The 51,222-nt window shown below is 71.3% G+C and carries 17 protein-coding genes and 1 pseudogene; 13 read left to right on the plus strand and 5 right to left on the minus strand.

What is annotated here, in order from left to right; translation table 11 throughout:
* The 6 genes from D3105_RS04760 to D3105_RS04785 all read left to right on the plus strand — a co-directional run.
* A partial coding sequence (locus D3105_RS04760; protein WP_118900289.1) for a condensation domain-containing protein occupies nucleotides 1–3,114 on the plus strand: 3,114 nt, incomplete at its 5' end.
* Nucleotides 3,115–3,182: 68 nt separating this feature from the next.
* Entirely contained in the window at nucleotides 3,183–11,390 is an 8,208-nt protein-coding gene (locus D3105_RS04765; RefSeq protein WP_118900291.1) for a type I polyketide synthase, read from the plus strand.
* Nucleotides 11,387–32,959 carry an amino acid adenylation domain-containing protein gene (locus D3105_RS04770; RefSeq protein WP_425315722.1) on the plus strand — a complete coding sequence of 7,191 codons (21,573 nt, stop codon included), beginning with the start codon at nucleotides 11,387–11,389 and terminating at the stop codon, nucleotides 32,957–32,959. Before D3105_RS04765 ends, D3105_RS04770 begins: the two co-directional genes overlap by 4 nt.
* An 8-nt stretch (nucleotides 32,960–32,967) precedes the next feature.
* A complete protein-coding gene (gene fabD / locus D3105_RS04775; protein ID WP_338103967.1) occupies nucleotides 32,968–36,150 on the plus strand; it encodes an ACP S-malonyltransferase in 3,183 nt (1,060 codons plus the stop codon).
* Between the two features lie 265 nt (nucleotides 36,151–36,415).
* On the plus strand, nucleotides 36,416–37,639 hold the full coding sequence (locus D3105_RS04780) for a cytochrome P450 (protein ID WP_118900295.1): 1,224 nt from the start codon (nucleotides 36,416–36,418) through the stop codon (nucleotides 37,637–37,639).
* A 110-nt stretch (nucleotides 37,640–37,749) separates the two neighbouring features.
* On the plus strand, nucleotides 37,750–38,940 hold the full coding sequence (locus D3105_RS04785) for a cytochrome P450 (protein WP_118900297.1): 1,191 nt from the start codon (nucleotides 37,750–37,752) through the stop codon (nucleotides 38,938–38,940).
* Between the two features lie 84 nt (nucleotides 38,941–39,024).
* Here D3105_RS04785 and D3105_RS04790 read toward each other — a convergent pair whose 3' ends face one another.
* A complete protein-coding gene (locus tag D3105_RS04790) occupies nucleotides 39,025–39,798 on the minus strand; it encodes a thioesterase II family protein (protein WP_118900299.1) in 774 nt (257 codons plus the stop codon).
* A 217-nt stretch (nucleotides 39,799–40,015) separates the two neighbouring features.
* On the opposite strand from D3105_RS04790, the gene D3105_RS04795 reads away from it, so the two are divergent.
* The gene (locus D3105_RS04795; RefSeq protein ID WP_338103968.1) at nucleotides 40,016–40,729 is read left to right on the plus strand and encodes a 4'-phosphopantetheinyl transferase family protein; all 714 of its coding nucleotides are present in this window, start codon (nucleotides 40,016–40,018) and stop codon (nucleotides 40,727–40,729) included.
* Here D3105_RS04795 and D3105_RS04800 read toward each other — a convergent pair whose 3' ends face one another.
* On the minus strand, nucleotides 40,730–42,343 hold the full coding sequence (locus D3105_RS04800; protein ID WP_118900303.1) for a CocE/NonD family hydrolase: 1,614 nt from the start codon (nucleotides 42,341–42,343) through the stop codon (nucleotides 40,730–40,732). It lies immediately after the preceding gene.
* 148 nt (nucleotides 42,344–42,491) lie between these two features.
* Nucleotides 42,492–43,700, minus strand: a complete 1,209-nt coding sequence (locus D3105_RS04805) for a L,D-transpeptidase (protein WP_118900305.1) — start codon at nucleotides 43,698–43,700, stop codon at nucleotides 42,492–42,494.
* Between the two features lie 144 nt (nucleotides 43,701–43,844).
* Here D3105_RS04805 and murJ point away from each other — a divergent pair, with 144 nt between their 5' ends.
* Entirely contained in the window at nucleotides 43,845–45,503 is a 1,659-nt protein-coding gene (gene murJ, locus D3105_RS04810) for a murein biosynthesis integral membrane protein MurJ (protein WP_118900307.1), read from the plus strand.
* A gap of 11 nt (nucleotides 45,504–45,514) precedes the next feature.
* On the opposite strand, the gene D3105_RS04815 is transcribed toward murJ, so the two are convergent.
* On the minus strand, nucleotides 45,515–46,258 hold the full coding sequence (locus D3105_RS04815) for a hypothetical protein (RefSeq protein WP_118900310.1): 744 nt from the start codon (nucleotides 46,256–46,258) through the stop codon (nucleotides 45,515–45,517).
* 105 nt (nucleotides 46,259–46,363) lie between these two features.
* On the opposite strand from D3105_RS04815, the gene ggt reads away from it, so the two are divergent.
* Both ggt and D3105_RS04825 read left to right on the plus strand, forming a co-directional pair.
* A complete protein-coding gene (gene ggt / locus D3105_RS04820) occupies nucleotides 46,364–48,181 on the plus strand; it encodes a gamma-glutamyltransferase (protein WP_118900312.1) in 1,818 nt (605 codons plus the stop codon).
* A gap of 79 nt (nucleotides 48,182–48,260) precedes the next feature.
* Nucleotides 48,261–48,974 carry a glycoside hydrolase family 75 protein gene (locus D3105_RS04825; RefSeq protein WP_118900314.1) on the plus strand — a complete coding sequence of 238 codons (714 nt, stop codon included), beginning with the start codon at nucleotides 48,261–48,263 and terminating at the stop codon, nucleotides 48,972–48,974.
* Nucleotides 48,975–49,003: 29 nt separating this feature from the next.
* Here D3105_RS04825 and map read toward each other — a convergent pair whose 3' ends face one another.
* Nucleotides 49,004–49,771, minus strand: coding sequence for a type I methionyl aminopeptidase (gene map, locus D3105_RS04830; protein ID WP_118900322.1), 768 nt, complete (start codon nucleotides 49,769–49,771; stop codon nucleotides 49,004–49,006).
* 73 nt (nucleotides 49,772–49,844) lie between these two features.
* On the opposite strand from map, the gene D3105_RS04835 reads away from it, so the two are divergent.
* The 3 genes and pseudogenes from D3105_RS04835 to D3105_RS04845 all read left to right on the plus strand — a co-directional run.
* Nucleotides 49,845–50,150 carry a helix-turn-helix domain-containing protein gene (locus tag D3105_RS04835; protein WP_118900316.1) on the plus strand — a complete coding sequence of 102 codons (306 nt, stop codon included), beginning with the start codon at nucleotides 49,845–49,847 and terminating at the stop codon, nucleotides 50,148–50,150.
* Between the two features lie 41 nt (nucleotides 50,151–50,191).
* Nucleotides 50,192–50,572 carry a PPOX class F420-dependent oxidoreductase gene (locus D3105_RS04840; RefSeq protein WP_118900318.1) on the plus strand — a complete coding sequence of 127 codons (381 nt, stop codon included), beginning with the start codon at nucleotides 50,192–50,194 and terminating at the stop codon, nucleotides 50,570–50,572.
* 143 nt (nucleotides 50,573–50,715) lie between these two features.
* Nucleotides 50,716–51,222, plus strand: a pseudogene (locus tag D3105_RS04845) (hypothetical protein); the annotation flags it as partial.

Raw genomic sequence — 51,222 nt, forward strand, 5'->3', positions numbered from 1 at the left:
CTCGGTGAGATCGAGAACACCCTCACCCAGCACGAAGCGGTGCGCCAGGGAGTAGTCCTCGCGCGTGAATCCGGGGACACCCGTGCGCTGGTCGCCTATGTGCATCCGACGCCGGAATGGTTCGACTCCGCCGCCAGGGAACAGAACGCCCACCTGCTTGACCAGTGGCAGCGCGTCTTCGAGGACCAGTACACCGGCTCCCAGGACGAGCACACCCCGGACGACCTCAACCTGGCCGGCTGGGACAGCTCCTACACCGGCGAGCCCATTCCCCGGGCAGAGATGCGCGAGTGGATCGACGGTACGGTCCAGCGCATCGAGGAACTGCGGCCGACGCGCCTGCTCGAGATCGGCTGCGGCACCGGACTGCTGCTCTTCCGGTACGCGGAACTCTGCGAGTCCGTACACGCCCTGGACCTTTCGCCCTCGGCGCTCAGCGATGTCCGACGCGGTGTGTCACAGCGTGGCTGGACGCACGTGACCCTGGAACACGGCGACGCCCTTTCGGTGGCGGATCTGGCCGAAGGCACCTTCGACACGATCGTGCTCAACTCGGTCGCGCAGTACTTCCCGAACCGGCTCTACCTGGAGGACGCCATCTCCCGGATGCTGCCGCTTCTGGAGGACGGCGGTCGCATCCTCATCGGCGACGTCCGCAACCTGGATCTGCTGCCTGCCCACCTCGGTGCGGTCGAACGCAGCCGCAGCGACGTCGGTACCACGGCCGGAGAGCTTTCCCGGCAGGTGCGCTACCGGCGTCGGCAGGAGAGCGAACTACTCCTCAGCCCCACCTACTTCGCCCAGCTGCCCGAACGGTTCTCCGTGCTCGGCGCCGTCGACATCGTGGCCAAGCGCGGGGTGGGCGACAACGAGATGACGGCCTACCGCTACGACGTGATCCTCACCAAGGGGACCGCCACGCCCACCGAGCCCCTTCCGTGGCTGGAGGCCGGGACACCGCAGCGCCTACGGGACCTCCTGGACGAGGGCGGCACCGCTGACCGGTTCGGCGTCAGCGGCCTGCGCAACCCCCGCATCGCCGACGACGTGCGTATCAGCGACGGACTGGCGCGCTGGTCGCCCGCTCATGAGGTGGAGCCACTGCCGAAGGGCAGCCGCCTGACGGCCCGGGCCGCGGAGGAGGTACGGGAGCTGGAAGCCGTACTGCTCCACGCCGAAACGCTCGGCTACCAGGTGGCGGCAACCTGGTCGCAGGACCGGCCCGACGCCCTGGACCTCGTGTTCGGAAAGGGCGGACTGCCCCGGGTGCGGGCCCGCGCCCCCTACCGCGCACAACACCTGGCCAACTTCCCGCGCATCGGTGACCTGGGGCCGTCGATGGCCCGGACGCTGAAGGAGCACCTGTCCGCGCGGCTGCCGAGCTACATGGTTCCCGGTGTGTTCGTGCTCCTCGAAGACCTTCCCGTCACCCCCAACGGCAAGGTCGACAAGCGGGCGTTGCCCGCTCCCGACGAGGACGCCGTGGCCAAGGAGGCGTACATCGCGCCGCGCACCGGTGCGGAACGGATTCTCTGCCGGATCCTCGGAGAGATGCTCGGGCTCAGCCGGGTCGGGATCGCTGACACCTTCTTCGCCCTCGGCGGACACTCCCTGCTCGCCGTCCGGCTCAACCTGCGGGTGAAGCAGGAGACGGGTACGGAGCTGCCGCTCCAGCTGATTCTCACCGGTGCCACCGTGGCGGACATGGCCGCGGCGATCGAGACGGAGCCGGCCGCCGCGGAAGTCGTGCCGCTCGTGCCCGCCGTACCCTCCCGAGACGGTGAGGAGGCACCGCTCTCCCTGCAACAGCGGGATCTGTGGTTCCTCAACCACCCCCAGCACCTGGAGGCTTCCTGGGACAACGCCCAGCTGGCGTACCGGCTCGAAGGCCGGCTGGATCGCGAGGCCTTCGGGCGAGCCGTCCGAGCCCTCGCCGAGCGGCATCCGGTGCTGCGCACCGGCTACGTCCACCGCGACGGCACCCTCACCCAGCGGGTGAACGACGCCTCGGGCTTCGAGATGAAGGTTTCCGCGCCGATCTCCGGGGACGCGGCGCTCAGGGAGTGGCTCGCGCAGGAGCGGACGCGCCCGTTCGCGCCGGACGGCCGGCACATGGTCCGGATCCATCTGGTGCCGGTGGCGGACGACGAGCACGTCTTCGTCCTCACCAGGCCGTGGGGCGTCTTCGACGGGTGGTCGCTGACCATCGTCCTGCCCGAGCTCATGGCCCTGTACCGGGCGCTGGTCCGCGGAACGGAAGCGGTCCTGCCGCCGCTGCCGCTGCGGTACGCCGACTTCGCCCGCTGGCAGCGGCGCGTCGTCGGCGCCGGGGAACTCGACCGTCAGCTCGCCTACTGGCGAGGGCAACTGGACGGTCTGCCCGCCCTCCTGTCGCTGCACACCGACCGCCCTCGGGGGCCGGTGCAGTCCTACCGGGGGGCCAAGGTGGGCATCGACGCTCCGATGGAGGTGCTCACCCGGCTCCAGCAGCTCAGCCAGGAGAGCGGCGGCACGCTGTACATGACCCTGCTGGCGGCGTTCGCCGTGCTGGTGGGCCGATACTCGGACGACCAGGAGCTGGCGATCGGCACTCCTGTCACCAATCGGCCCAAGGCCGAGCTGGAACCGCTCGTCGGCTACTTCGTCAACACGCTGGTGATCCGGCTGGACGTGACCCCGGACCGCGGGTTCTCCGACTTGCTGAAGCAGACCAGGCACGTCACGGCCGAGGCGCACGAGTGCAAGGACCTGCCCTTCGTCGACCTGGCCAGGGAGCTTGTCCCGAACCCCGATCCGGCGTACTCCCCCTTGTTCCAGGTGATGTTCAATCTCGTCCCGATGCCACGGCTGACGGCGGACGAGGACGGCCTGGACGACGGCCTTGCGACAGAGCCGGTGGAGGCGGACCCGGGCCCGGCGAAGTACGACCTCAACCTGACGGTGCGGGAGACGGACGCCGGCCTGGTGGGCCACCTGGAGTACAGCACCGACCTGTTCACCGAGGAGACGGCGGCGCGCATGGCGCGTTCCTACGAGCGGCTGCTCCGGGAGATAGCGGCCGATCCCGATGCGGACCTGACCCGGTTGCGGGCGCGGTCGAACGGCGCCGCATGACGAACCACGCGCCGGACCACTCACAGCGCCCGCGGCAGCGACAGGGCCAGCACAAGAAGGAGCCAGCCATGCCCACCAGCCATTCCGACGAGCGCGCTGTCGCCGTCGTAGGCATGTCCTGCCGGGTCCCGGGAGCTGAGGACGCCGATGCCTTCTGGCGGCTGCTGAACGACGGCGTGGACGCGATCACCGAAGTACCAGCAGGCAGGTGGGACCTCGACGCGGTTCCGGAGGGACTCGAACCGGCGGGTCTGCGGCGAGGCGGCTTCCTCGGTGAGGTGGCGGACTTCGACGGCGACTTCTTCGGCATCTCGCCGCGCGAGGCCGAGGCGATGGACCCGCGGCAGCGGCTGGCTCTCGAACTGAGCTGGACGGCGTTGGAGGACGCCAGGATCCTGCCGCAGAGCCTGCGCGACGGCGGCGCGGCGGTCTTCCTCGGAGCCACCGGCGACGACTACGCCGCGCTCGTCCACCGCCACGGCGGCGATGCCGTGTCCCACCACTCGATGGCAGGGCTGAGCAGAGGCGTCATCGCCAACCGCGTCTCCTACCAACTGGGCCTCCGCGGGCCCAGCCTGACCGTGGACGCGGCACAGTCGTCCTCCCTGGTCGCTGTCCACATGGCCTGCGAGGCCCTGCTGTCGGGCGCCACCGAACTGGCCCTGGCCGGTGGTGTCCACCTGAACCTGGCCCCGGACAGCACGTTCGCCTTCGCGCGGGCGGGCGCCCTGTCACCGGACGGACGCTGCTACACCTTCGACTCGCGCGCCAACGGAACCGTGCGGGGCGAGGGCGGCGGCATGGTGGTCCTCAAACGCCTGGCGGACGCCGTCGCGGACGGTGACCCGGTCCATTGCGTCCTGCTCGGCAGCGCCGTGAACAATGACGGCGGCGGCCAGGGGCTCACCGTCCCCGACGCGGAGGCGCAGCGGGAGTTGCTGCACGATGCCTACGGCCGCGCGGGAGTGGAGCCGGCGCAGGTCCAGTACGTCGAACTGCACGGCACCGGGACCAGGGCGGGCGACCCGGTCGAGGCGGAGGCTCTCGGCGCGGTCCTGGGCCCGGACCGTCCGGCCGGGAAGCCGTTGCTGGTGGGATCGGTGAAGACCAACATCGGCCACCTCGACGGCGCCGCGGGTGTCGTCGGACTGATCAAGGTCGCCCTCTCCCTCAAGCGTGGGAAGATCCCGGCGAGCCTCAACTTCGCCGAGCCGCATCCGGCCATCCCCATGGAGCGGTTGAGGCTCCGGGTGAACGGCAGCACCGGGCCGTGGCCGCCGGGCTCCCGGCTCGCGGGCGTCAGCTCGTTCGGCGTCGGCGGCACCAACTGCCACGTGGTCGTCGCCGACGCCCCCGCCGTGGCGGCGGACGACCGTGCAGAGACGCTTCCTGTCGCACCGTCACCGGTTCCGGTGGTGGTATCGGGCAGGACCGAGGCCGCTCTGCGCGCCCAGGCCGAGCGCCTTCTGGAGCGGGTGGAATCCGATCCCGACCTGCGCCTGGTCGACGTGGGCTACTCCATGTTGACGACCCGCACCGCGATGGAGCACCGAGGGGTGGTCGTCGCCTCGGACCGCGCCGAACTGCTGGCCGGACTGGCGGCCCTGTCGGTGGGCGAGCCGTCGCCCCACGTCGTCGAGGCGGTGGCAGGTTCCGCGTCGGGAGTGGTGTGGGTCTTTCCCGGGCAGGGGCCGCAATGGGCCGGGATGGCCCTCGACCTGTGGGAGTCCTCGGCGGTCTTCGCCCGGCGCATGGACGAGTGCGCCGGCCTCCTCGACGGCATGGTCGACTGGTCGCTGCGGGAAGTGCTCGCCGACGACGCCGCGCTGAAGCGCATGGACGTGATGCAGCCCGCGCTGTTCGCGGTCCAGGTGTCGCTGGCCGAGGTCTGGCGGGCCGTCGGGCTGGCGCCGGCCGCCGTGGTCGGTCATTCCCAGGGCGAGATCACCGCGGCCTGCGCGGCGGGGAGCGTGCCGCTGGCCGACGCCCTGCGACTGATGGTCGAACGCAGCCGGGTCATCACCGAGCGGCTGTCCGGCCGCGGGGGGATGGCTCTGTTAGCCATGCCGGCCGATGAGGTCGACCTCGGCAGGGTGTCGATCGGCGCGGTCAACGGACCCGACTCGGTCGTCGTGTCCGGCCCCGTCGATGCCATCAGGGAGACGGTGGCCGCCTGCAAGGCCAAGGGGATACGCGCCTGGACGGTCCCGATCGACTACGCCTCGCACTCGGCGCAGGTGGAGGAGATCCGCGAAGAGGTCCTGCGGGCCGCCGCGGGGGTTCCCGCGCGCGACAGCGGCGTGGCGTTCTACTCCACGGTCACCGGTGGCCGCCTGGACGCCGACCGCCTCGATGCCGGGTACTGGTACCGGAACCTGCGGGAACAGGTGCGCCTGGAGGAGGGCGTCCGGGCAGCGGTCGCCGACGGACATCGGGTGTTCATCGAGGCGAGCCCCCACCCCGTGCTGACCACGGCGATCCAGGACACCGTGGACAGCGCGGCCGTCGAGGCCGTCGTGCAGGGCACGCTGCGCCGGGACGAGGGCGGGTTGCGCCGGCTCCTGCTGTCGATGGCCGCACTGCACGCCCAGGGCGTCACGGTGGACTTGCGGCCGATGTTCGATGGCCTCGGCGCCCGCACGGTGGAACTGCCCGGCTATGCCTTCCAGCGGCGCCCCCACTGGATCACCGGGGCGGCCGGCGCGCCGTCCGCGCCCAGGCCGGAGACGGCACCGAGGACAGAGACCGCCACCGAGCTCTCCACGGCCGGCTCGAAAGCCGCCCGGGAACTCGACCTGTCGGCACTGATCCGGTCCCAGGCAGCGGCCGTGCTCGGCCACAGTGGAGCGGACGCCGTCGACGTCGACCGCTCGTTCAAGGAGCTCGGGTTCGACTCGGTCACGGCGGTGGAGCTCAGCAGGCTGTTGAGCCGTGCGACCGGACTCCGGCTGCCTGCCACACTGCTCTTCGACCATCCCAGCCCCACCGCGCTCGAACGGCGCCTCCGCGAGCTGCTGGCCGGGCCCGTCCCGAACTCCACTCCGTCCGTGGCGGGCCGCCCCGACGACGACCTGATCGCGATCGTGGGCATGGGTTGTCGATTGCCGGGCGATGTGTCCTCCCCCGAGGAACTGTGGCGCCTGGTCTCCGAGGGAGTGGACGCGATCTCCGCCTTCCCCGAGGACCGCGGCTGGAACCTCGCGGCAGCGGACACGGGACACGTCCGGTCAGGCGGCTTCCTCAAGGACGCCTTCGGCTTCGACGCCGACTTCTTCCGGATCAGCCCCCGGGAGGCGCGGGCCATGGACCCGCAGCAGCGACTGCTGCTGGAAGTGTCCTGGGAGGCGCTGGAGCGCGCCGGAATCGATCCCGCGTCCCTGCGGGGCAGCCGGACGGCCGCCTTCATGGGTGTCATGGACCAGGATTACGTCCCACGGCTGCACGAGACGTCGGAGAGCTTCGGCGGATACGCCCTGACGGGCGGCGCGACGAGTGTGGCCTCGGGCCGCATCGCCTTCGCCCTCGGCCTTGAGGGCCCCGCGGTGACCGTGGACACGGCATGCTCCTCGTCGCTGGTCTCGCTGCACCTGGCGGCACAGTCCTTGCGGGCCGGGGAGTGTTCGCTGGCCCTTGCCGGAGGGGCGACGGTGATGTCGACGCCCGGGATGTTCGCGGAGTTCTCACGGCAGGGCGGCTTGTCGCCCGACGGCCGGTGCAAGGCGTTCTCCGATTCCGCCGACGGCACGGGCTGGGCCGAGGGCGTCGGCGTCGTGGTGCTGGAGCGGCTGTCGGACGCGCGGCGGAACGGGCATCAGGTGCTGGCAGTGGTGCGTGGCTCCGCGATCAACCAGGACGGAGCCTCCAACGGGCTGAGCGCCCCCAACGGTCCGTCCCAGGAGCGCGTCATCCGTGACGCCTTGGCACGCGCCGGCCTGTCCGCGGCGGACGTCGACGCCGTGGAGGCGCACGGCACCGGCACGGCGCTGGGGGATCCGATCGAGGCGCAGGCGCTGCTGGCGACGTACGGTCAGGAGCGCGCGGAGCCGCTCCGGCTGGGATCCCTGAAGTCGAACATCGGGCACACCCAGGCGGCGGCCGGTGTCGGCGGTGTGATCAAGATGGTGCTGGCCATGCGGCACGGGGTGCTGCCGCGCACGCTCCACTCGTCCGAGCCGTCACGGCACGTGGAGTGGGCATCGGGCGCGGTCGAGCTACTGACCGAGCGGCGCTCCTGGCCGCAGACCGGCCGGCCCCGGCGGGCCGGGGTGTCGTCGTTCGGTATCAGCGGCACCAACGCGCACGTGATCCTGGAGTACCCCGATCAGCCGCCCGCGGAGACCGGGACCACGGGAGAGGAGCCGGTCGACGGCCGGGCGGCGTCTTCCCTCCCGGTGCCCCTCGTACTCTCCGGCAGGACCGAGGCCGCTCTGCGCGCCCAGGCCGAGCGGCTGCGACGGCGGGTGGAGTCCGAGCCCGACCTGTCCCTGGCCGAAGTCGGACGGTCGCTGGCGACCTCGCGTACCCGGTTCGAGCGGCGCGCTGTCGTCGTGGCCGCGGACCGGGAGACGCTGATCGGCGAACTGGCGGCGCTGTCGCAGGGGGAGCGGGCACCCGCATCGGTCCAAGGGGTGGCGGAGCGCACCCGCCGCGGCGTGGTCTTCGTCTTCCCGGGACAGGGCACCCAGTGGGCCGGCATGGCGCAGGAGTTGCTCGACTCCTCACCGGTGTTCGCCGAGAGCGTCCGTGAATGTGCCGCCGCGCTCGCCGGGTTCGTGGACTGGGACCTGGACGGAGTGCTGCGGCAGGTGCCGGGTGAACCGACGCTGGAGCGGGTGGACGTGGTACAGCCGGTGTCGTGGGCGGTGATGGTGTCGCTGGCGGCTCTGTGGCGCTCCTACGGTGTCGAGCCGTCCGCCGTCGTCGGCCATTCGCAGGGCGAGATAGCAGCGGCCTGCGTGGCCGGTGCGCTGCCGCTGCGGGACGGGGCACGGGTGGTCGCGCTGCGCTCGCAGGCCATCGCCAAGGGGCTGGCCGGCCTCGGCGGGATGATGACGCTGGCCCTCCCGCCGGCGGAGGCGGAGTCCCGGATCGCGAGATGGCAGGGCGCTCTGGAGGTGGCGGCGCTCAACGGTCCGTCCGTCACGGTGGTCGCCGGTGACGCGCAGGCGCTCGAAGAGCTGCGCGTCGAATGCGCCGCGCAGGGTGTCCGGGCGCGCAGGATCGCGGTGGACTACGCCTCGCACACCTCCCATGTGGAAGGCATCGAGGACGAACTGGCACAGCTGCTCGTGGACGTACGGCCGGCTGTCGCCCAGGTGCCGTTCTTCTCGACCGTCGAGCGGGACTGGCTCAAGGAACGGCCTGTGGACGCCGGGTACTGGTACCGCAACCTGCGGCAGACGGTGCACTTCCAGTCCGCCGTGGAAGCACTGGCCGAGCAGGGCCATGACACATTCATCGAGGTCAGTGCCCATCCGGTGCTCACCGTCGGTATCCAGGAGATACTGGAGCGCCGTACGGAGCAGGCGGCTGAGGCCGTCTCGGGTTCGCTGCGGCGGGACGAAGGGGGACTGGAGCGGTTCCTCACCTCGGTCGCGGGGGTGTGGACGCACGGTGTCGAGGTCGAATGGGAGCGAGCCTTCTCCCATGCCGACGCACCCCCTGTCGAGCTGCCGACGTACGCCTTCCAGCACCAGAGCTACCGCGTGGACGTCACGGCTGACCGGCCGCTGCTGGGGCAGGCGCTGCAACTCGCGGACGGCGACGGCACGGTCCTCACGGAGCGGCTCTCGCTGCGGACCAGGCCGTGGCTGGCCGGCCACCGGGTGCTGGGCCAACCCGTCGTACCGGGTACCGCACTGCTGGAGATGGCCCTGAGGGTCGGTGATGTGGTGGACGAACTCACCATGCATACGCCCGTGGTGGTGCCGGAGCACGGCGACGTCGAGGTGCAGTTGACGGCAGCGGCGCCGGACGACAGCGGCCGACGCCTCATCCGCATCCACGGCCGCACCGACGCTGCCTGGCAGTTGCACGCCACGGGCCTGGTGAGCTCCGCCGGGCACACCGGTGAGGCGGCACCCCTGGCGGAATGGCCACCGACCGGCGCGACACCGATGGATCTCACGGAGACCTATGACGAACTTGCCCGGCGCGGACTGGAGTACGGTCCGCAGTTCCGCAACCTGCGCGGCGTGTGGCGGCACGGCGACGACCTCCTGGTCGAAGCGGCCCTGCCGGACGGGGCCGGCCCTTTCACCGTGCATCCGGCGCTGCTGGACGCGGTGCTTCATCCCGTGGTGCTGGAGCACGGCCCCGGTCTCGTGGTGCCGTTCTCGTGGGCCGGTGTGCGGCTCTCGCGAGCGGGAGCGTCCGGGGTGCGGGTCCGCGTCGCCCCGGCCGGGGAGCACCGGGCCTCGCTGACCGTCGCGGACGGCAGCGGGATTGAGGTTCTGACGGTCGAGTCCCTCACCCTGAGGCCGCTGGACGCACGGCGGTTCGACCCCAAGCTCTTCCAGATCGAATGGCGCGAGGTCACCGACGCCGGGAAGGCCGAGCCGGACGACCCGACCGACGTACTGACGGTGTCACCGACAAAGGCGCGGGCGCCCGAGGCCGCCCATGCGACCGCGGAGTCGGTGCTTCGTGACGTTCAGCGAAGGCTGGCGGAGCCCGCAGAGATGCCGTCCCCGCTGGTGGTCACCACCCGCCGAGGCGTGGCCGTGGCGCCGGACAGCCCCAGTGACCTCGCAGCGGCCACCGTGTGGGGGCTGCTGCGGTCCGCTCAGACGGAACACCCCGGCCGGGTCGTGCTCGTGGACTCGGACGGTGACGAAGAGCTGACGGCCGACGAGCTGGGCCGCGCTCTGGCAACCGGCGAGCCACAGATCGCGCTCCGATCGGGCCGCATGCTCGCACCCAGGCTCGCACGCGGATCCGTCCCCGTCCCCGACCCGGAGGGGCGGAGCGTCCCTCCGGGAAGCACCACGCTGATCACCGGCGGGACCGGTGGGCTCGGTGGCGTCGTGGCGCGCCACCTGGTGAACCGTCACGGAGTACGCGACCTGCTGCTGGTCAGCCGCAGCGGGGCCGCCGCCGATGGCGTGGACGCCCTGGTGGCAGAGCTGACCGCGGCCGGCGCGCACGTATCCGTGGCCGCCTGCGACGTGGCCGACCGGGCCGCGCTGGCCGACGTCCTCGCGGCTGTCCCCGCGTCGGCACCGCTGCGCACCGTGGTGCATGCGGCGGGAGTCCTGGACGACGCAGCCGCCATGTCGCTGACGCCGGGGCAACTGCACGCGGTCCTGTCGGCGAAGGCGGACGCGGCGTGGAACCTGCACGAACTGACCCGCGAGCTCGACCTCACGGGCTTCGTGCTCTTCTCCTCCGTCTCGGCCACCCTCGGCTTTGCCGGACAGGCGAACTATGCGGCGGGCAACGCGTTTCTCGACGCGCTGGCCCACCACCGTCACACGCTCGGACTGCCCGCGGTCTCCCTCGGGTGGGGGCTGTGGGAACAGGACACCGGCCTCACCCGCCGTCTCGGTGGCACGGACAGGCAGCGCATGCTCCGTCTGGGGCTCCGGCCTCTGCCCACCGATGTCGGCCTGGCCCTGTTCGACCTGGCACTCGACGCCGACCGGCCGCATCTGGTCCCCGCCTGGCTCGACCTGTCAGGACGGGGCGATACCGAGGTGCCCCCGATGCTGCGCGGCCTGGCCCGCACTCCGGCCGCGCCGAGCAGCCGGACGCGAAAGGACTCCCGGCCACTGCGCGACCGGTTGCTGACCCTGCCCGACACCGACCGGGCACCGGCGGTGCGGCGGTTGGTGCAGGCCGAGGTGGCGTCCGTGCTGGGCCGCTCCGGGCCGGGCGACGTGCCGTCCGACCGGGGCTTCGGAGACCTGGGGTTCGACTCGCTCACCGCCCTGGAACTGCGCAACCGGCTCGGCACCCTTGCCGGGATCACCCTGAACGCCACCGTGATCTTCGATCACCCGACCCCGTCGAAGCTGGCACGCCACCTGCTGGAGCGGCTGGCCCCGGACCGGCCGACGGCCGCACCACCGGTACTCGCCGAGCTGGAGCGGCTGGAGGCGAGTGTGACCGCTGTCGACGGTGAGCTGCGCTCGGCCGTCACCGCCCGGCTGTGGCAGCTGATGGAGGCGGTGACCGCCGGGGACCGCACGACGGAGAAAGAGCCGGACCACGAGGTCGCCGCGGCGAGTGCGGACGAACTCTTTGCCTTGATCGACGATGAGCTGGGAAGGCCCTGACGATGAGTGACCAGAAGCTGCTCGACTACCTGAAGCGGGTCACCACCGAACTGCGTCAGACCCGCCGCAAGCTGGCCGAGGTGGAGTCGGCCGGCCAAGGACCGGATGACGATCCCGTCGCGATCGTGGGCATGGCCTGTCGCTACCCCGGCGGCGTCTCCTCGCCCGAGGAGCTGTTCCAGCTCACCGTCGACGGCGTGGACGCGGTTTCCGGGTTCCCCGCGAACCGCGGTTGGGACCTCGACGGTCTGTACGACCCCGACCCCGGTCGGACCGGCAGGAGCTATACGCGGCACGGGGGATTCCTCCACGACGCGGCGGAGTTCGACGCGGGCCCCTTCGGGATGTCGCCGAAGGAGGCGCTGACGACCGATCCGCAGCAGCGCCTGCTGCTCCAATCGTGCTGGGAGGCGATGGAGAACGCCCGTATCGCCCCCTCCTCGCTGCACGGGAGCCGGACCGGGGTCTTCGCCGGCGTGATGTACAGCGACTACGCCTCCTTGACGGGGCAGGACACCGGCGGCTTGGAGGGCCACCTGTTCACCGGCAGCCTGCCGAGCGTGGCGTCCGGCCGAATCGCGTACACCTTCGGGCTGGAGGGCCCGGCGGTGACCGTGGACACGGCGTGTTCGTCGTCGCTGGTCTCGCTTCACCTGGCGGCGCAGTCACTCCGGGCGGGGGAGTGTTCGCTGGCGCTGGCGGGCGGCGTGACGGTGATGTCCACACCGCGCACCTTCGTGGAGTTCTCCCGCCAGCGCGCCTTGTCGGCCGACGGCCGGTGCAAGCCGTTCTCCGATTCGGCCGACGGCACGGGCTGGGCCGAGGGCGTGGGCGTACTGGTGCTGGAGCGGCTGTCGGACGCGCGGCGCAACGGGCACCCCGTACTGGCCCTGGTACGCGGCTCCGCGGTCAACCAGGACGGTGCCTCCAGCGGGCTGACCGCCCCGAACGGCCCCTCGCAGGAGCGCGTGATCCGGCAGGCCCTCGCCTCGGCCGGGCTGTCCACCGCTGACGTGGACGCCGTCGAAGCGCACGGGACCGGCACGACTCTCGGCGATCCGATCGAGGCGCAGGCGCTGCTGGCGACGTACGGCCAGGACCGGGCGGAACCGCTCCGGCTGGGATCCCTGAAGTCGAACATCGGGCACACCCAGGCGGCCGCGGGCGTCGCGGGGGTGATCAAGATGGTGCTGGCCATGCGCGAAGGCGTACTGCCGCGCACGCTCCACGCCGACATCCCTTCGCGTCATGTGGAGTGGTCGTCGGGCGCGGTCGAACTCCTGGCCGAGCAGCGTGCCTGGCCGGAAGTGGGCCGGCCACGCCGGGCGGGCGTGTCGGCGTTCGGCGTCAGCGGCACCAACGCGCACGTGATCATCGAGCAGGCGCCGACGGCCGAGGCGGACGACACCGGGCCCACGGCTCGGACGCCGGCACCGGTGGTGGTGTCCGGCGTGACCGCAACAGCCCTGCGCACCCAGGCGGCGCGGCTGCGGCGTTGGGTGGAGTCCCACGAGGAACTGAACCCCGTGGACGTCGGGTTCTCCACCGTGACCACCCGGTCCGCGCTCGACCACCGCGGCGTGGTCGTCGCGGGGGACCGCGACGAACTGCTGGCCGGGCTCGCCGCCCTGTCGACGGGGGAACCGGCGGACGGTGTGGTGGAAGGCTCCGTCGCCCCGGAGTCCGGTGTGGTGTGGGTCTTCCCGGGCCAGGGGTCGCAGTGGGCCGGGATGGCCGGCGGGCTGGGCGAGTCGTTCCCGGCGTTCGCCACGCGGATGGAGGAGTGCGAGCGGGCGCTGAGCGGACTGGTCGACTGGTCGCTGAGCGAGGTTCTCGACGACGAGGAGGCGCTGAAGCGCGTTGACGTGGTACAGCCCGCGCTGTGGGCCGTCATGGTGTCGCTGGCCGCACTGTGGCGGTCGCTCGGGCTGGAGCCGTCCGCTGTGGTGGGCCACTCCCAGGGAGAGATCGCCGCGGCCTGTGCGGCGGGCGGGCTGTCCCTGGAGGACGGCGCACGCGTGGTCGTCCTGCGCTCGCGCGCGCTGCTGGAGATCGCCGGGGCCGGCGGAATGGTGTCCTTGGCCCTCTCACCGGACGACACCGCGGCCCTGCTGGAACCCTGGGACGGCCAGGTCTCGGTCGCCGCACTCAACGGGCCGCAATCGACCGTGGTTTCAGGCACGGCGGACGCGCTGGAAGAACTGCTGGAGCACTGCGAGCGCGAAGGGATCCGTGCTCGCCGGATCCCCGTGGACTACGCCTCGCACTCCGCGCAGGTCGAACGGATCCGCGACAGGATCCTCGACGACCTGGCGGGCGTCAGCCCGCGCTCCGGCTCCATTCCCTTCCACTCGACCCTGACCGGCGGTCTCCTCGACACGGACCGGCTCGATGCCGCGTACTGGTACGAGAACCTCCGTAACACCGTCCGCTTCGAGTCCGTGGTCGACGGTCTGCTGAACGAAGGACACCGGACGTTCGTCGAGTGCAGTCCGCACCCCGTGCTGGCGGTCGGCATCGAGGAGACCGCGCAGAACGCGGACCACTCCGCACTGGTGGTCGGTTCGCTGCGTCGGGACGAGGACACGACCCGTCAGCTGCTGCGGTCCGTCGCCGAGCTGCACACCCGGGGTGTCGTCGTGGACTGGCAGCAGGTCTTCACGGGCACCGGTGCGCGCACCGTGCGACTGCCCACGTACGCCTTCCGGTCCAAGCCCTACTGGCTGCGGGCCCCGAAGCCGCTGCTGAACACGGCCACCGAGCTCGCGGAGGGCGAGCAGACACTGATGACCGGCCGGCTGTCGCTGGGCTCGTACCCCTGGCTCACCGACCACCGGGTGCACGGCCGTGCCGTGGTACCGGGTACCGCGCTGCTGGAGATGGCTCTGCAAACCGGCTACGCCATCGAAGAACTCACCCTGCAGGCACCCGTGGTGGTGCCCGAACAGGGCGAGGTCGAGATACAGGCACTCGTGGGAACCGCTGACGACGACGGCTACCGGCCCCTGCGGATGTATGCCAGAGGCCCGGGGAGCGACTGGCGGCTCCACGCCTCCGGCACGCTCACCGAGAGCGGTGGGCCGCGTGAAGAGGCACCGAACCCTGCGCAGTGGCCTCCCGCCGGCGCGCGGAGGGTGGACCTCAGCTCCTGGTACGACGATCTGGCCGCACAGGGGCTGGAGTACGGGCCCGGCTTCCGCGGCCTTCGGGCGCTGTGGCGTCACGGCGACGAGCTCTTCGCCGAGGCGTCGCTGGATTCGGCCGTCCGTCCCGCGCTGCTCGACGCCGCCCTGCACGCCCTTGACCTGAAGACCACGCCCGCACTGCCGTTCTCCTGGAACGACGTGCGTCGGCTCGACCAGGACCCCGCTGCGGAGATCTCCCGCGTGAGAGTGCGGCTGACCCCGCAGCAAGACGGTTCGGTGGCGCTGCACGTCGCTGACGGAACCGGCCACGGCGTACTGTCGGTCGGCGGCCTGTCGCTGCGTCCGCTCGAAAGCATGAGTTTCGACACGGCGGGGCGCGGCGCACTGTTCGAGGTGGCCTGGCATCCGCTGCCGACGGACGCTGACCGCAGCGGCACCGGCGCGGCAGCCGACGCCGCGGGTGTCACACTGCTCCGTTGCCCGGACGTGCAGGGAGAACTGCCCACCCGCGTCCGCACGATGACCTCGGCGGTGCTGGACGAGCTGCACGACCGGCTCGCGGAGACGGAGACCGGCAACGCCCCTCTGGTGGTGGCGACTCGACACGCCGTGGCGGACGACGCCGGAACCGCCGCACAGGTGGATCCGGCCGCCGCCGCCGTGTGGGGCCTGGTCCGGTCCGCGCAGACGGAGCATCCGGACCGCATCGTGCTCGTCGACACAGACGATCCGGAAGCCCTGCCACAGCTGCTGCCCGCGGTACTGGCCGCCGGTGAACCGCAGTTGCTGCTACGTGACGGCCGGATGCGCGTGCCCGCGCTGGAGCGCCTCACGCCACCCGTAACGCCTGCGGCATCCCCCTTCACCACGGACGGCACGGTGCTGATCACCGGGGCATCGGGAACGCTCGGCGGACTGGTGGCCCGGCATCTGGTGGCCGAGCACGGCGTACGCCACCTGCTGCTGGTGAGCCGCCGGGGATCGTCCGCGCTCGCCGATGAGCTGACCGCGTTGGGAGCCTCGGCCACGTCGGCCGTCTGCGACGTCAGTGATCGCGAGGCGCTCGCCGAACTGCTGACCGCCATTCCGCAGGACCGTCCGCTGCGCGGCGTGGTGCACGCGGCAGGCGTGCTGGACGACGGAGTGATCGGCTCGCTGACACCGCAGCGACTGAGCGCGGTCCTGGCAGCGAAGGCCGATGCCGCCTGGCACCTGCACGAGCTGACCCTGGGCCTGGACCTGTCGGCCTTCGTGATGTTCTCCTCGATAGCCGCCACGCTGGGCACCGCGGGCCAGGGCAACTACGCCGCGGCCAACGCCTTCCTCGACGCACTCGCGCACCACCGGCGTGGCAGCGGTCTCCCGGCTCACTCGCTCGGCTGGGGCCTGTGGGCGGAGCGCAGCGGCCTGACCGGTCAACTGGACGATGCCGACCTGGCCCGTTTGTCCGGGGCCGGGGTACGCCCGTTGGGTACCGAGGAGGGGCTGGGGCTCCTCGACGCGGCGCTGGGCGCGGACAGGGCGCACCTGCTGCCGGTCCGGCTGGACCTCACGGCGCTCGACTCCACGGCGGGCACGCTGCCGCCGCTGCTGCGTGCCCTGGCTCCGTCGCCCCCGCCGCGACGGCGCGCCGTCCTCGCGAGTCCGCCCGTCGCCTCCTCCGGCGATCCCGCCGCCGACAGCGACGGCCCCGACTTCCGGGGTATGCCCGAGGCCGATCGTGAGCGCCTGGTCGGCGAGCTCGTCCGGCGAGAGGTCGCCGCGGTGCTCACGTACGACTCGGCCGCCGACATCGCTCCCGACGCCGAGTTCCAGCGCCTGGGGTTCACTTCGCTGGCGGCCCTGGAGCTGCGGAACAAGCTCAGCGTGCGCACCGGGCTGCGGCTGCCCGCGACCATGGTCTTCGAGTACCGCACGCCGCGCGCGCTGGCCGGGTTCCTGGCCGGGAAGCTGTCGGGCGGGGAGGAGAAGGCACGCGTTGCCGCTCCTGGGGGGACCGGGGCCGAGGAGCGCGGTGACGATCGCATCGCCGTCATCGGCGTTGCCGGACGTTATCCGCTGGCCGGGACGGTCTCCGAGCTGTGGGACAACCTGGCCGAGGGCCGGCACTGCATCAGTGAGGTGCCTGCCGATCGCTGGGACGCCGAGGCGCACCATGACCGGACAGGCGCTCGCGGCTCCTACAGCAGATGGGCCGGATTCATCGACGGGGTCGACATGTTCGACCCGTTGTTCTTCCACATCTCCCCCGCCGACGCGGAGGCCATGGACCCGCAGGAACGGCTGTTCCTCGAAACAGCCGCCGCCACCCTGGACGACGCCGGCTATCCGGCGGCCACGCTCGCGGCCCAAGGGCCGGTCGGCGTGTTCGTCGGTGTGATGAACAGCGACTACGAATGGATGGCCGGTGAGGCGAACGCCCTGGGCGTGCCTACCGAAGCCCATTCACGTCACTGGTCGGTGGCCAACCGGGTGTCGCATGCCTTTGATTTCGCCGGGCCGAGTCTGGCGGTGGACACCGCGTGCTCCGCTTCGCTGACCGCCATCCACCTGGCCTGCCAGAGCATCAGGTCCGGTGAGTGCACCGCCGCCATCGCCGGCGGAGTCAACCTGATCCTCCACCCGAAGCACCTGCGCGGTCTGGCGCAGGCGGGGATGCTCTCGCACGATGACCGGCTCAAGGCCTTCGGCGCGGACGCGGACGGTTTCGTCGATGGCGAGGGTGTGGGCGCCGTCCTGCTCAAGCCGCTCTCGGCCGCACTCGTGGACGGCGACCGTGTCCTGGGCGTGATCCGCGGTTCGGCCATCAACTCCGGTGGGAACGCCGGAGGTTACACAGTGCCGAACCCTGTCGCCCAGAGCGGGGTCATGCGCACGGCGCTGGACCGCGCCCGAGTGGGTGCGGACAGCATCGGCTATGTGGAGGCGCATGGCACCGGCACCTTGCTCGGCGACCCGATCGAGATCGTCGGGCTGGTCGACGCCTTCGGAGGAAGGATCGATCCGGCCCGTCGTGCGCAGCGGCCGACCGTCGCGATCGGCTCGGTCAAGACGAACATCGGCCACCTCGAGTCGGCAGCAGGCATCGCGGGCCTGACCAAGGTGCTGCTGCAGTTCCGGCACCGGATGCTGGCACCGTCGCTGAACTCGGTGCGCCTCAACCCGGAAATCGACTTCACCACCACGCCCTTCGAGGTGCAGCAGACCTTGCGTCCCTGGCAGAGGCTCGAACAGTCCGACTCCGATCCGGAGCGCGCATCCGGCGTGCTGCCGCTGCGTGCCGTCGTCAGCTCTTTCGGCGCGGGCGGCGCCAACGCCTGCGTGGTCATGGAGGAGTACCTGCCCGCCGATTCGCCGCAGCCGGTCGACGACGGAACGGACCAGCTGCTGGTGCTCTCCGCCAAGAGCGAAGACCGGCTGCGGGCCTCGGCAGGGGACCTGGCGGCGTTTCTGCGCCGGGGCACGTCAGGGCGGGCAGCGACCGAGGACCCACTGACGGACGCACGGCGCCGCTGCCTGCGGCTGGCCGCCGAGCTGGCCGGAGTGGAGCCCGAGTCCGTCGATCTCGCCACCGACCTGGTCGACCTGGGCTTCGGTGTGGCCGAACGCGCCCACTACTACTCGCTGCTGGCCTCGGAGCTGGGCACGGCACTGCCTCCGGCCGCCACCATGGCCGAGACCCTCGGCGACGTGGCCCGGGCGGTCGCCGGCATCGGTACCGGCACGCGGGGCGGTGAGAGCCCGCAGGGCAGCGAGAGCGTCCGGGACGCCGAGCAGACCCCGCTGAGGCTCCCCGACGTCGCCCACACGCTGCAAGCGGGCCGTACCGCTCATGAGTTCCGCCTGGCCCTGCCCGCCCTCACGGTTGCCGAGGCGGCCCGCCTGCTGCAGAGCTACGCGGAGGGCGAGACCGACGACCGGATCAGCACCGGTGTCGTCGACCGCAACCCCGTGGCGCTCTCCGCCGAGGAGGCCGTCGCCCTGGAGCAGGCCCTCTCCCGGCGTGACCTCGCGGCCGTCGGTGAACGCTGGGTGTCGGGGGCCGGGATCGACTGGTCCCGGATCACCTCTCCGGCCGCCCGCAGGGTTGAACTGCCCGGCTATCCGTTCGCACGCAAGCGCCTGTGGATCGGCCGGCCGGCCGCCGTAGGACATGCGCCCGGAACAGGACGTGCGTCCGAAGCCGACGCCCCGGTGGTCGACGGCCGGATGTCTCGGCCCGAGGACCCCGCCGCGGCTACCGGCGCCGGTACGGAGGTCAGCCAGGCCGTCACCCAGGTGCTCGCGGGGTTCGCTCGGCTGGACGAGGCATCGGTGCACGGAGTGTTCACCGTCTACCAGCGCATGGGGGTCTTCCAGCGGTCGGGCGAGAGGTACCACAGTGGTGAACTGCGCAGTGCCCTGCGCATCCGGAACAAGTTCCAGCGGCTCCACGAAGCCCTGCTGGGCCTCCTCGTCACGGCCGGCTACCTGACCCGCGAGGGCGACCATGTCATCACCACCGCCGCGGTCGGGGACGCGGACGGCACCGCAGCCGCGGACCGATGGGAGGCCGAACTCGACCGGGTGTCCGCCCAGTACCCGGACATCGAGCCCACAGTGACCCTCAATCGCGAATTCCTGCGGGTCTATCCGCCACTGCTGCGCGGGGAGCTGGTGGGTACCGAGGTCATGTTCCCCGGCACCTCGATGCAGTTGGTGGAGAACCTCTACAAGGGCAATCCGCTCACCGACTTCTTCAACGGCCTGCTCGCGGAGGCCGTCCGCCAGTACCTCGCCACCCGGCTGCCGAGGCTCGCGGACCATGAGACGGTCGAGGTGCTGGAGCTGGGCGCGGGTACCGGCGCCACCAGCGAGCGGGTACTGCCTGTGCTGGCCGGCCATCCGGGCCGCGTCAACTACACCTTCACCGACATCTCGCCCCGGTTCCTGGAACACGGCCGTGAGCGTTTCGCCGCGCACCACCCGTTCATGCGGTTCCAGCTGCTCAACCTGGAGCGCGGACTGTCCGAGCAGAATTTCGCTCCGGGCTCGGTCGACGTGGTTCTGGCCACCAACGTGGTGCACGCGACCCGGAATCTGCGAGCCACGCTGCGCAAGGCCAAGGCGCTGCTCAAGCCCGGCGGCCTGCTGGTGCTCAACGAGCTGACCGCCATCCGCCCGTACCTCACGGTCGGCGGCGGCGTGATGGAGGGGTGGTGGGCCTTCCAGGACGAAGAGACGCGCATCCCCGACTCACCGTTGGCCTCGCCGGACAGCTGGCTGCGGCTACTGGCCGAGGAGGGGTACGCGCAGGCGCGGGCCATCAGTGCCGACGGCACCGATCTGGGCCAGCACGTGCTGATCGCGGAGAGCCTCGGCGCGGAGCGAGACGCGAAGCCCGGGGTACCGGCCGCACCCGGGACAGCGACGACCGAGGCACAGCCGGCTGTGGCCGACGGGCTGGGCGACCGCCTGCGGGAACTGCTCGAGCGGGTGCTGAAGCTCGACGTGCGGATCGACCCCGACCGGGCGCTGGCCGACTACGGCTTCGACTCGCTCAGCGGGATGAAGATCGTGGCGGCTGTGGACGACTCCTTCGGTGTCAGCATCCCTCTGGAAGAGTTCTTCGAGAGCGCGACGCTGCGGGAACTCGCCGCTCATCTGGCCTCCGGCTGGCTGGCAGAGGCCGTGGCCGGAACCACGGAGCCGACCACGGTCAGCTCCACCGCACCCCCTGCGGAGGAGCCCGACCGGGCCACCGTCGCGGCACCCGCCAAGGACGGGTCCGCCCTCGTCGCGTCCGCCCCGCCGGGCGTTCTGTCGGCAGCGCAAGGGGTCCTGCGGCCCCGCCGTGACGCAGAGCTGAGCACCCATCGGCTGTCGGAGGGCCAGCGAGCACTGTGGGTGATCGAACAGATTGCCCCCGGCAACCACGCCTACAACCTCCCGCTCGCCTTCTGGCTCGACCGTGACACCGACATGCTCGCCCTGCGTGTGGTTCTCCAGGATGTGCTGGACCGGCACGAGGAGCTGCGTGCCACCGTCCGGACCGGTGAGGACGGGCCGTTCATCCGGATCGCCGCCGAACCGGAACTGGCCTTCCAACAGGTGTTCCTCAACTCCGCCACGGACAGCGACCTTCGTGACCGGATACGGACCGACGCGCGGCGCCCGTTCGACCTGGCCGGCGGTCCGCTGGCGCGGGCGACGCTGTACACCCTCGGCGATGGCCGACAGGCACTGGTACTGAGCGTGCACCACCTGGTGATCGACGGGGTGTCCATCCCGTTGCTGGTGGCCGAGGTGGAACGCGGCTACCGTGCGCTCCAGGAAGGGCGGCCCCTCCCCACCGGGCGGCCTGCCCGCACCTTCGCCGACTACGTGGCCTGGCAGCGCGACCTGCTCGCCGGACCCGATGCGGAGAGACTGCGCGCCTACTGGGTCGAGCGACTGCGCGGCAGGCAGACCAGCACGCCGCTGACGTTCGACAGGCCACGCCCGTCCGTGCCCAGCTTCCGGGGCGCGAGCCTGGAGGGGCGCGTACCGTCGGCCGTGGCGGACCGGGCACGTGCCCTGGCCGCGGCGGAGCGCACCTCGCTGTCCAGCGTCATGCTGGCGGCGTTCTTCTCCCTGCTCGCCCGCTACAGCGGCCAGACCGACATCGCGGTCGGCACACCGACGGCGGGCCGCCCGGCCGAGGGCTACGACGACGTGCTCGGCTACTTCATGAACATGGTCGTACTGGCGGAAACGGTGGACGACGACGAACCCTTCCGCGCCCTGACCCGTCGTGTCCACCGGATGGTGCTGGGCGCGCTGGAGCACAGCGACTACCCGCTGATCACCCTTGCCGAGGAACTGAAGAAGGAGGGACCCGGCACTTCGGGCCCGCTGTTCAACGTCGCCTACTACTTCCACAACTGGGCACGCGACCTCTCCCACGACGGTGTCATCCGAGGCCAGGTCGAAGGAGTCCACCAGGAGGGCGAGTTCGACCTGACCCTCGATCTGGTCGAGGAGGCCGAAGGCTGCCGGTACACGCTCAAGTACAACCCCGACCTGTTCGACGCCGTCACGGTGGAACGCCTCGGGGACCATTTCGTCACCTTGCTGGCATCCGCGGTCGGCGCACCCGCCACTTTGGTCGGGGAGCTGGACCTGCTGACGGGCGGCGAGCGCGCGCGGCTCACTCAGCCCATGGACGCCGACTATCCGGCCGACAGCCTCGTATGGGACCTGGTGCTGCGCCAGGCCGAGGCACGCCCTGAGGCAGTGGCGGTCCGCTACGAGGACACCGTACTGAGCTACCGCCGGCTCACCGAGCGGGTGCGAGCCCTCGCGGCCCGTCTCACCTCCGCCGGCGTCGGCCGTGGCCGTACCGTGGGCGTTCTGCTGCCGCGCGACGCCGACCTGCCGGTAGCCCTGCTCGCCGTGCAGGCCGCCGGCGGCACGTACGTCCCTCTCGACCCGGCCTACCCGCAACAGCGGCTCGCCTACATGGCCGAGGACGCCGGACTGCACGTGCTGCTCACACACTCCACCGTCGAGTCCGCGAGCGGAAGCGCTGTGCCCCGGCTGCTCATCGACGAGGACCGGCAGCCGCCCGCGGCCCCCTCGCCCGGAGCCGCCGGACCGCTGGACACCGCGTACATCATCTACACCTCCGGCTCCACCGGCCGGCCCAAGGGTGTCCGCGTCCCGCACCGCGCGCTGACCAACTTCTGCTGGTCGATGGCGCGGGAGCCCGGATTCGGGCCTCGGGACACGCTGCTCGCCCTGACCACGGTCTGTTTCGACATCTCCGGTCTGGAGCTCTACCTGCCGCTGATCAGCGGTGGCACCGTGGAGATCGTGCCGACCGAGGTCGCCCAGGACGGACTGCGGCTGCGCGAGGCGATCGAGCGCAGCCCGGCCACCGTCATCCAAGCGACCCCGGCGACCTGGAACATGCTGCTCGCAGCGGGCTGGCAGGGGAACCCCGAGCTCACCGTGGTCTGCGGCGGGGAGGCGCTGCCGGCCGCCACGGCGCAGGCGCTGCTCGCGGCCAACCGTGAGGTGTGGAACCTCTACGGCCCCACCGAGACGACCATCTGGTCCGCGGCGAGCCGCCTGGAGCGTGGCGACCGCGTCACCATCGGCACCCCGATCGCCAACACCTCGCTGTACGTTCTCGACAAGGCGAGCAGGCCCGTCCCGACCGGTGTGGCCGGTGAGCTGTACATCGGTGGTCACGGCGTCGCCGACGGGTACCTGGGCCGCCCCGAACTCACCGCCGAGCGCTTCCTCCCCGACCCGTTCGCCGCCGCCCCCGAAGCGCGGATGTACCGTACCGGCGACCTCGTCCGCGAACTGGCCGACGGGCGGATCGCCTACCTGGGCCGCATCGACTCCCAGGTGAAGGTGCGCGGGTTCCGGATCGAACTGGAGGAGATCGAGTCGACGCTGCGGCGGCTGGCCGGTGTCCGCGACGCGGTGGTGGTGGCCCGGGGCGAGCAGGACGGCGACCGCCTGCTGCTGGCCTGTTACGTGCTCGACGACGGGGCCGCCGAGCCGTCGCGGGAGCAGCTGGCGGCCTGGCTGCCGGCCCATATGATCCCGGACGCGCTGGTCCGCGTGAACGGCTTCCCGTACACCCTCAACGAGAAGGTCGACCGGGCCACACTGGCCACACTGCCGCTGGCCGAACTGCGGGCCCGCTTCGGTGCCGCCGGAAGCGAGCACCCGCCGGCTCCCGCGGAGCCGGGAAGCCGTCCGGAGGCGCTGGTGACGGAGCTGGCCCAGATGGTCGGCCGCCTGACAGGGCTTCCTCCCCAGGACATCGGTGCGCACACCCCGCTCGGAGAGGCGGGCATGAACTCGGTCCGCTTCACCGCCCTCAGCACCGAACTGCGCAGGGCCTACGGCATCGAGGTCTACCCGACCGTGTTCTACCGCCGGGGCACGCTCTCCGCGTTGGCGCGGTACCTGTGGGAGGAGCACCCCGCCGAGCTGTCCGCACGCTTCGTGACCACCGTCCCGGCGCCCGCCGTCGCGGCTTCCACCGCGGCACACCCCGCCGAGGCCGCGGGGGAGCGCGGTCGCGGTGACGACGTCGCGATCATCGGCATGGCCGGCCGGCTGCCCGGCTCGAACAACCTCGAGGAGTTCTGGGACCACCTCGCAGCGGGGCACGATCTGGTGGGGGAGGTGCCACCGGACCGCTGGGACCGGGACGACCGCCCGCGCCCGCATGCCCATCGGGGCGGATTCCTCCCCGATGTGGGGCGCTTCGATGCGGCCTTCTTCGGCATCTCCCCACGTGAAGCGGAACTGATGGACCCACAGCAGCGGCTGATGCTGGAGGTGGCTTGGGAGGCCATCGAGGACGCCGGCTACCGGCCTTCCGATCTCGCCGGACGGCGCGTCGGGGTGTTCATCGGCGTGGCCAACGCCGACTACCTGGAGGCCCAGCGGGCGGCGGGCATGGAGCCCCGGGGCCACACGGCCACCGGTGCGGCGCTCTCGGTCATCCCCAACCGGGTCTCCTATCTGCTGGATCTGCGTGGACCCAGCATCGCCGTCGACACCGCCTGCTCCGGGTCGCTCACAGCCGTCCACCAGGCGTGCGCCGCGCTCCGCGACGGAACCTGCGATCTGGCCATCGCGGGCGGGGTCAACCTCATTCTCACGCCGAGCGTGTACGAGGTCCTGAGCCAGGGCGAGATGCTCAGCCCCGACGGCCGCTGCAAGGCCTTCGACAGCCGCGCCGACGGTTACGTGCGCGGCGAGGGCGTCGGCGCGGTGCTGCTCAAGCCGGGCGACCTGGCCCGGCGTGACGGTGACGCCGTACACGCGGTGGTCAAGGCGGTCGCCGCCAACCACGGCGGTCGCTCGACGTCGCTCACCGCCCCCAACCCGGAGGCCCAGGCAGATGTGCTGGCCGAGGCGTACCGTGCTGCGGACGTACCCGTGGAGACCATCGGCTACATCGAGGCGCACGGCACGGGCACGGCGCTCGGCGACCCCATCGAGACGGCCGGGCTCAGCATCGCCTTCCGACGGCTGCGTGCCGAGCGCGGGACGACCGCGATGCCGGGTTGTGCCATCGGGTCGGTGAAGACCAACATCGGCCACCTGGAAGCCGCCGCCGGTATCGCCGGGGTGTTCAAGACCGTGCTCGCGCTGCGGCACGGCACCATTCCGGCCTCTCTGCACTTCAAGGAAGCGAACCCCTATCTGGAGCTCGACGGCGGACCGTTCGAGGTAGCCGCCACCGCCCGGCCCTGGCCACACCGACGCGATGCCGCCGGACGCGAACTGCCGCGCCGCGCCGGCGTCAGCTCCTTCGGCTTCGGCGGAGCGAACGCGCACATCGTGCTGGAGGAATCACCCATGCCGGACACTCGCGAAGAACGGACGACGCAGCAGTTGTTCGTGCTCTCCGCCCGTACCGCCGAAGCGCTGGACCGATCCGCCCGGAGGCTGACCGACCACCTGACGGATCACGAGGTGCCGTCCGGAGATCTCGCCTACACCCTGCAGCTGGGGCGCGAGCCGATGACCCACCGGCTGGCCGTGGTCGCCGACGACAGCGCAGGGCTGCGGGCCGCACTGGCCGAGCACCTCGCCGGCCGTGCGTCGGCGGTGCGTACCGGGCAGGCCGAGCGAGGCCGGGCTGCGCAGGGGACCACCGCCGGCCGGGACCTGGACGCCATCGCCCGCGACTGGCTGGCGGGCGCCGACATCGACTGGGCGGACCTGCACCACGGGGAGGACCGGCGCCGGGTCCATCTGCCCGCCTACCCGTTCGCCGGAAATCGGCACTGGTTCGCCTCCGGCACGGCACCGACCGCGGCACCCGAGCCGTCCACGGCGCGGCTGCACCCGACCCTGCTGGACATCGACGCGTCCGCCCCCGGGGGCCGGGCTTTCGCCAAGACGCTCACCGGCGAGGAGTTCTTTCTGCGGGACCACATCGTCGGTGGCGAGCCGATGCTCCCCGGCGTGGCCTACCTGGAGATGGGCAGGCTGGCCGGTGAACTCGCCACCGACAGCCGGGTGTGCGGCGTGGACGAGCTGGTGTGGGCCGCTCCGGTCCGGCTCGCCCCCGGAGCCGGCGGGCACCGGATCGCGGTACGTGTCACCGGCGACAGCACCGGCGCGTCCTTCGAGGTGCGGACCGCTGAGGACGGATCCCCGGTGCACGCGCACGGCAGGCTGCGCTTCGGCGAGGCGGAAACCCGCCCGGCCCGCACCGATCTCACCGACGTGCGCTCGCGCTGTCGGCGCGTCCACACAGGCACCAGCTGCTACGACACGTTCTCCCGCTTCGGCTTCGACTACGGCCCGAGCTTCCAGGTGATCGAGGAACTCGCCGTGGGCGAGGACGAAGTGCTGGCGACCCTGCGGCTGCCCGCGGGGCGCACCGCCGACGCGGACGCGTACGTCTTCCACCCCTCGCTGCTCGACGCTGCCTTGCAGACGGCGAGCAGGCTCGCGCCCGGCGCCGACGACGGGGTGACCCCGTTGCCGTACCTGCCCTTCTCCCTGGGCTCGGTCCGCCGCTACGCCGAACTTCCCGACGAGCTGTATGCCCACGCCACCCCGGCGAGGCGCCCGGCCCCGGCCGGATCGCTCGCCTTCGACGTCGCGCTGCTCGACCGGAACGGCGACGCGGTCGTCGTGATCGACACGTTCACCCTCCGCGCGGTGCCCGCGCGGGATGCGCTGACCGCGTTCGAGCCGGTGTGGGAACCCGCTCCGCGCACTTCACCGGAGCCGAGCGGGACGGTGCTGGTGCTGGACGCCGGTTCGCACGGGCGCTCCGTGAGCGCGGCCCTGACGGCGGCGGGCGCGGACGCCCGGCTGATCTCGCTGGGCGCCGGATTCGACGCCGACGCGGCCGTCCGCGCGGCACTGCCCGGGCCCGTTGCCATCGTGCATCTGGCCGGCGAACTCCCCGGCCCCGGCGATGCGGTGGAGCACGGTTTCCACACGGCCATGAAGTTCCTCCAGGCGTGGCAGCGGGAGCGGCGAGGTGCGCTGCGCTACCTCTACGCCTACCGTGAACCGGCAGCCTCGCCCGCCCATCCGGCGATGGCCGCGTTCGCCCGATCCGTTCGCCGGGAACACCCCGCGGTCGACTTCGGCCTGCTGGCTGTCGCGGACGACTCGCCGGCCGACGCGGTGGTCGCCGAACTCGCCGTCGAAGGCGAGCCTGAGGTACGCGTCGAGGCAGGGTCCCGGGCCCGCCGCGGCTGGCGCCGGGTGAGCCTGCCCGCCGCCACCGCATCGGCCTTCACCGGTTCCGGAGCCCATCTGATCACCGGTGGAACCGGTGCGCTGGGGCTGCTGCTCGCCGAGCATGTCGCTGCCGAGCGGCGCGCCGCCGGAACTCCGGGCGGCGGGATCGTGCTCGTGGCGCGCACGGCGCCCGGTGCTGCGGCCAGGGCCCGGATCGAGGCCATCGGGGCGCGCGTGGTACTGGCTGATGTCGCCGACGAAGCAGCGGTGCGTGCCCTGGTCGACGAGGCCCGCCGTCTCCACGGATCGGTGAGCGGCGTTCTGCACGCCGCCGGAGTGCTCAGGGACGGTCTGCTGGAGCACAAGGAGCGGACCGACGCGGACGCGGTTCTGGCCGCCAAGGTGCACGGGACGGTACTCCTCGACGAGGCGACGCGGGACGAACCGCTCGACTACTTCGTCGCCTTCTCCTCGGCGGCGGCGGTGTTCGGGAACGTCGGCCAGACCGACTACGCGTACGCCAACGGTTTCCTCGACCACTTCGCCGAGGAGCGGGAGCGACGCCGCCGCCGGGGAGTACGGCGGGGCCGCACCCTGGCCGCGGCCTGGCCGGTCTGGGCCGACGGTGGAATGCGGATCGATGCCGCCGGCGAGGAGTACATGACACGGGAGACCGGTCTGCGCCCCTTGCGCACCGGACCGGCACTGGCCGCGCTGGACCGTGCCCTGGCCGCCACCGCCCCGCGACTACTGCTCGCCGCGGGCGACGAGGCGAAGATCCTCGCGGCCCTCAACGCGACGGCGCCTCGCCCGCGGACGGCCTCCGCCGCACCACGGAACCAGGCCGACGGGCCCGCCCGGGCCGACGTCTGGGCCCAGGCGGAGCGGTTCGTACTCCGGCTCATGGCGGAGGAACTGAAACTCCCCGCGGAGGAGATAGCCGCCACGGAGCCCTTCGACCACTACGGTGTCGACTCGCTGATCACGCTGAGCCTGACCCGCCGGCTCGAGGATCGCTTCGGCCCGCTGTCGAAGACCCTCCTCTTCGAGTACGTGACGGTCCGAGAGCTGGCCGGCCACCTGGCCACCGCGCACCCCGAAGCGTTCACCGAGCCCGCCCCGGCTCCGGCCGGGCCCGAACAGACCACGCCCGCCGCCACGGAGGCCGGCCACGTACGGGCGGACACCGGTTCCAGCCGGCCCCGGGGCCGCTCCGACGACATCGCGATCATCGGTGTGGCGGGCCGCTATCCGGAAGCCGACGACGTGGACGAGTTCTGGCGCAATCTGCGCGCAGGCCGGGACTCCATCGAGGAGATTCCGGCCGACCGGTGGAACCACGACCGGTTCTACACCACGGACAAGTCGGTGCCCGGAAAGACGTACGGCAAATGGGGCGGCTTCATCCGCGACGCCGACAGATTCGACCCGCTGTTCTTCCGCATGTCACAGATCGAGGCCGAACTCACCGATCCCCAGGAACGGGTGTTCCTGGAGTCCGTCTGGCACCTGCTGGAGGATGCCGGATACACCCGCGAGCAGCTGCGTGGCTCCCGCACCGGTGTGTTCGTGGGCATGATGTACGGCCAGTACCAGCTCTACGGTGTCCAGGACGCCCTGCGGGGCGAAGGCCTCCCGCCCCACTCGTCCTTCGCCTCGGTCGCCAACCGGGTGTCGTACTTCTTCGACTTCACCGGCCCCAGCGTCGCCCTGGACACGATGTGCTCCTCCGCGCTCGTCACCATCCACCAGGCATGCCAGGCCATCCGCGGCGGCGACTGCGACGTCGCAGTCGCCGGTGGTGTCAACATCACCAGCCATCCGGCGAAGTACCTGCAACTGGCGTGGCGTGGATTCCTCGCCGAGGACGGCCGCTGCCGCAGCTTCGGCGCCGACGGCACGGGATACGTCCCGGCCGAGGGGTCCGGCGCGGTCCTGCTCAAGCGCCTCGACGCGGCGCTCACCGACGGTGACCGGATCCTGGGCATCGTCAAGTCCTCCTCGGTGAACCATGGTGGTACGGGGCGGGGATTCAACGTGCCCAACCCCAAGGTGCAGGGCGAACTCATCAGGACCGCGCTCGACCGCGCCGAACTGCGTCCGTCGGACCTGGACTACGTCGAGGCACACGGCACCGGCACCGCGCTCGGAGATCCGGTGGAGATCACCGGTCTGACGCGGGCCTTCCAGGGCGATGCGCCGGAGCGGCTTCCGATCGGCTCGGTCAAGTCCAACATCGGTCACGCCGAGTCGGCCGCCGGCGTCGCGGCGGTGACGAAGGTACTGCTTCAGATGCGCCACGGTGAACTGGTCCCCTCGCTCCACTCCGACCAGCTCAACCCCCACATCGATTTCGCGGAGACCCCGTTCCGGGTCCAGCGCGAACTGGCCCCGTGGCCGCGCCGAGTCCTCGCCGACGGCACGGAGCGACCCAGAACCGCAGGAGTGAGCTCCTTCGGCGCGGGCGGCACCAACGCCCACGTGATCATCCAGGAGTTCGTCGGCCGACCCGGGCAGCCGGCCGGCCCGGCCGGGCCGCAGCTGGCCGTGCTCTCCGCACGCGAGGCCGACCGCTTGGTCGAGCAGGCGCGCCGCCTCGCGGCGCATCTGCGCGCCGAGGGCGCGGAGCTGGCGCCGCGCGAGGTGGCCTGGACCCTCCAGACAGGGCGCGAGGCCATGGCGCACCGGCTGGCGGTGAGGTTCGACGACCTGTCCCAGCTGGCCGCGAGCCTGGACGAGTTCGTCGCCGGGGGCCAACCCGTCGACAGCTGGACCGGGGTGGTGGACCCGCGCCGAAGCGAGGAGAGCGAGCTGCTTGCCGCCGATCCCGCGCGGTACGCCGTGGCCTGGACCGCCGGGCGGCAGGTCGACTGGGCAGCTCTGCACCACGGAGCACGACCTGCCCGGGTGGCGCTTCCCGGATATCCCTTCGGCGGCGGACGCGTGTGGCTGGCGGCGGCGGACGCCGAACTGGCGGCGCTCGATGCCGCCGGCCCCGCAGACGGGGGAGTTCTGCTGACCCGTCACTGGGTGCCCGCCGAGCCCACGGCCCGTACCTCCCTGCCCGGCCGGACCGCGATCCTGACCGCACCGGGTGCCGGTCAGCTGGCCGACCGGCTCGCCGCCGCACTACCGGCCGCCGAGGTGCTCACCACCGAACAGCTCACCACCGACCTCGTCACCGGCGCCCGATGGGACCGCTTCGACGCGGTGGTCGACCTCGCAGGCTGCGCCGAGCCGGGCCGGCCCACCGACCATGCGTCGCTGTCCCCCTGGATGAGCTGGCTGCAACGCCTGGTCGACGAGGGAAAACGCGAGCTGACCGTCCTGCTGGTCTCCAGGGGCACGCCGGACGCGACTGGCGGTGCGGCACGGGCAGGGCTCTACCGGATGCTCCAGAGCGAGTACCGCCATCTGCGCTCCCGCCATGTGCACATGGGCCAGACGATGGAGGAGCAGCTGTGCCAGTGGGTGGCCGATGAACTCCGCATCGCCGACTCACCCGCCGACATCGCCTATCGCGACGGCGTCCGGCACCGGGCACAACTGCGCGAGCTGCCCGCGGAAGACGGGCAGGAGCTCAGGTTCCCCGAAGGGCATGTGTTGTGGGTGACCGGTGGTACGCGCGGCATCGGACTGCTGACAGCGCAGCACTTCGTCGCCCGGCACGGCGTCCGCAAGCTCGTCCTCACCGGGCGGGAAGAGCTGCCGCCCAGGGCCGAGTGGGCTGCGCACATCAGCACCGACAGCGCCCTGGCGCGCAAGCTGCGCCCGCTCGCGGAACTGGCGGACCAGGGAGTGGAGCTGGAAGTGCTCGCCGTACCGCTCGACGCATACGAGCCGACCGCCAAGGCGCTCGCGGACGTGAGGCTCAAGCTCGGGCCCATCGGCGGAGTCGTGCACAGCGCCGGGTTCACCGACGCCGAGAACCCCGCGTTCGTACGGAAGCCGCAGAGCGCCGTCGAGAGGGTGATCAGTCCAAAGATCTTCGGGCTCGACACGCTCGTCGAGTGCTTCCGTGACGAGCCGCTGAGCCTGTTCGTGCTGTACTCCTCGGTCGCCGCCGCCGTTCCGGCGCTGGCCGTCGGGCAGAGTGACTACGCCATGGCCAACGGATACCTGGACGCGGTCGCCGAGGCCCGCCCGTACGGCCTTCCCCTGGTCAGCGTGGAGTGGCCGAGCTGGAAGGACACCGGCATGGGGGAGGCACGCAGCGCCGCCTACCAGGCGTCGGGGCTGGCCTCCCTCTCGGACCGGCAGGGACTGGCCCTGCTGGACCGAGCGATCACGAGCGGCGCCCGTGTGGTCCTGCCCGCGGTGGTGAGGCCGGACGCCGACTGGCGCCCCGACCGGCTGACGAACCGCCGCCTGGACGAGCCGCCCACGCGGCCGCAGCCTCCGGCAGGACCCGCGGAACCGTCCACATCGGCCGCGGCGGCCATCGCGGCATCGGCCGAGTCCCCGGCGCCGGCCGCACACCCGGTGTCCACCGCCGCGGATCACGGGGCGGTCGACGCGGTGACCTTGTGGCTTCTCGACCGGTTCGCCGCCGAACTGCGCTTCGACCGCGACCGGCTGAGCGGTGACGTCCCGATGCACGACTACGGCATCGATTCGATCCTCGTCACCCAACTCGTACAGGAGCTCGGCAAGCGGCTCGACGTCTCCATCGACCCCTCGGCGTTCTTGGAGCACCCGACTGCCGACGGGTTCGCGGAGTACCTCGCCAAGGAGCACGGCGATGCGCTCGTCGCAGCCTTCGGCCGGTCCGGATCCACCGTTCCCGCGCACGCGGCGGCAGCGGTGGCGGGCGTCGGCGCGGCCCCCCGTTCCGAGGCGCTCGCCGGCAGCCCGGTGAGCGGCGGGGACGACATCGCGGTGATCGGTCTGTCGTGCAGATTCCCGGGCGCCGGGTCCGCAAGCGAGTACTGGGAGCTGCTGCGGCAGGGCCGGTCCGAGCTGCGGCCCGTTCCCGAGCAGCGCTTCGGCCGGCCGGTCGAGTACCACGCAGGGCTGTTGGACCACGTACTGCGCTTCGATCCCGAGTCGTTCCTGCTGTCCGAGGAGGACGTCGCGGCCATGGACCCGCAGGCGCTGCTGCTGCTGGAGGAGGTGAACAGCGCTGTGTACCACGCCGGATACGAACCCGCCGAGCTCAAGGGCCGCCGGATCGGCGTGTACGTCGGTGGCCGGGCGGCTCACATGCCGGATGGCGCGCGGCTGGGTCGGGCGAAGAATCCGGTGGTGGTCACGGGGCAGAACTACCTCTCCGCCAACATCTCGCAGTTCTTCGACTTCCGTGGCCCCAGCGTGGTGGTCGACACAGCCTGCTCGTCCGCTTTGGTGGCGATGGACACGGCCGTGCGGGCCCTGAGCGCATCGGACATCGAGTCGGCCGTGGTCGCCGGGGTGAGTCTGCTCGCCGACGACCGGCCGTACCAGGTGTTCGGGCAGCGCCGCCTCCTCAACGCGGGCGCCGAGTTCCACATGTTCGATCGCAGGGCGGCCGGGCTGATCCTCGGTGAGGGCGTCGGCGCAGTCATCCTCAAGCGGCTGGACCAGGCGGAGGCCGACGGGGACCGGGTGCTCGCGGTCCTCAACGGCATCGCCGTCAACAACGACGGTCGAACCGCGGGTCCGGCCACCCCGAACCTGGACGCGCAGAAAGAAGTGATGGCCGAGGCGCTGGCTCGCAGCGGTCACGGTCCGCAGGACGTCGGCTGGATCGAGGTCAACGGCTCCGGAACGACCGTCACCGATCTGCTGGAACTCAAGGCGATCGAGGCGGTCTACGGAGCGGGAGCCACCCGGCCGGTCGCCCTCGGGTCCGTCAAGCCGAACATCGGCCACCCACTGGCCGCGGAAGGCATGGCCGCCTTCATCAAGGTCGTCCTGATGCTCCACCACGGGGAGCAGGTGCCTTTCGGTTCCGGGCAGGAGCCGTTGGACCACTTCGACCTGACCGCCTCGCCGCTGTACTTCCCCAGGGGGACGCGGCGGCCGTGGCCACAGTCCGCCGAGCTCGCTGCCATCAACTGCTTCGCGGACGGCGGCACCAACGCCCACGTGGTGCTCGCCCCCTCGCCCGCGGGCCGGCACGGCACCAGGCAACCACTGCCGGAACCCGTACTCAACCGGAGGATCGTCATCAGGGGAGCCGAAACGCCCACGGAGTCCGCGGCACGTGCCGGCGGCCTTTTCTGGGACACCTTCCGGTGAGCCCGACGGTGAGTCACGACACCGACCGGGCCGAAGCCCTGCCTGTCGTCTTCATGTTCTCCGGACAGGGCTCGCAGTACTACCACATGGGCCAGGAACTGTTCGCCCACAACGAGGTGTTCCGCACGACGCTGCAACGCTACGACGCCGTGGTCGCGGAGGAGCTGGGCGAGTCGGTGATCGCGCGGATCTACGACCCGGCGAAGAGCAAGGCCGACCAGCTCATCGACACCCGCATCACCCACCCGGGAATCGTCATGCTCGAACTCGCGCTGGCTCGGACGCTGCGCGAGGCGGGTGTGGAACCCGACTACCTGCTCGGCTCCAGCTTGGGCGAGTACGCGGCCGCCGTCGTCGCGGGCAGCCTTGACGAGTTCGACTGCCTGCGGTTGCTGGTACGCCAGGCCGACATCATGCGAGCATGCCCGCGCGGCGGCATGCTCGCCGTTCTCGCCGGACCCGAGGTGCTGGACCAGGTGCCGGCACTGCGCGAGTGCGATGTGGCCGCCCGCAACGCCCCGGGCCATTTCGTGGTCGCGGGCGCGGAAGACGTCCTGGCACGGGCCGAGTCGGAGTTGCGCGCCGCCGATGTGCTGCACCAGCGGGTGCCGGTCGAATACGGCTTCCACTCCCGCCTCATGGCCGGCGTGATCGACCGGAGCCAGGGAGCCTTCGCCGAGGTGCCCCTCGCACCCCCGCGTATCCCGTGGGTCTCCTGCGTGGACGGCGAGCTGGTGGAGAGGGTGACGGCCGAGCACTTCTGGAGGGTCGCCCGGGAGCCCATCGAGTTCGAGCGCACCATGACACGCATGCGGGACCGGGGCGACTTCCGCTATCTCGACCTCGGCCCCTCCGGCACCCTGCATGCCTTCGTGCGCAGCAACCTGCCGACCGGTGCACGAGCCGAGTCGATGCCCTTGCTCAGCCCCTTCGGCAGCGACATCGACCTTCTGGACAGGGCCAGGAGCCGCGCCGCCGCGACCCCATCGAGGAAGGCACAGAGCATGAAGGTCTATGGGTTCCCAGGACAAGGCGCACAGCGGCGGAGGATGGGCGAGGGGCTGTTCGAGCGGTTCCCCGAACAGACCGCGATCGCCGACCGCGTGCTGGGTTACTCGATCGAGGAACTCTGCCTCACCGATTCTCGACGCCGACTCGGCAGGACCGAGTACACGCAGGCCGCTCTCTACGTGGTGGGCGCGCTCTCCTATCTCGACCGCGTCGAGAAGGATCCGGTGCCGCCCGACTTTCTTGTCGGGCACAGCCTCGGCGAGTACGTGGCGCTCTTCGCCGCCGAGGTCTTCGACTTCGAGGCCGGGCTGCGCCTGGTGCAGCGGCGGGGCCAGTTGATGGCCGCCGCGTCCGGTGGTGCCATGGCCGCCGTGGTCGGGGTCGATGAGGCCGCCGTCACCCGCATGCTCGCCGACCCCACCTTCCAGGGGCTGGACCTGGCCAACCACAATGCCGTGGACCAGTTCGTCATCTCCGGACCGGACGAACAACTCGCCGCGGCCTGCACCGCATTCGAGGCGGCCGGCGCGCGGACGGTCCGGCTGCGCGTCAGCGCCCCGCTGCACTCCCGGTACATGCGTGGAGCGGCCGATGAGTTCGCGCGCTTCCTCGACGGCTTCACCCTGCGTTCGCCGGTGATCCCGGTGCTCGCCAACGTCGACGCACTGCCGTACACGCCCGACACCCTGAAGGAGCGGCTGGCGGCGCAGATCGCCTCGCCGGTCCGCTGGACCGAGACCGTACGCAGACTGATGGGGCAGGGCGACTTCACGTTCGTCGAACTCGGGCCCGGCAAGGTTCTCACCAAGCTGGTCACCCGCATCAGGGAAGCTGCCGAGCCGACCCCACCGGCCTTGTCCGCCTCGGCTCCGCCGGCAGGAGAGGCCGCGAGGGGGCCCCTCGTCTCCGCGATCGACGCGGAGTCGCTCGGTGCCCGTACGTTCCGCGAACGATACGGACTGCGTCGCGCCTATGTGATGGGTTCGATGTACGGCGGAGTGTCCGGGCCGGAGATGCTGAGGTCGGCAGCCAAGGCGGGCATGCTCGGGTTCCTGGGCATCGGAGGGCTGACTCCGGACGAGACGGAGCGGCAACTGCGCGTCCTGACCGATGATCTGGGCCTCGGCGGCGCCTTCGGAGTCAATCTGCTCTATCGGCACGGAGCACCGGAACAGGAGGTGGCGTCCGTCGATCGGCTGCTGCGGCACGGTGTCGATCTGATCGAGGCCTCCGGCTTCCCCATGGTGACCGAAGGACTGGTCCGCTTCCGGCTCAAGGGCGGCAAGATCCTGGCCAAGGTCTCCAGGACCGACGTCGCCGCAGAGTTTCTCGCGCCGCCGCCGCAGGGCCTCGTCGAGCGGCTGCTCGCGGCAGGGGCGGTGACCGAGTCCGAGGCGCATGCCGCGGCAGGCCGGCCGATGGCCGATGACCTCTGCGCCGAGGCGGACGGTGGCTGGCTGAGCAGCACGGCCGACCTGGTGACGCTTCTTCCGGCGGTACTCCGGTTGCGGGACGAGGCGGCCCTTCCCGGCCATCGGGTCCACATCGGATGCGCCGGCGGGATCGGAACGCCCGCCGCGGCCGCCGCCGCGTTCCTGCTCGGGGCCGACTTCGTCATGACCGGCTCGGTCAACCAGTGCTCGGTGGAGGCCGCGACCAGCGACGCGGTCAAGGACCTCCTGCAAGAGGCCCGCGAGTATGATGTGGACACCGCACCGTGGGGCGAGATGTTCGAGCTCGGGGCGCGGGCACGCTATCTCAAGCGCGGACTGTTCTTCCCCGCCCGCGCGACAAGGCTCTACGAGCTGTGGCGTCAGCACGCTTCCGTCGGCCAACTCGACGACGACACCAGGACACAGGTGCTCGACCGGTACCTGGGGGGCGAGGCGTCCCTGCCCGAGGCATCGGATGCGGCTCCCCGGACACAGCTAGCGGCTCTGATCCACCGGTACTTCGAGCGAGGCCTCCGCCTGGCGGTGGCGGGTGACCGGCAGTCCAGGGTCGACTACCTCGTGCACTGCGGACCGTCGATGGGCGCGTTCAACCAGGAGGTCGCCGCATCCGGGCTGCGTGACTGGCGGGCCCGTACGGTCGAGGCCATCGCCGACACCATCATGGAAGGCGCGGCGGCCCACATCGCCGACCGGCTGAGGAGCCTGCACGAGATATCGGACAAGTGACCTCCTGGAGCGAGGCGATCGAGCCCCGTCACCGCTGTTCGGCGGTAGCACCGTGGCACAGGGGGCGCACCGCGAACACCGACCGCGGGCCTCGAAGCCGAGTCCGCCCCCGGATTCGGGGTCCCCCGTCGTCGCGCCCCACCGTTCGACGCTTTCGTCGTGGCGCCCGCCCCACGGACGTCACCTCCCAACCCTGCCCACCAACCCATGACTTGTACGCGGCAGCCGCCGCGTACACGCAAACGCTCTGTGACAGGAGTTCACCATGCCGACCGAAACGCCCAGCGAGCCCTTGATCTTCAACCCGTTCACGCCGGATTTCATGGACGACCCGTATCCGCACTACGCGGAACTCCGCAGGCACGTCCCGGTGCACGAGCATCCGGGTGGTTTCTGGATGCTGTCCCGCTACGAGGACGTGGCCGCACTGATGCGCTCCAAGCTCTCCGTCGAGCAGCGTCACGTCGCCCCCGGACCGTTCCGTGACGCGTACACGCAGGCCGGCGTCACGGACGAGCCGCGGCTGAAGGGACTTGCCCTGCTGGACCGGGACGCGCCGGACCACACGCGGCTGCGCAAACTGGTCACCATGGCGTTCACCGGGCGCGCGGTCAACGCCATGGAAGGAGAGATACGTTCCCTCGTCGACGAGGCGCTCGACGGCATCGCCGCCGACGGAGGGGGTGACCTGGTCGAGGCGCTCGCCTTCCCCCTGCCGTTCACCGTGATCTCGCGGATGCTCGGGATGCCGCCGACCGACACCGTGCGGATGCGCACGCTGACTCATACGCTGATGCGCTCGGTGGAACCGACGACCGACCCCGAGGTGATGAGGGCCGTCGAGGCGGCAGACGCCGAGCTGTTCGACATCGTCGGCGAAGCGGTCGCCTGGAAGCGGCACAACCTCGCCGACGACCTGCTCACGGCGCTCATCACGGCTGAGGACAACGGGGACGTACTCAGCCACGACGAACTGGTGGCCCAGGTCACCATGTTGTACGTCGCCGGCCACGAGACGACCGTGAACCTGATATCGGGCGGCGCCCTCGCGCTGCTGCGGAACCCCGAACAGCTGGAACTGCTGCGAGCCAAACCGGAACTCGAGCAGAACGCGGTCGAGGAGCTGCTGCGCTACGACGCCCCCGTGCACAACAGCAGGCGCGTCACTCTGGAACCGTACAAGGTCGGCGGTTACGAGATCCCGCCCGGTTCGTTCATCCTCGCCAACCTGGCCGGCGCCAACCGCGACGAGTCGTTCTTCGGTCCCGACGCGGAGGAGTTGCGGCTGGACCGGGAGAACGCACGCCGCCATGTGTCCTTCGGCGGGGGCATGCACCTGTGCCTGGGCGCGGCGCTGGCCCGCATCGAAGGCAGAGTGGCGATCGGTGAGCTGGTGCGGCGCTTCCCCGCACTGCGGCTGGCCGGCGACGTCGAGTGGAACGGCCTGCTCAGCCTGCGGGGGGCGGCACGGCTGCCGATCGAGGTGTGAGCCTCGGGAGCACGGGTGAACGGGTGCGAAGGGGCGTCATGGAGCCCTCGGATTCCTCTCCCGAACAGCGAAAGTGCGGACAGCGAGAGTGACGAAGAACGGACAGGGCAATGACGAGTGTTGATCACGGCACCGTGAGCAGGATCGCGGATCTCCCGGTCGCCGAGCGGCGGGACGAGGCCTGGCGGAGGCTGAGCGCCCAGGGGGAGGTCGTGCCGATGGCGGACGGCCTCGCTCTGACCAGCCTTGCCGTAGTCAAAGCGGTGCTGAGGGAACCGAACCGCTTCTCCATCAAGAAGGTGTTCGATGCCGTGGAGACCGGGTATCCCCTCATTCCGTTGGCCTTCGACCCACCCGAGCAGACCAACTACCGCCGGATTCTGCTGCCGTTCTTCAGCCCGCGCCGGATCCGGCCGCTGGAGGAGTCGTTGCGCGCCCAGGCCATCGACCTCATCGAGGCGGTCAAGGGCCGCGGCAGCTGCGACTTCGTCGCCGACATCGCCGGCCCGTTCCCCGCACAGTCGCTGCTGACACTGCTGGGACTGCCCCTCGATGACCGGGACCGGTTCATCGGCTGGAAGGACGCCGCACTCGAACTTACCGCCGACGCCGCCGGTGAACTGCCCCTCACCACGGAGGAACGGGCCGCCAAGGTGGAGCAGACCATGGCCATGGGGGGCTACTTGACGGAGCTGATACGTACCCGGCGCAGCAGCCCGGACGATGACATTCTCAGCGAGATCCTGGCCATCGAGGGTGACGACCGGCTGTCCGACGACGAAGCGCTGGGTGTGTGCCTGATGCTCGTGCTGGCCGGCTTGGAGACCGTCACCGACGCCCTGAGCCTCGGTATGGAGCGGCTGGCCGCCTCCCCGGAGCGGTCCCAGGAGCTGGTGGACGATCCCTCCCTCGTTCCGGCCGCCGTCGAGGAACTGCTGCGGCTCGACGCACCAGCCCCCTTCCTGCCTCGGATCACCACCGAGGACGTGGAGATCGGCGGCTGCCCCGTACCCGCCGGCACCCTGGTCAACGCCCACTTGAATACGGCGAACCGGGACGAAGCTTGTTGGCCGCACGCCTACGAGATCGACTTCCACCGTCAGGAGAACCCGCACACGAGCTTCGGTCTCGGTGCGCACCGCTGCCTGGGCACGCACCTGGCGCGCCTGGAAATGCGGATCGTCCTGGAGGAATGGCACCGCCGCATCCCGCGGTACGCAATCGCGGAGGGAACCGCGCACCGGGCCAAGCTGGTGCGTGCCAACCTCGGATTGGAGTCGCTGCGGCTCAGTTTCGGATGAAGCGTCGGGTAAACCGCTGAGGAATCCCCGCTCACGCACCCATGGCACGCTTTCGGAACGGCGATGCCATGGGTGCGTGAGTCCTCAGCCGGACTTGACCGGGGTGCTCAGCCTGCTGGACAGATCGGCGATGAGTTCCCGGGGGCGTTCGGCCAGATAGAAATGCCCGCCCTCAAAGGCCCGGAGGTCGAACTGGGTACGGGTCATGGAAGCCCAGGAACTCATGGCCGGGCCGTCGACCCGCGGATCCTCGGTCCCGTAGTAGCCGACAAGAGGAGTGTCCAGTGCGGGGGTGTCGAGGGGAAGCGTGTACCGGCCGAGAAGTCGGTAATCGGCGCGAATCGGTGGGAGGAGCAGATCGCGCAGCTCGGGGTGCTCGAAGAGCTCAGGGGCGGATCCCCCCATGTGTACCAGGTGAGCGATGAGTTCGTCATCACCGGCTTCGCGGGAAAGGATCTGCTCTTCTCGCCCTGGGCCCGGGCGGGATGACACGAACAGTGCCGCGAGTGTCTGGCCGAACTCGGCCTCCAGGCGCAAGGCGACTTCGGTCGCCACGGAAGCGCCCATACTGTGACCGAAGAACGCCAGGGGAGCGTCGGCGAATGCGGAGCACGCCCGCGCGAGCGGATCGGCCAGCTCCTCCATCGTGTCCACCAGAGGGTCGTGATGCCGGTCCTCACGGCCTGGGTAGCGGACGGCCAGGAGCTCCACGTCGGCGGGCACATACTGCGGCCAGGTGCGGAAGAAGCTGGCCACACCGCCTGCATGGGGAAAGCACACGAGGCGAACACGTGGACTCGGGCACTCCCGCAGAGTGCGGAACCACCGGTTACCCAGCCCGTCAGCCCTGCTGTACATGTCTGTTTCCTCCGAATTAACCGTCACCGCGCGAGGGATAGGGGGACCCTCGGTCCGCGCTTTCGGGCAACAGTAACTCGTCCAAGAGGTAGGGGCAGGCCGTGCGGAGAATTATCAGATTCATGCCGAATTTATCGACGAACGGAGAACGTGATCCGGTCATCAAACCCGGCCATGAAGGCGGGAGTCAGTGATCGACCGTGTATTGCCCGCTGCCGTGAGAACCCGCGTCGTTTATGGCGACGCACTCGACAATGCGCCCCTCCACCGGGAAGAAGCCGATGCCGTGAGCAGCGCGCTTCCCAAGCGGCGTGCTGAGTTCACGGCGGGGCGGGCCTGCTCCCGGGCGGCGCTCGCCGCGCTGAGCGGCGTGGAACCCCCTCCTGTTCCGCGTGCCGAAGACGACCACGGGGCACCCGTCTGGCCTGAGGGAGTCGTGGGGAGCATCACGCACTGCGACGGTTATCGGGCCGCCGCCGTTGCGCGCCGCGCCGACATACTGGCGCTCGGCATCGACGCGGAACCTCATGGCGCGCTCCCCGAGGGTGTCCTCGACCTGGTTCACTCCACCGTGGCGGAACGCGCCGGACTGGAGACGCTCACCCGGAAGGAACCCGCCATCCATTGGGACCGCCTCCTCTTCAGCGCCAAGGAGAGCATCTACAAGGCGTGGTTTCCCTACCATCATCGCGTGCTGGAATTCAAGGATGCCGAAGTCCGCTTCGTCCGCGACCAGCGGAGCTCCGATCGAGGCTTCTTCTCCGCCAGGCTCTTCGTGCCCGGGCCCCTGCTGGCTCGGGGCATCGGCCCGGACATGTTCACCGGCCGGTGGATGGTCCGGAACGGTCTCGTCGTCACCGCCGTCGCGACCCCGGCCGAACCGGGGACGCTGCTGCCGGGCGGGCAGTGCCCGCCCGGCAGCAGGCGGTGATCACTTCTCGCGCAGCGGGACCGAGAGATGACTCGGGTCCGTGCCGGGCGAGGAGAAGGCCAGCTGCGCGCCGGTCGGGTTGTGCTCGATGTACAGCGGATCGACGGTGTCGATCACCAGGGCGAGCCGGTGACCGGCCGGGACGTCGTAGGCCGTGGAGAACAGCTCCAGGTCGACGGGGAACGGCCGGCCCGGCGTCTGCCCGTGGAAGGTGTACGGAGCGTTGCTGACCAGTCTGCCGATGCCGAGCGGCCCCACGTCGTAGAGATACGCGACGAGGGTGCCGCTCGGCTTCGTGCTGGTGACCGTGGTGTGCAGCTCGGCCGCGCCCCGGATCCGCTGCTCGGTGGCGTACCGCTCCGACTGCCAGACGCTCGCGAACGTACGCGGCAGCAGCGGTACGGAGACCGTCGGCGGCAGCTTCAGGAACTGGTCCAGCGCGTTGGACAGGATCGAGATACCGCCGTTCGCACCGGAGTCGACGTTGGCCCACACCTTCTTGGTGCCGTCCAGCGGGATCCGGTTCTTCGGCGCACCGACCGACTTCCAGTCCGGATAGCCCTCGTACCCCTTGTCCGTACGGGACTTGAGCCGGACGGGCTGCTCGGTGTCGATGCCGTTGCGCTCGCCCTTGAGGTAGCGGTCGAACCAGCGGCGGGTGCTCGTCCAGGTGTCGTTGGGAAGCCCGAGCAGTCCGGTGGCCTCGGCGGTGGCGTGGTCGCCGGGGCGGAACTCCAGGCGCTTGGGGCCGGTGAGCTTGTCGTAGAACGAGGCGTACTGGTTGGGCGGGAAGATGGTGTCGCCCCAGGCGTTGCCCATCATGACGGCCGCACCGTTGGCGTTGATCCGGTCCAGATACGTCAGGGGGGAGCGCTTCTTCCCCCAGGCGATCATCTCCGGCTCCTTGTCCAGCTTGGAGCCGAGGAAGTCCTTGAGCGTCTGCGTCAGTTCGTCGCTGGGTCGGCCGGTGAGGACACCCGCGCCGCCGAGCAGGGCCGCGGCCTGGAGATGCTGGGTGCGCCCGCTGTAGATCGAGTCGATCAGATCGGCCCAGCCGCTCAGCGCGGCGACCGCCTTGATCCGCGGGTCGTGCCCGGCCGCCAGCAGGCTGATGCCCGCCCCGTAGGAGACGCCACCCATGCCGATGCGGTCCGGGTCGGCGGAGGTGTGCTCCAGCGCCCAGTCGATGACGGCGGAGGCGTCCGCGATGTCCGGCGGACCCGCCACCTCGATCTTCCCGCCGGAGCGCCAGAAGCCGCGCGAGGTGTAACTCACCACGACATAACCGGAGTCGGCGAGCTTCTGGGCCTGCGCCAGATACTCGATCTGAGGCATGGCCCAGCTCGTCGGGAAGACGACGAGGGGGTGCTTCGCCCCGGTGGCCGACTCGGCGGAGGCTCCTGCCGGGGAGAACACATTGCCCTTGAGCGTGATGCCCCCGGAGCCGGGGATGTCGTGGAACGTCAGGTCGCCGCCCGTCGTGCTCGCGGGCGCGGCGAGAGGGGCGGGGGCGGCGGCCGCCGAGGGCGTGGCGACGAGCGCGCCCCCGGCGAGCAGGGCGACGGCGGTGGTGATCGAAGCGGTGGTGCGCAGTGCCGGTTTCGGACGTACCACGGGTCACTCCTCACGCGTGTCAGTGCAAAGTGACCCGACGGTAACCCCGGTTGTTTACCCCTGGTAACTACTCGTCGTGTTGCGCGAAGGTAACGATTGTTGGACGTGGTGTCAGTAGCGTGTCCGGTGCCGAACGGGCGCTACCGGGTCACTTCAGGGCGCTCTTGGCCTGCCAGTCCGTCCACGAGACGTTCCACGCGCCGTAGCCGTTGCCCTCGGCGACCGTGCCCTTGGACTCCGCGCCGGTCATCTCGAACGGGTCGCCCACCCGTACCTGTCCGTACAGTGCGGAGGCGTTGGCGTCGCTCATCCCGAGGCAGCCCGAGCTCCGGTTGGCCTGGCCGAAATAGTTCGCGTTCCAGGGTGCCGCGTGGGCGTACATCCCCGACCAGGTCAGCCGCATCGAGTAGTCGACCATCTTGTCGTAGGCGTCCCCGAGGCCCACCGTCTCGGAGCGCATGTTGATGGTGCCCTCCTTCGACATCAGGACCGCCGTGCCCCGCCAGGACGCCTTCTCGCCGCCCGGGGTGCCCGCCGACATCGGCAGGTCCAGCACCTGCTTGCCGTCCCGGTGCAGGGCGAGGCGGTGCCCGTCGAGGTCGACCTTGACCACCTGGGCCGCACCGATCGTGAACGTCGTCGCGTAGTCGCGGACGAACCAGCCGCCGTCCGCCCCCGTGTCGACGCCGTTCAACTGCGCGTCCAGGGTGACCTTCGTGCCGGGCTTCCAGTACTCCTTGGGCCGCCAGTCGACCCGGTCCTTGCCCGAGTAGTCCTGGAGCCAGCCCCAGGAACCCTCGGTGTCGTTGGAGGTGGAGACCTTCAGGGCCTTCTCCACGGCCGCCTTGTCCTTCACCGGGTGGTCGAAGACGACGGACAGCGGCTGCGCGATGCCCACGGTCGTGTTCCTGCCCGGCGCGAGGAGAAGCTTGTTCACCTTCTCCGCCTCGGCGGTGGCGAACGTCGCCCGGTCGCTGCCGCCGTCCGCGTCCGTCGCCTCGACGGTGTACGCGGTGCCCGGCGCGGCGACCCGGTCGGACGTCCAGGTCCGGCCGTCGGCGGATATCCTCCCGGCCAGCGGGCCGCCCTCGCCCGGTTTCACCGACACGGCCTTCAGCTTCCCGTGCGCCAGCGTCACCTTCACCGGCTCGCCGGGAGCCGCCGCCTCGCCCCGCAGGTTCACCGTGATGCTGGTGTCGGAGGCCTTGCCGTCCCCGCCGACCTCGGCGGAGCCCGAAGCGCCGCCCGAGCACGCGGTGAGCGCGGCGGCGAGCAGCGCCGCGGGCCCGGTCAGGGCGAGCCGGGCCCTCCGGCCGGCCGGGGCGGAACGACGGATGCGCGGGCGTGCGGAACTCACGGAAAGACCTCCAGGGCTGGGTGCTCAGCAGGGGAGAGGTGATTTCCCCCATGTCGGGTTCCTTCCGCGCACCGCAGAAATCCGGCCGCTTTCCCCGCGTTACGATCGCCCGTCGGCCGACACGAGGAACGCGGGGGACCACCAGTGAGCGCGACCGTCGACGAAACCACGGACACCGCCGGCCCTTCGGCCCGGACCGCCTCGGTGCTGCGCAGCGGCGCCGTGATGGCGGCCGGCTCCGTCGTCTCGCGCGCCACCGGCTTCGTCCGCTCGGCGGTCGTCGTCGCCGCACTCGGCACCGGCCTCACCGCCGACGGCTACACGGTCGCGAACACCGTCCCCAACATCCTCTACATCCTCCTCATCGGCGGCGCGCTCAACGCCGTGTTCGTCCCCGAACTGGTGCGCGCCGCCAAGGAACACGCCGACGGCGGAGCCGCGTACACCGACCGGCTGCTCACTCTGTGCACCGTCGGCCTTCTCGCGCTCACCGCGCTCGCCGTGGCGGCGGCGCCCCTCATCGTCGGCCTCTACACCGACTACGACGGCCGACAGGCCGAACTGACCATCGCCCTGGCCCGCTACTGCCTGCCGCAGATCCTCTTCTACGGGCTCTTCACCCTGCTCGGCCAAGTCCTCAACTCCCGCGGCCGGTTCGGCGCCATGATGTGGACCCCGGTCCTCAACAACATCGTGATCATCGGGGTGTTCGGCCTCTACATCGCCGTCGCCGCGGACGCCGACGGAACCCTCACCGACACGCACGCCCAACTCCTCGGCTGGGGCACCACCGCCGGGATAGCCGTGCAGACGCTCGCCCTGATCCCCGCGCTGCGCGCCGCGAAGTTCCGCTGGCGGCCCCGGTTCGACTGGCGCGGCAGCGGACTGACCCGGCCGATGCGCGCGGCCGGCTGGCTGGTGCTGCTGGTCCTCACCAACCAGCTCGCGTACTGGGTCGTCACGCGGCTCTCCACCGCCAGCGGGCTCCACGCCGTCGAGCAGGACGTCGCGGGCGGGGCGGGCTACACCGCGTACAGCTACGCCTATCAGCTCTGGGTCGTCCCGCAGGGCATCATCACGGTCTCCCTGGTCACCGCCCTGATGCCCCGGATGAGCCGGGCCGCCGCCGACGGCGACCTCGCCGGGGTACGGCGCGACGTCGCGTACGCCCTGCGCACCAGCGCCGCCGTCGTGGTGCCCGCCGCCACCGCCCTGCTGGTGCTCGCCCCGTGGGTGATCGGCTCCGTCTTCGGATACGGACGCACCACCGCCGCCGACATCACGGTGATGGCCGGAATCATGATGGCCTTCGCGCCCGGACTGATCGCCTTCTCCGGGCAGTACGTCCTCTCGCGCGGCTTCTACGCTATGAGCGACACCCGCACCCCGTTCTTCCTCAACCTGGTGATCGCCGCCGTCCAGGCGAGCCTGACGGCCGCCGCCTACCTGCTGCTCCCGGCACGCTGGGCGGTGACCGGAATGGCCGGGGCGAGCACGGTGGCCTTCTGCGCCGGGTTCGCCGTCACCGCCCGCGTCCTGTCCCGCCGGCTCGCGGGCCCCGGCGCCGGAGCCCTGCTGCGCTCACCGACCCTCGGCGCGCACGCCCGCCTCATCGCCGCCTGCCTGCCCGCCGGAGCCCTGGCGTACGGTGCGGCGCGCGCGGCGGGCAGGGCGGGCGACGTGGCGGCGGCCGGGGCCGGGACGCTCACCCTTCTCCTCGCCGTGGCGCTGCTGGCCCGGCCGCTCGGGATAACGGAGATCACCACGATGCTCACGGCAGGCCGGGCACGGCTGCGCCGCTGAAGCGGGTCCCGTCAGCTGCCCGCCCGGTGGGATGCGGGCGTGCTCGAGGTGGGGGCCTGGGCCTCGCGGGTCACGTCGCCGACCAGTTCGACCACATCGGGGCCGTACGCCTGGGAGTTGACGACCTTCAGCAGCAGGCAGAACGACTTGTTCCCGTGCTTGCGGCGCAGTTTGTCGTAGTTGCGGGCGACGTAACGGGTGGCCGCCTGGTTGGTGATGGCCCGCTGACCGCAGAACAGGAAGACCGGGCGCGACTCCTGACCCCCTGTCAGGCGCGCCAGCAGGACGTACTCCGCGGTGCCCGGATCCATCCGGTAGCGCTCCGAGCCGACCTGGAACGCCACCCGGTCCGGGCCCGGGTCCTGCTCGACGTTGATCCGCACCCCGGGCAGCAGGGTCCGCAGGTGCGCCGCCATCCGCTGGTTGGACGTGGGGCCGCCGACGCAGTACTCCGTACGCTCCCCGAACCCCTGCTGCGCCGTGTCATGGGTGACGATCTGCGCATGGGCCCCGCAGTCCTTGATGAGCGCGGAGAGTTCGAGCAGGGCGAAGGCGTCGTGCCGGTGCACCGCTCCCTCGGCGCCCGCGTAACGGTTGACGACCAGCAGGCACTCGGAGTTCGCCGGCAGCCCGAAGAAGGTCTGTTTGCGGCGGAGCCCCCGCCGCCAGAGATAGTTCCGGGCGAGCCAGCCCAGCGAGGCACGGATCCCGGCGGCTATCACGCCCAGCACGATGTTGCGCACGTCGTCCGTCATGGGCGCGCATGGTATCGGTCATTCGGGTAACCGTTCGAGGCGGTCCTGACGAGCCGGGTTTCCCGGGGCTACCCTGCGGCGGAGATCCGTTGACTGGAGGTACGTATGCGCCGTTCCGTCGGTCGGAACACGTCCCTGTTGGCCGTACTCGCCGTGGTCGCCTCGGTCGGAGCCGCCGCCCCGGCGACCTCGGAGTCGACCGCCACGCCGCGCCCCGCGCCGCCCAGGTCCCCGGTCGCGGTGGGGCACGGGGGAGCGGTGTCGAGCGTCGACCCGGACGCGTCGGCCGCCGGGATCGAGGTGCTGCGCAAGGGCGGCAACGCGGTGGACGCGGCCGTGGCCACCGCGGCGGCGCTCGGCGTGACCGAGCCCTATTCGGCGGGCATCGGCGGCGGTGGCTACTTCGTCCACTACGACGCGAAGACGCGCCAGGTGCGGACCGTCGACGGCCGCGAGACCGCCCCGCGCAGCGCGGACGCCTCCCTGTTCCTGGAGAACGGCAAGCCGATCCCGTTCGAGGAGGGGGTGACCAGCGGGCTCGGCGTCGGCACGCCCGGCACCCCGGCCACCTGGGAGCGGGCACTGGACGCGTGGGGCAGCAAGTCCCTGCGTACGCTGCTGAAACCGGCCGAACGGCTGGCCCGGGACGGCTTCGTCGTCGACGGCACCTTCCGCTCGCAGACGGCCTCCAACCAGGCCCGGTTCGCCGACTTCCCTGCCTCCGCGGAGCTCTTTCTGCCGGGCGGTGCACTTCCCGTCGTCGGCTCGGTGTTCAAGAACCCCGATCTGGCGCGTACCTACCAGAAGCTCGGCCGCGAGGGGGTCGACGCGTTGTACCGGGGCGCGTTGGCCGACGACATCGTCCGTACGGTGCGCAAGCCGCCCGTGGACCCGGACGCCACCCGGGTCGTCCGCCCCGGCGATCTGACCCGCAAGGACCTGGCCTCCTACCGGACCCTGCGCAAGGACCCGACCAAGGTGAACTACCGGGGCCTGGACGTCTACGGCATGGCCCCCTCCTCGTCCGGCGGCACCGGCGTCGGCGAGGCCCTCAACATCCTGGAGTCCACGGACCTCTCGCGGGCCGGCCGGACCCAGTACCTCCACCGGCTCATCGAGGCGAGCCGGATCGCCTTCGCCGACCGGGGCCGCTGGGTCGGCGACCCGGCGTTCGAGGACGTACCGACGAAGGAGCTGCTGAGCCAGCGGTTCGCGGACTCCCGGGAGTGCCTGATCCGCGACGACAAGGCGCTGACCAGCCCGCTGGCGCCGGGCGACCCACGAAACCCGGAGCGGTGCGGCAGCGGTGGCACGGCCGCGCCGACGACGTACGAGGGCGAGAACACCACCCACCTGACGACGGCCGACAAGTGGGGCAACGTCGTCGCCTACACCCTGACGATCGAGTCCACCGGCGGCAGTGCCATCACCGTGCCCGGGCGCGGCTTCCTGCTCAACAACGAGCTGACCGACTTCTCCTTCGCCCCCGCCAACCCGGCGGCCCACGACCCGAACCTGCCGGGACCGGGCAAGCGGCCGCGCTCGTCGATCTCGCCGACCATCGTGCTGAAGCACGGCAAGCCGGTGCTCGCCCTCGGCTCACCGGGCGGTGCCACGATCATCACGACCGTGCTCCAGTCGCTCACCGGTCACCTGGACCGGGGGCTCCCGCTGGTCGACGCGATCGCCGCGCCGCGCGCCAGCCAGCGCAACGCGCCGACGACCGAGATCGAGCCGGAGCTGTGGAACAGCCCGGTCCGCGCGGAGCTGGAGAAGCTCGGCCACGCCTTCAGGCAGAACCCGGAGATCGGCGCCGCCACCGGGGTGCAGCGGCTGCCCGACGGCCGCTGGCTGGCGGCGGCGGAAAAGGTGCGCCGGGGCGGCGGCTCGGCCATGGTGGTGCATCCGGGCCGCGGGCGCTGAGGCGGGAGGGGCGCGCCGCCGGACGCCGTCGCCAAGGGGCCCGAACGGGCCCTCGCCTACGGAAGGGTCCTTCCGCACCATGCGCACCCGCATGCTCGCCCTGACAACCGCCGCCTGCGGCGCCGCGCTCCTCGGAGCGGCGGCACTGCCCGCGTCCGCTTCCGCCTCCGCTTCCGGATCCGCGCAGGAGCCGGAAGCGGACGCGGGCGTCGTGACCGCCGCCGACCTGCTCGCCGAGGTCCGCGCCTGTTCCCGGATCTCGAAAGGCAGGTACCGCACCGACAGCGGCAGCGCGAAGGCCACGGTCCCGGTCTGCGGCACGCGGGACGCCGTGTTCTGGAAGGCGGACATGGACATCGACTGCGACGGCCGGAAGACCAGGGCCTGCAACCGGAAGACCGATCCCTACTTCCTGCCGGAGACCGCGTTCCAGAGCTCCCGCGGCGAACCCCTCGACTCCGCCGCGCTGCCCCATGTGGTCGTACCCGGCCCGAGCAAGGTGTGGGACTACCGGAAGGCGGGGCTCACCGGCGGCAGCGTCGTGGCGGTCGTGTACCGGGACCGGGTGCGGTACGGCGTGATCGGCGACACCGGCCCCACGGGCATCATCGGGGAGGCGTCGTACGCCATGGCGAAGACGCTGGGCATCGACCCCGACCCGTCGACCGGAGGCGCCGAGTCCGGCGTCACCTACATCGCGTTCAAGAACTCCCGCGTCTCCCCGATCGAGAGCCGCGCGCGAGCGCAGAGCCGTGGAGCGGCCCTGGCGAGGGAGTTCGTCGGGCGCTCGTAGCCCGGGGCCGGGGTCGCCCGGAGGCGTGCTCAGAGTGCGGTCAGCACGCGCGGGCCGTCGTTCGTGATGGCCACCGTGTGCTCGGCGTGCGAGGCCCGGCTGCCGTCCGTCGTCCGCAGCGTCCAGCCGTCCCGGTCGTGGCGGAACTCGTCGAGACCCCCGGCGAGCAGCATCGGCTCGATCGCCAGGACCATGCCGTGCCGCAGCACCATGCCGCGCCCCGGCCGTCCCTCGTTCGGCACGGAGGGGTCCTCGTGCATGGACCGGCCGATGCCGTGGCCGCCGTAGCCCTCCAGGATGCCGTAGCCCGCGTCGCGGCAGACCGTGCCGATGGCGTGGGCGATGTCGCCGATCCGGTTGCCGACCACGGCCGCGGCGATCCCGGCCGCTAGGGCCTCTTCGGCGGTGGCGATGAGCCGGGTGTCCTCCGGGCGGGCCTCGCCCACGGTGAAGCTGATCGCCGAGTCGCCGGCCCAGCCGTCGAGGAGGGCGCCCGCGTCCACGCTGACCAGGTCGCCGTCCCGCAGCGGCTCGGCGGACGGGATGCCGTGTACGACCGCGTCGTTGACCGAGACGCAGATGACGGCCGGGAACGGGGTGGGCGCGAAGTGCGGCTTGTAGTTCAGGAAGGGGGAGGCCGCTCCGGCCTTGCTCAGCACCTCGCGGGCCGCCTCGTCCAGTTGGCGGGGGGTCACGCCGACCGCCGCCACCTCCCGCGCCCGGGTCAGGATCTGCGCGACGACCCGGCCGGCCTCGCGCATCGCGTCGATCTGCGGGTCCGTCTTGATGTGCACCATGCCCATTACTATACCGGTCCAAGCGGTATAGTAATGACGGTATAGAAATGGCATCGCGTAGTAGGGTGGCCCCATGGTCCGCACCCCTCTCACCCCCGAAGAGCGCCTGCGCGGCGAACGGCTCGGCGCGCTGCTCCGTGCGGCGCGCGGGGAGCGCAGCATGGCCGCCGTCGCCGCGAGCGCAGGAATCTCCGCGGAGACCCTCCGGAAGATCGAGACCGGCCGCGCCCCCACGCCCGCCTTCTTCACCGTGGCCGCCCTCGCCGGCGCGCTGGGCCTCTCGCTGGACGAGATCCTCGGCCGCTGCGCGGCGGAACCGGCTGTGGCGTCGACCGGGGCGCCGGCCCCGGTGCCTGCCGGGGTGCCGCTGATCGCCTAGCCGCTCGGCGGCCGGAACGGGCAGGGCGTAGGGTCGCGCCCGTGACTCTCCAGGACTTCGCGCGCAGCGAGTACGTCAGCCTGACCACGTTCCGGAAGAACGGCACACCGGTCGCCACGCCCGTCTGGGCCGCCGCCGAGGGGGAGGTGCTGTACGTCTGGACCCGCTCCGACTCGTGGAAGGTGAAGCGGCTCCGCAACAACGGCAAGGTCGTCGTCACCGTCTGCGACGTACGCGGCAGGATCGCCGAAGGGGCCCCCGGCGCGGAGGGCGAGGCCCGGCTCCTCGACGAGGACGGCACCCGTGCGGCGCGCAAGCTCCTGGCCCGCAAGTACACCTGGAAGTTCTGGCTCGTCGACTGGCCCGCCACGATCGCCCGGCTCGGCAAGCGGCCGCACACCGGGATCGCCATCACCTTCTGAGCGCTGGGGGGCGCGGCCCGGCGGCAGTGCTCCCGCCGCAGCGCGCCCGAAAGCTGCGCGTAGCCGCCCTGTAACACGACTGCGGTCGAATGCCTCCGGACTGGAGGGCTCCAGTCGACGGTCGGCGGTCGGCGAGGGCAACGATGACGGTGCATCAGCAGGCGTACGAAGTAGGGGCGTTCGCGCAGCATCTGCGGGACCTGGTGGCGCGCCTGGACCCCGGGCGGGGCTGGTACGGGGTCTTCGCCCGGCGTGACCCGGCGGGGATGCGGTCCTGCCTCGACGGGGTGGAGATCCCGCCCTGGGACGTGGTGGAGTCGCTGCTCGCGGACCTCGCCGCCCTGCACGGCACCCGGTTCGCCGAGGAGGTCTCGGTCCGCGCCGCCGCGCTCTACTCCGCGTCCGCCGCCGCCCATGACCGGCGGCCCGGCGGGCGCCAGGAACTCGTCCACCGGCTGGAGTTGATGGTCCGCGAGCAGCACCGGGCGGCGGAGCGCCTGCGCGGCCCGGCCCCGGCCGACCCGGTTGCCCTGGCCTGGGCCCGCGACGACCACGAGCGCGCCACCGCCCGCTGCGCGGAGCTGCGCAAGCGGCTGGCGGCGGTGGCGGTTCCCGAGGGCTGGCTGCGGTCGGAGGGCGGGGAGGGGCCG

It is taken from the genome of Streptomyces globisporus (genome assembly GCF_003501885.1).
Classification (GTDB): Bacteria; Actinomycetota; Actinomycetes; order Streptomycetales; family Streptomycetaceae; genus Streptomyces; species Streptomyces globisporus_D.

What these genes read in the sequence shown, in the direction of transcription:
- D3105_RS04765 (WP_118900291.1), top strand. Translation starts at nt 3,183, where the DNA reads ATGCCCACCAGCCATTCCGACGAGCGCGCTGTCGCCGTCGTAGGCATG.
- D3105_RS04780 (WP_118900295.1), top strand. Translation starts at nt 36,416, where the DNA reads ATGCCGACCGAAACGCCCAGCGAGCCCTTGATCTTCAACCCGTTCACG.
- D3105_RS04785 (WP_118900297.1), top strand. Translation starts at nt 37,750, where the DNA reads ATGACGAGTGTTGATCACGGCACCGTGAGCAGGATCGCGGATCTCCCG.
- D3105_RS04790 (WP_118900299.1), bottom strand. Translation starts at nt 39,798, where the DNA reads ATGTACAGCAGGGCTGACGGGCTGGGTAACCGGTGGTTCCGCACTCTG.
- D3105_RS04815 (WP_118900310.1), bottom strand. Translation starts at nt 46,258, where the DNA reads ATGACGGACGACGTGCGCAACATCGTGCTGGGCGTGATAGCCGCCGGG.
- ggt (WP_118900312.1), top strand. Translation starts at nt 46,364, where the DNA reads ATGCGCCGTTCCGTCGGTCGGAACACGTCCCTGTTGGCCGTACTCGCC.
- D3105_RS04825 (WP_118900314.1), top strand. Translation starts at nt 48,261, where the DNA reads ATGCGCACCCGCATGCTCGCCCTGACAACCGCCGCCTGCGGCGCCGCG.
- map (WP_118900322.1), bottom strand. Translation starts at nt 49,771, where the DNA reads ATGGTGCACATCAAGACGGACCCGCAGATCGACGCGATGCGCGAGGCC.
- D3105_RS04835 (WP_118900316.1), top strand. Translation starts at nt 49,845, where the DNA reads ATGGTCCGCACCCCTCTCACCCCCGAAGAGCGCCTGCGCGGCGAACGG.